Annotated in this window: 46 protein-coding genes (2 of these 46 running past the window's edge); 15 read left to right on the top strand and 31 right to left on the bottom strand. The window is 44.1% G+C overall.

Annotation, left to right across the window (positions count from 1 at the left end):
* Positions 1 to 1,114 carry the 3' portion of an aminomethyl-transferring glycine dehydrogenase subunit GcvPA gene (gene gcvPA, locus MHH49_RS12285; RefSeq protein ID WP_076099656.1) on the top strand. It extends 239 nt beyond the left edge of the window, so the window shows 1,114 of its 1,353 coding nt (coding positions 240-1,353); the start codon falls outside the window, past its left edge; its stop codon occupies positions 1,112 to 1,114.
* The gene (gene gcvPB / locus MHH49_RS12280) at positions 1,111 to 2,571 is read left to right on the top strand and encodes an aminomethyl-transferring glycine dehydrogenase subunit GcvPB (RefSeq protein ID WP_036678605.1); all 1,461 of its coding nucleotides are present in this window, start codon (positions 1,111 to 1,113) and stop codon (positions 2,569 to 2,571) included. Before gcvPA ends, gcvPB begins: the two co-directional genes overlap by 4 nt.
* Before the next feature lie 118 nt (positions 2,572 to 2,689).
* On the opposite strand, the gene MHH49_RS12275 is transcribed toward gcvPB, so the two are convergent.
* The gene (locus MHH49_RS12275) at positions 2,690 to 3,481 is read right to left on the bottom strand and encodes a helix-turn-helix transcriptional regulator (RefSeq protein ID WP_094901222.1); all 792 of its coding nucleotides are present in this window, start codon (positions 3,479 to 3,481) and stop codon (positions 2,690 to 2,692) included.
* Positions 3,482 to 3,794: 313 nt separating this feature from the next.
* Between MHH49_RS12275 and MHH49_RS12270 the strand changes: the two genes are divergently transcribed.
* The 7 genes from MHH49_RS12270 (at position 3,795) to MHH49_RS12240 (ending at position 11,842) form a co-directional block, all read left to right on the top strand.
* Complete coding sequence (locus MHH49_RS12270) at positions 3,795 to 4,268, top strand: hypothetical protein (protein ID WP_051491031.1); 474 nt, start codon at positions 3,795 to 3,797, stop codon at positions 4,266 to 4,268.
* 437 nt (positions 4,269 to 4,705) lie between these two features.
* Positions 4,706 to 4,960: a hypothetical protein gene (locus MHH49_RS12265; protein ID WP_036678596.1), complete on the top strand. Its 255-nt coding sequence runs from the start codon at positions 4,706 to 4,708 to the stop codon at positions 4,958 to 4,960.
* Between the two features lie 12 nt (positions 4,961 to 4,972).
* Positions 4,973 to 5,221, top strand: a complete 249-nt coding sequence (locus MHH49_RS12260) for a hypothetical protein (protein WP_036678593.1) — start codon at positions 4,973 to 4,975, stop codon at positions 5,219 to 5,221.
* A 208-nt stretch (positions 5,222 to 5,429) separates the two neighbouring features.
* On the top strand, positions 5,430 to 7,658 hold the full coding sequence (locus MHH49_RS12255; RefSeq protein ID WP_370510553.1) for a peptidase domain-containing ABC transporter: 2,229 nt from the start codon (positions 5,430 to 5,432) through the stop codon (positions 7,656 to 7,658).
* Positions 7,655 to 9,313 (top strand): HlyD family efflux transporter periplasmic adaptor subunit, encoded by a 1,659-nt coding sequence (locus MHH49_RS12250; RefSeq protein ID WP_038573521.1) that lies wholly within the window; start codon positions 7,655 to 7,657, stop codon positions 9,311 to 9,313. Before MHH49_RS12255 ends, MHH49_RS12250 begins: the two co-directional genes overlap by 4 nt.
* A 16-nt stretch (positions 9,314 to 9,329) precedes the next feature.
* Positions 9,330 to 10,610, top strand: a complete 1,281-nt coding sequence (locus MHH49_RS12245; protein WP_038573523.1) for a hypothetical protein — start codon at positions 9,330 to 9,332, stop codon at positions 10,608 to 10,610.
* A 44-nt stretch (positions 10,611 to 10,654) separates the two neighbouring features.
* Positions 10,655 to 11,842: a copper amine oxidase N-terminal domain-containing protein gene (locus MHH49_RS12240; protein ID WP_341030908.1), complete on the top strand. Its 1,188-nt coding sequence runs from the start codon at positions 10,655 to 10,657 to the stop codon at positions 11,840 to 11,842.
* A 69-nt stretch (positions 11,843 to 11,911) separates the two neighbouring features.
* Here MHH49_RS12240 and MHH49_RS12235 read toward each other — a convergent pair whose 3' ends face one another.
* The 6 genes from MHH49_RS12235 to MHH49_RS12210 form a co-directional block, all read right to left on the bottom strand.
* Positions 11,912 to 14,920 (bottom strand): efflux RND transporter permease subunit, encoded by a 3,009-nt coding sequence (locus MHH49_RS12235; RefSeq protein ID WP_341138180.1) that lies wholly within the window; start codon positions 14,918 to 14,920, stop codon positions 11,912 to 11,914.
* 276 nt (positions 14,921 to 15,196) lie between these two features.
* Complete coding sequence (locus MHH49_RS12230; RefSeq protein ID WP_036678577.1) at positions 15,197 to 16,351, bottom strand: cation:proton antiporter; 1,155 nt, start codon at positions 16,349 to 16,351, stop codon at positions 15,197 to 15,199.
* A gap of 222 nt (positions 16,352 to 16,573) precedes the next feature.
* Positions 16,574 to 16,897, bottom strand: a complete 324-nt coding sequence (locus MHH49_RS12225) for an L-rhamnose mutarotase (RefSeq protein WP_038573529.1) — start codon at positions 16,895 to 16,897, stop codon at positions 16,574 to 16,576.
* Between the two features lie 122 nt (positions 16,898 to 17,019).
* Positions 17,020 to 18,180 carry an ABC transporter permease gene (locus MHH49_RS12220; RefSeq protein WP_341138179.1) on the bottom strand — a complete coding sequence of 387 codons (1,161 nt, stop codon included), beginning with the start codon at positions 18,178 to 18,180 and terminating at the stop codon, positions 17,020 to 17,022.
* A complete protein-coding gene (locus MHH49_RS12215) occupies positions 18,173 to 19,345 on the bottom strand; it encodes an ABC transporter permease (protein WP_051491030.1) in 1,173 nt (390 codons plus the stop codon). Before MHH49_RS12215 ends, MHH49_RS12220 begins: the two co-directional genes overlap by 8 nt.
* A gap of 17 nt (positions 19,346 to 19,362) precedes the next feature.
* On the bottom strand, positions 19,363 to 20,298 hold the full coding sequence (locus tag MHH49_RS12210; protein ID WP_036678569.1) for an ABC transporter ATP-binding protein: 936 nt from the start codon (positions 20,296 to 20,298) through the stop codon (positions 19,363 to 19,365).
* A 164-nt stretch (positions 20,299 to 20,462) separates the two neighbouring features.
* Between MHH49_RS12210 and MHH49_RS12205 the strand changes: the two genes are divergently transcribed.
* Together MHH49_RS12205 and MHH49_RS12200 are read left to right on the top strand one after the other, a co-directional pair.
* Positions 20,463 to 21,620 (top strand): sensor histidine kinase, encoded by a 1,158-nt coding sequence (locus MHH49_RS12205; protein ID WP_341138178.1) that lies wholly within the window; start codon positions 20,463 to 20,465, stop codon positions 21,618 to 21,620.
* 17 nt (positions 21,621 to 21,637) lie between these two features.
* On the top strand, positions 21,638 to 22,291 hold the full coding sequence (locus MHH49_RS12200; RefSeq protein WP_341138177.1) for a response regulator transcription factor: 654 nt from the start codon (positions 21,638 to 21,640) through the stop codon (positions 22,289 to 22,291).
* Between the two features lie 455 nt (positions 22,292 to 22,746).
* Here MHH49_RS12200 and MHH49_RS12195 read toward each other — a convergent pair whose 3' ends face one another.
* From MHH49_RS12195 to ftsE, 5 genes are all read right to left on the bottom strand, one after another.
* Complete coding sequence (locus MHH49_RS12195; RefSeq protein WP_076144674.1) at positions 22,747 to 24,057, bottom strand: PDZ domain-containing protein; 1,311 nt, start codon at positions 24,055 to 24,057, stop codon at positions 22,747 to 22,749.
* 114 nt (positions 24,058 to 24,171) lie between these two features.
* Entirely contained in the window at positions 24,172 to 25,638 is a 1,467-nt protein-coding gene (locus MHH49_RS12190) for a S41 family peptidase (RefSeq protein WP_341138176.1), read from the bottom strand.
* Between the two features lie 124 nt (positions 25,639 to 25,762).
* On the bottom strand, positions 25,763 to 27,061 hold the full coding sequence (locus MHH49_RS12185; protein WP_341138175.1) for a murein hydrolase activator EnvC family protein: 1,299 nt from the start codon (positions 27,059 to 27,061) through the stop codon (positions 25,763 to 25,765).
* A gap of 28 nt (positions 27,062 to 27,089) precedes the next feature.
* On the bottom strand, positions 27,090 to 28,004 hold the full coding sequence (gene ftsX, locus MHH49_RS12180; RefSeq protein WP_341138174.1) for a permease-like cell division protein FtsX: 915 nt from the start codon (positions 28,002 to 28,004) through the stop codon (positions 27,090 to 27,092).
* Positions 27,994 to 28,680: a cell division ATP-binding protein FtsE gene (ftsE, locus tag MHH49_RS12175; protein WP_036678556.1), complete on the bottom strand. Its 687-nt coding sequence runs from the start codon at positions 28,678 to 28,680 to the stop codon at positions 27,994 to 27,996. Before ftsE ends, ftsX begins: the two co-directional genes overlap by 11 nt.
* A gap of 342 nt (positions 28,681 to 29,022) precedes the next feature.
* Here ftsE and MHH49_RS12170 point away from each other — a divergent pair, with 342 nt between their 5' ends.
* Both MHH49_RS12170 and MHH49_RS12165 read left to right on the top strand, forming a co-directional pair.
* Positions 29,023 to 30,450, top strand: a complete 1,428-nt coding sequence (locus MHH49_RS12170; protein ID WP_341138173.1) for a VanW family protein — start codon at positions 29,023 to 29,025, stop codon at positions 30,448 to 30,450.
* A 153-nt stretch (positions 30,451 to 30,603) separates the two neighbouring features.
* Complete coding sequence (locus MHH49_RS12165; RefSeq protein WP_341138172.1) at positions 30,604 to 31,011, top strand: CBS domain-containing protein; 408 nt, start codon at positions 30,604 to 30,606, stop codon at positions 31,009 to 31,011.
* Between the two features lie 37 nt (positions 31,012 to 31,048).
* On the opposite strand, the gene MHH49_RS12160 is transcribed toward MHH49_RS12165, so the two are convergent.
* The 8 genes from MHH49_RS12160 to MHH49_RS12125 form a co-directional block, all read right to left on the bottom strand.
* Entirely contained in the window at positions 31,049 to 31,642 is a 594-nt protein-coding gene (locus MHH49_RS12160; RefSeq protein WP_341138171.1) for a DL-endopeptidase inhibitor IseA family protein, read from the bottom strand.
* Positions 31,643 to 31,838: 196 nt separating this feature from the next.
* The gene (pilO, locus tag MHH49_RS12155) at positions 31,839 to 32,444 is read right to left on the bottom strand and encodes a type 4a pilus biogenesis protein PilO (RefSeq protein WP_341138170.1); all 606 of its coding nucleotides are present in this window, start codon (positions 32,442 to 32,444) and stop codon (positions 31,839 to 31,841) included.
* Positions 32,428 to 34,029, bottom strand: a complete 1,602-nt coding sequence (pilM, locus tag MHH49_RS12150; protein ID WP_341138169.1) for a pilus assembly protein PilM — start codon at positions 34,027 to 34,029, stop codon at positions 32,428 to 32,430. Before pilM ends, pilO begins: the two co-directional genes overlap by 17 nt.
* Before the next feature lie 15 nt (positions 34,030 to 34,044).
* Positions 34,045 to 34,794 (bottom strand): prepilin peptidase, encoded by a 750-nt coding sequence (locus tag MHH49_RS12145; RefSeq protein ID WP_341138168.1) that lies wholly within the window; start codon positions 34,792 to 34,794, stop codon positions 34,045 to 34,047.
* 117 nt (positions 34,795 to 34,911) lie between these two features.
* Positions 34,912 to 35,385 (bottom strand): type II secretion system protein, encoded by a 474-nt coding sequence (locus MHH49_RS12140; protein WP_341138167.1) that lies wholly within the window; start codon positions 35,383 to 35,385, stop codon positions 34,912 to 34,914.
* A 190-nt stretch (positions 35,386 to 35,575) separates the two neighbouring features.
* Positions 35,576 to 36,781, bottom strand: coding sequence for a type II secretion system F family protein (locus tag MHH49_RS12135; RefSeq protein WP_341138166.1), 1,206 nt, complete (start codon positions 36,779 to 36,781; stop codon positions 35,576 to 35,578).
* Positions 36,781 to 37,830, bottom strand: coding sequence for a type IV pilus twitching motility protein PilT (locus MHH49_RS12130; RefSeq protein WP_340901146.1), 1,050 nt, complete (start codon positions 37,828 to 37,830; stop codon positions 36,781 to 36,783). The genes MHH49_RS12135 and MHH49_RS12130 overlap by 1 nt, the downstream gene beginning before the upstream one ends.
* A 43-nt stretch (positions 37,831 to 37,873) precedes the next feature.
* Positions 37,874 to 39,538 (bottom strand): GspE/PulE family protein, encoded by a 1,665-nt coding sequence (locus MHH49_RS12125; RefSeq protein ID WP_341138165.1) that lies wholly within the window; start codon positions 39,536 to 39,538, stop codon positions 37,874 to 37,876.
* A 364-nt stretch (positions 39,539 to 39,902) separates the two neighbouring features.
* Between MHH49_RS12125 and MHH49_RS12120 the strand changes: the two genes are divergently transcribed.
* A complete protein-coding gene (locus MHH49_RS12120) occupies positions 39,903 to 44,504 on the top strand; it encodes a DUF5057 domain-containing protein (RefSeq protein WP_341138164.1) in 4,602 nt (1,533 codons plus the stop codon).
* Between the two features lie 87 nt (positions 44,505 to 44,591).
* Here the strand turns inward: MHH49_RS12120 and MHH49_RS12115 are convergent, their stop codons facing one another.
* Genes MHH49_RS12115 through MHH49_RS12105 form a run of 3 tightly spaced genes read right to left on the bottom strand, consistent with a single transcriptional unit; the run spans position 44,592 to position 47,483 of the window.
* Positions 44,592 to 46,391: a hypothetical protein gene (locus tag MHH49_RS12115; protein ID WP_341138163.1), complete on the bottom strand. Its 1,800-nt coding sequence runs from the start codon at positions 46,389 to 46,391 to the stop codon at positions 44,592 to 44,594.
* A gap of 14 nt (positions 46,392 to 46,405) precedes the next feature.
* Positions 46,406 to 46,948, bottom strand: a complete 543-nt coding sequence (locus MHH49_RS12110; RefSeq protein ID WP_038573563.1) for a type II secretion system protein — start codon at positions 46,946 to 46,948, stop codon at positions 46,406 to 46,408.
* The gene (locus MHH49_RS12105) at positions 46,932 to 47,483 is read right to left on the bottom strand and encodes a type IV pilus modification PilV family protein (RefSeq protein ID WP_341138162.1); all 552 of its coding nucleotides are present in this window, start codon (positions 47,481 to 47,483) and stop codon (positions 46,932 to 46,934) included. Before MHH49_RS12105 ends, MHH49_RS12110 begins: the two co-directional genes overlap by 17 nt.
* A gap of 188 nt (positions 47,484 to 47,671) precedes the next feature.
* On the opposite strand from MHH49_RS12105, the gene MHH49_RS12100 reads away from it, so the two are divergent.
* Positions 47,672 to 48,460 (top strand): alpha/beta hydrolase, encoded by a 789-nt coding sequence (locus tag MHH49_RS12100; protein WP_036678530.1) that lies wholly within the window; start codon positions 47,672 to 47,674, stop codon positions 48,458 to 48,460.
* 130 nt (positions 48,461 to 48,590) lie between these two features.
* Here MHH49_RS12100 and MHH49_RS12095 read toward each other — a convergent pair whose 3' ends face one another.
* The 8 genes from MHH49_RS12095 to argB all read right to left on the bottom strand — a co-directional run.
* Positions 48,591 to 49,427 (bottom strand): phosphoenolpyruvate hydrolase family protein, encoded by an 837-nt coding sequence (locus MHH49_RS12095; RefSeq protein ID WP_042192344.1) that lies wholly within the window; start codon positions 49,425 to 49,427, stop codon positions 48,591 to 48,593.
* A gap of 43 nt (positions 49,428 to 49,470) precedes the next feature.
* Positions 49,471 to 50,679 carry a Tm-1-like ATP-binding domain-containing protein gene (locus tag MHH49_RS12090; RefSeq protein ID WP_076179797.1) on the bottom strand — a complete coding sequence of 403 codons (1,209 nt, stop codon included), beginning with the start codon at positions 50,677 to 50,679 and terminating at the stop codon, positions 49,471 to 49,473.
* Between the two features lie 150 nt (positions 50,680 to 50,829).
* On the bottom strand, positions 50,830 to 52,029 hold the full coding sequence (locus MHH49_RS12085; protein ID WP_341138161.1) for a phosphoenolpyruvate hydrolase family protein: 1,200 nt from the start codon (positions 52,027 to 52,029) through the stop codon (positions 50,830 to 50,832).
* Between the two features lie 137 nt (positions 52,030 to 52,166).
* On the bottom strand, positions 52,167 to 53,582 hold the full coding sequence (gene argH / locus MHH49_RS12080; RefSeq protein ID WP_036678523.1) for an argininosuccinate lyase: 1,416 nt from the start codon (positions 53,580 to 53,582) through the stop codon (positions 52,167 to 52,169).
* 94 nt (positions 53,583 to 53,676) lie between these two features.
* Entirely contained in the window at positions 53,677 to 54,912 is a 1,236-nt protein-coding gene (locus tag MHH49_RS12075; RefSeq protein ID WP_036678522.1) for an argininosuccinate synthase, read from the bottom strand.
* Between the two features lie 311 nt (positions 54,913 to 55,223).
* Positions 55,224 to 56,192: an ornithine carbamoyltransferase gene (argF, locus tag MHH49_RS12070; RefSeq protein ID WP_076144657.1), complete on the bottom strand. Its 969-nt coding sequence runs from the start codon at positions 56,190 to 56,192 to the stop codon at positions 55,224 to 55,226.
* Positions 56,189 to 57,475: an acetylornithine transaminase gene (locus tag MHH49_RS12065; RefSeq protein WP_341138160.1), complete on the bottom strand. Its 1,287-nt coding sequence runs from the start codon at positions 57,473 to 57,475 to the stop codon at positions 56,189 to 56,191. The genes argF and MHH49_RS12065 overlap by 4 nt, the downstream gene beginning before the upstream one ends.
* A 69-nt stretch (positions 57,476 to 57,544) precedes the next feature.
* Positions 57,545 to 57,671: the end of an acetylglutamate kinase gene (gene argB, locus MHH49_RS12060; protein ID WP_076205654.1), read on the bottom strand. It continues 704 nt past the right edge of the window; only the last 127 of its 831 coding nucleotides appear in the window; its start codon lies off the right edge, out of view; the stop codon is at positions 57,545 to 57,547.

Raw genomic sequence — 57,671 nt, 5'->3', positions numbered from 1 at the left:
TCATCACATCCCTGTGGTCATCAACCATGTCATTTCCCGTTCTGAATTCTACACTGCCTACACTCCTTATCAACCGGAGATCAGCCAAGGTGAGCTGCAAGCGATCTTCGAATTCCAATCCTACATTTGCGAACTAACCGGTATGAAAGTTGCCAATGCCAGTATGTATGATGGCGCTACAGCTTTGTCCGAAGCAGCGGTTCTCGCGGCTGGTGCTACCAAACGCAAAAAATTAATCGTCTCCCGTACCGTTCATCCTGAGGCTCGCCAAGTGCTACGTACTTCGGCTAATGCTTGGGGTCTGGAGGTGGTGGAGATTGACTATAAAGACGGTGTTACCGATCAAGCTAAACTCGCTGAAGCTATCGATGGAGATACTGCCGCAGTGCTTATTCAATCGCCTAACTTCTTCGGCAGCATCGAGGATCTTCGCTCGGTTGAGCCGCTGATTCACGCGGTTAAAGGTCTTCTTGTAGTCAGCGCGAACCCAATAGCTCTAGGTGTACTTGAAACTCCGGGCAAACTTGGAGCCGACATCGTAGTGGGTGATGCTCAGCCACTCGGTATTCCGGCTTCTCTCGGGGGTCCAACTTGCGGATTCTTTGCCGTAGCTGATCACCTGATGCGCCGCATGCCAGGCCGGATCGTTGGCCAAACGGTAGACCGTAACGGTAAACGTGGCTTCGTTCTTACACTTCAAGCGCGTGAACAACATATTCGGCGTGAAAAAGCGACATCGAATATCTGCTCCAATCAGGCGCTGCTGGCTCTCTGCGCATCCGTCTACTTGTCCGTTATGGGCAAAGAAGGCATGCGTGAAGTAGGCGAGCTAAATATTCGCAAAAGCCATTACGCTGCTAATAAACTTAGCGGACTAACAGGTGCTGAACTTGCCTTCTCCTCCCCATTCTTTAACGAATTTGTCGTGAAGCTTTCTGAAGGCAGCAGTGTGGCCTCTATTAATTCGAAGCTGCTGAAGGAAGGTTATCTTGGGGGTTATGATCTGGGTCGTGATTATCCTGAACTTGCTGGACATATGCTGGTTGCCGTAACGGAAAAAAGAAGCAAAACCGAAATCGACCAATTCGCTAGCGCACTGGAGGGCTGTTTATGAAACCGGAGCAAAGTCTAATTTTTGAATTAAGCCGTCCGGGCCGTTCGGCCTATTCTTTGCCACTATGCGATGTGCCGCAGGAAGAAACCTTGGAATCCCTAATTCCATCAGATTTACTCCGTAGCGAACCCGTCGTACTTCCAGAAGTATCGGAAGTGGATGTCATTCGCCACTACACTTCTCTTTCACGTCGCAACTTTGGTGTAGACAATGGCTTCTATCCACTCGGTTCATGCACGATGAAATACAATCCGAAGATTAACGAAGATGTTGCCCGCTTCTCCGGCTTCGCCAAAATTCATCCCTACCAACCAGAAGAAAGTATTCAAGGCGCACTGGAATTAATGTATACCCTACAAAATGATCTGTCCGCGCTGACGGGCATGGATGCAGTATCCTTACAGCCTGCCGCAGGTGCTCATGGTGAATGGACCGGCCTCATGATGATCCGCGCCTATCATGAAAGCCGCGGCGAGACCCGCACGAAGGTTATCGTGCCGGATTCCTCACACGGCACCAATCCTGCTAGTGCTTCAGCAGCAGGACTTGAAACGATCACGATCCCTTCCACAGATAAAGGGATGGTTGATCTTGAAGCACTCAAAGCAGCTGTTGGCAGTGACACAGCCGCACTGATGCTGACTAACCCAAGCACACTCGGCTTGTTCGAGACCCAAATCGTCGAGATTGCTGAGATCGTGCATGAAGCAGGCGGCTTACTCTATTACGATGGAGCCAACTCCAATGCCATTATGGGCATTACCCGCCCTGGCGACATGGGCTTTGACGTTGTGCATCTGAACTTGCATAAGACAATGAGCACCCCGCATGGCGGAGGTGGCCCTGGAGCCGGACCAGTCGGCGTAAAATCTATCCTCATTCCATTCTTGCCACAACCTACTGTGGTAAAGAATGAAGATAGCAGCTTCTCACTTCACTTCGGTGGTCCTGAATCGATTGGACGCGTGAAAGCTTTTTATGGAAACTTTGGTATTCTGGTTCGTGCCTATGCCTATATCCGGACCTATGGTCCAGACGGACTGCGTGAGGTATCCGAAAATGCTGTGCTGAATGCGAACTATATGATGCACCGTCTGGCGCCGTATTTTGAAATCCCATATCCGGGTGTATGTAAGCATGAATTCGTGATGTCCGGCAAAAACCTCAAGCAATATGGCGTGCGCACCTTAGACGTTGCTAAACGATTGCTCGACTTCGGCTACCACCCGCCAACCGTGTACTTCCCTCTGACTGTTGAGGAATGCATGATGATCGAGCCGACGGAAACCGAAAGTAAAGAAACGCTCGACGGCTTCATCGATACGATGATTCAGATTGTGAAAGAAGCGCAGGAGACACCAGAAATTGTAATCAACGCACCGCATACCACAGAGATTAGCCGTTTGGATGAGACACAGGCTGCGCGTAAGCCAGTTTTGAATTGTTCTTGCGGTTAAGTACTTATCAAAAAAATGTTCTAGACAGATAAAAGCCATCCTCCGTTGTTGATTAATTTCGGAGGATGGCTTTTATATCTTATGTACAAACGAGTATTTTGATGTTTATCATCAAAATTTACAACTTAAGTATTTCTATCAATTCCCATCTCTCGCTGATATCCATCTTACTATAAATACTCTTAACGATATTCCGCACAGTCCCCTCTTTCACATTAAGGTCATTGGAAATTTGCAACGCACCTTTTCTTAGTGACCAGTGATACGCTACCTCCCTTTCTCTGGGCGATAATCGATACGAATCACACTTTTCCTGAAATCTGTACTCAATTAACTTTGGGCTTCGTTCCTTCAACTTCAGAACAATCTTTTCGGATAATTGTTTAATAAAGAGAATCGAAAAGCCAATTTGCCTCTCGGCTTCAAATGAAATGTCGATATATCCACATATACAACCATTTATCATTATAGGAGCGCATACACAATTCCACTCTTTAAACATTGGCATACTATGCTCTTCTCCACGCACTACTGCAATTGATTTAACCTCCATCGCTAGTGAAACTGCATTTACTCCAGAGAATTGCTTCGAAAGGTTAGTTCCACTCCTAATTCCAAAATGATCTACTTTCTTCTGAAACGCTTCGAAAGGAGTAACAATATTAATAATATTGCCGGCTTGATCTGTTAAGAAAAAAACAAAGGGCAATAAGAGAAATTCCGTTACTTTCGCCAATTCTGAATGTAGTACTTCAACCAATACCTCGTAGGGAACCAGCTCTTCTATAGAAAAGGATTCTTCTGTTTTGAGGTTACTCCAAGGTTGGCAAAATTCACACAAGGAATTATTAGATTTTTTATCTAAATCATCTACCGTAAACCAAGCTCGTTCACATTCAAGAATATCCAAAACAAACCATTCTCCCAACTTATGGTATTAATTAAACAGAGCATAACACTCCATTCAAAAGAAAACAATGACATAAGTCGTGAGGTTTGTGTTAGATCAAAAAGATAAAAAATTGTTAAATAAAGTGGATTTATTGTAAAAAAAATATATTTTAGCACAGATTAACTCAAAAGGGAATATGTACTGAGGGATATGTATCTTAATAGATATTCTAGTTACTATAAAGTTATTAATCCACTCATCAGGGAGTTTAACAATTACGATAGGTTTGTGAAAATTCACATAGTTATGATCTTTTTTAGGAGGTGCTGAATTGTTTGAAATTCAAAAAAATCAAGAAATTTTGCTTGAAAATGTCCTTTCCGTTAGAAAGAAGATGAATCAAGAAGAATTACAAATAGAAATAGCTCAAACTGCAAAAATAATAGAAAAATATCAAGCAGTGAAAGCAGGACCCCTTATTACGAGCACATTCTCGGCGGAGATTGTTAATGGGGAATATTTAATGGACATGGAGATTATGATTCCTCTCAATAAGCCTTTTCCATCAGATCAAACTTATAAACACAAAAAAATTTTCCACTTAGTTAATGCCCTATCCTGCAGATTCATGGGGAACCCTGTTGGAGTACAAAGTACATATGAATCTATTATAAAGTACATATCAGATAAGGGACTTCAACAAATCACAGCATTTTATAATGTGTACACTTCAGATAACTCTGAAGCTTCCTTAGAAAAAATGATTATTGACATTTATGTAGGTGTAAATCCATCTATTTTATAAAAATGAGGAGCCGGCTATGAAAAAAAAAATAGTGATTTTCTGTTTTAGTATCACATTAATTTTCACTATCTTGAGTTTTATTTATTATATCGATACCTTTCAAGATACTACAATTACTGTATTAGGAACTCTTTTGATTTTGAATCTATTTATCATCAGTGAATGGAATAAGCTTAGACTGGGAAATCAAAATATTAAGCTTTGGAAGGTGTATTTTTCAGTTATTTGCTCAGGAATTATATTGATAGCCAAAATGAATAGGATTACTAATGGTCCCATATGGATACCCTTTTGTTTCACAGGATTTATCGCTCTCATATTAATTGGATTGAATTTTCTAGCCAAACACGAAAAATGAATATGGAATTAAATCAGGGATTTTCATTTGATCATTCACTCCCGATTTAATATAAATCATGATTAAAGGAGGTGACATAATGGAACTCAGTTTTAATCATAGTACGTTTGAAGAACTTGATTTATCTTCGTTGATGGATCTTAATGGTGGTGGCTGGTTAACTAAAGCAGTCGGCGTAGCCTCTTCAGTAGTGGGCGTTGGGGTTGCTGCTGCTGGAGTACCAGCAATCGCTAGTAGCTGCGCAATCTTAGGAGCAATTGCCACAGTACCAGCTCTTCCTGCATTAGGTTTAGCTGCTGCAGTAGCAGGCGTAGGAGTCGCAATATTTGGATAAGGGGGGATTGAATTGGAAATTTCAAGTAGTGGTTTTGAATTATTAAAAGGATCTGAATTGTACGATATTCAGGGCGGTGCTCTTTGGGGACAAATTGCAACTGGTATAGGTGGAGTTATTGCTGGAGCCACTTTAATAGCAGTTGCGGCAACAGCACCAGTTAGTCTTCCAGTAGTAGCAGCATGCGCCTTTGGCTATACTGCCTTAACTACATCTAGTATCATTGTAATTTCCGCAGGAATTGCTAATAAAAATATATAAAACACTTTCCTGAATATTTAGTAGCTCCAAGAGAATAAATATCATTCACTTGGAGCTTATTATGATTTCTATTAGGTCAGAGAAGCAATCTTCTAGTGAGGCTTATTTACAAAAAGATTTTGTTTCAGTTACGAAATCATTCTCTACATGGATAAGATATTGTTGATCCCAATGAATATGTACAAATCACTAATAGTAGGTGGGGTTTATTCTGTTTAAGAAATACTATTGTATTAAACAGCTTGATATTAAAGACTGCGGTGCAGCCTGTCTAGCAACTATCTCCAAACAATACGGTCTCAAATATCCAATCACTAAAATTCGTGAAGTAGCCGGAACTGATAAAATGGGAACCAATATATATGGACTCATAAAAGCAGCAGAAAAACTTGGGTTTACAGCAAAAGGAGTCAAGGGAAGCCATGAAGCCTTCTTCGAAAACTTCCCACTTCCCGCTATTGCCCATGTCATTATAGATCAGACATTATTACACTATGTTGTAATCCATAAAATATCAAATAAGGAAATAATTGTTGCGGATCCAGTCCAAGGCATAGTTAAATATACACCGGAAGATTTCTTCCAAATCTGGACAAGTGTCCTTATCTTAATGGTACCCACTCCTCAATTCAAAAAAGGGGACCAAACAAAAGGTCTATTTGCTCGTTTCTTTGGATTGCTGATTCCTCAAAAAAGAATGCTAGGAGGAATTTTTCTAACATCTATACTCTACACTATCTTAGGTATACTTGCTGCATTCTATTTCCAATTTCTTTTAGACGAAATTCTACCCTTTGGATTAAAAAAGACACTTAACATAATATCTGTTGGAGTCATCATTCTCTACATATTTCAAATATTATTAAATGCCTTTCGTAGCCATATCTTACTGACGTTGAGCCAAAAACTCGATATTTCACTCATACTTGGCTATTACCACCATGTGTTAAAGCTCCCAATGAATTTTTTTGGTACACGTAAGACAGGAGAAATAATATCAAGGCTTATGGATGCTTCGAAAGTACGAGATGCCATTTCCAGCGCAACACTAACCATCATGATCGATATTATCATGGTTATTGCCGGTGGAATTATTCTATATTCGCAAAGTGCTCTTTTATTCGGAATTACTATACTTATGGTGCCAATGTATCTGGTATTGGTTTGGAGCTTCCACAAACCATTTGACCGTTTAAACCGCGAACAGATGGAAAAAAATGCTCAGCTCACCTCCTATATTGTTGAATCAATAGATGGTATCGAGACAGTTAAAGCCTATCATGCAGAATCGAAAGTGGGCTATGAAACTGAACAGAAGTTCATCTCATTTCTGAGATCTGTCTTCAGTTTTGGTCTTTTCAATAACATTCAAGCCTCCCTCAAGAGTTTTGTACAACTCGTTGGAGGAGTAGCCATACTGTGGGTCGGAGCAAGACAAGTGATAAAAGGCAATATGACAATGGGCCAATTGATTACCTATAACTCGTTATTGGCTTACTTCCTGCAACCCATCCAGAACTTAATCAACCTCCAGCCCACTTTGCAAACGGCCATTGTCGCTGCTGACCGATTAGGAGAAATTCTTGATTTGGAAGCGGAGAAGCATAATGATGAGGACAAGAAGATTCAACCTGCTTCATTAAAAGGTGATATTAAATTTGATCGTGTCAGCTTCAGATACGGTACACGTTCCCTTGTACTTCATGATATCGATTTGACACTTAGACAGGGTGAGAAAATTGCCTTTGTCGGTGAGAGCGGCTCGGGTAAAACCACACTAATCAAATTAATTATGCAATTTTACCAACACGAAGAAGGCGATATCTTAATTAACAACTACAACATTAAAGATATTCATTTAGATAGCTTAAGACAGCGGATCGCATATATCTCACAGGATACTTTCTTTTTTAGCGGAACAATTCGGGAAAATCTATGTCTGGGTGTCGATCAGGATATGGATTTGGAACTGATTGTTACCGCCTGCCAAACCGCACAGGCTCACGAATTCATCAATCAGCTTCCACTCCGCTACAACACTTTGTTAGAAGAGAATGCGACCAATATTTCCGGAGGACAGAAGCAGCGACTGGCTATCGCCAGAGCGGTGCTCAAACAGCCGGATATTCTTATTATGGATGAAGCCACTAGTAACCTGGATTCTACAACGGAGAAGGCAGTATCGGAGACGATCAATGCTTTTGAAGACATGACTACGATTATTATCGCTCACCGTTTGAGTACAATCATGCGTTGTGACCGAATTTATGTCATGGATCAGGGGCGGATTATTGAGTGTGGGACACATCAGGAGCTTCTAGATTACCGTGGAAAGTACTACGGCTTGTGGAAAGATCAACTCCCCGGGGTTGAACAAAAACAAGATCACACCATTCAATATGCTGCTGCAGGAGTAGGCGAGGTGTCTCTCGTATGAGCGCACAAATACATAACTTATCAGAAATGACCGATAGCAGAGAAATCATGGAATCCAAGACCAGTCCTGTGATTTCTATTTTCATACTTATCTTATTTATTCTATTGGGGTCTGCGTTGGTCTGGTCCTATTTTGGCCAGATCGATGAAGTCGCCAAAGCCTCTGCTGTAGTTAGGCCCAATGAAAAAGTCAGTACCATTCAGACTTCATCTGTGGGAAAAGTGGAACAGGTATATATCCATGAAGGGATGCAAATTAAGCAGGGCGAGCAGTTAATTTCCTTTGAGCATAAAGAACTCGATATAGAATTATCCAATCGTAACTCCGAAATCAATAAGCTCACTAAGAAACTGCACTATCTCGAGCTTTATAAACAAAGCATTAGCAATTTAAACAATCAATTTTCTTCTGAACATGCAGACGAAGTTTACTATTATGACATGGTAGAACAATTTCTCCTTGAATACAGCCAGCAGCAGCAGACCTATCAAGGAACCCAGGATCAGCTTACAGCTGCCATTCACGAGAATATAGGTTTGCAAGAATCTTCTGCCTTTAGTGCCGAATCCAGTTTGGATAAATCTCTTCAAAATAAAATTGAACTGGAACGAAAAAAGAAACTGCTGAATGTTGAAATTACAAACGAGAAATTGCTTGTGCAATCCATCAAAGAGAATCAAAATCTGCTTCCATCTACAGATACCAAACGGACGGAACAATATAATACATACCAAATTAAATATGTGCAACTATCTAAACAATCTGCTGAGAAAAAAGAAATCTACAACCGTTCGCTCAGCTTGGGGGACCGCCTTGTGCCTCAATCTCAGATTACAGATGAACAGCATCTATATGAAAGTTCATATTTGCAAATCAACCAATTCCAAACCGAAGCCGTGCTCAGCGCAGAAAGCAATATCACCAATTACAATCAACAATTGGTTGAGATAGAGGTCAGCCTCGATTTGCTAATAAATGGGCATGATCCCTCAGTTTCAGAACGAAAAACTTTAGAAATGCAAAAGAAACAGCTGGCTGAGCAGCAAAATGATCTACTGAATCAAGAGAAACTTAACCGGTCAACCGAAAAAACCTCATTGGAAAAGTTGAAACTTGACCGTATTGTACAGATTCATTCAGCAATAGAAGAAAATAAAAGAACCTTAATTACGCTGCAAGAGGCTATTAAGCAACTTGAGCTTGAACGAAACAAAAGACTGCTCATAGCACCAATTTCTGGGACCATTAATATTTTAAAAGAAACCAACATCGGGGACATGGTACAATCCGGCGAAGCCTTGATCTCCATTATTCCTAGCAACGAGTCAAAATATAAAATGAGCATCGCCGTACCTAACGCAGAAGCAGGAAAAATAGCGATTGGCAATAAAGTTGATTTCAGCTTTTCAGCCTTCCCTAAACAAAGTTTCGGTTCCCAAAAAGGTACGATTACATCTATCAGCACAGATTCAATTGTTCAGCAAGACGGTCTAAGCTACTATTTGGTGGAAGCAACGATATCCAATGACCCACTTGTTAATCGCAGAGGTGAACGTGGAGAGCTTCGTGTAGGGATGATAGCGCAAGCCTCTGTTATTACCGACTCCAAGAAGATCATTGATTTTGTTCTTGAAAAAATCAACTTAAAGGAATAGTGAGGTTGCCAGCTAAATGTTAAAGAAAACAGCTCTCTTGATACTTTCCTTCTTATTACTCCTATTGCCGCATTCCATTACAGCTCATGCTGATACGCAGGTATCTAGTGCAACAAAATTGCTTTCCATGGAAGAAACAATCCAGCTAGCATTAACTAACTATGTAGATATCAAGCTCTCACAATGGAATATTGCAGAAACGGATTCCAAATTCTCGTATGTATCATCTGAAAAGAAAAAGCTGGAACAAAAAAATGTAGTCATAACTAGCGGACTGCTGCCAGTAAATCCTGATATTTTTATCAGTAGTATTCCTGGTTACTCTGATTTAAGTAAAGAAGAACAGGCAGGGGTTAATCAATCCATTCTAATTCAAATTATGATTAACACATCTCTGAATCAATGGGTTAGCGCTCAGACTGAAAGCCAAAACAGTTACAATCAAGAGACTAAAACAGCGCAGCTCAAGGAATTTCGTGACCAGTTGCGCACATTAGAAACAGATAAAGTAATTAATCAGTTACGACTTCAAAAAACAGAAGCCCTCATCCGCTACTACGCTGTGCAGAAATATTATCAACTCTCTTCTCTAAAAAAAACGATTGAGTATGACAAACAAGAAAGCCAATATTGGTTTCAACATTCTGTGGATACCTTGCGATCATACGAGCATGGTCTACTGTCTAAGAGAAGTTTGGACGATTTTAATCGTAAAAATGCGGAACGAAAATCTGCTTTTGAACGTAACCTTAGGAGTTATGAAGCTCAGCTAGAACAATTTAAGCTTGAGTTAGGATTATCATCCTATTCAGAAGTCCTGCTGGATGATGTCATCTCCAGTGCACCAGAGCCTGTGAATTGGAACACTGTAGTCAGCCTCTCTAGCAATTATGATTTACGCGAGGAAGATGCACGAATCACACTCGCCAAAGATAATCTTGATGCCGTCAAAGCTTTCGATGCCGGACTCGTCACTTATTATTCTGTTCTATGGGCCAGCCAGATTTCACACAAAAATATAGTACAACAACAACTCGAAGAAAAACTGGCAACTTATAGGCCGGAAGCCAATGAAATTGATTTTGAATATTCAGAGCTGAAAGAGCAGCAACTGGAGCTCGTACGCGTCTCCCAGGATAATGATACTCTCTTAAATAGCGGATTAATTTCAGCAGCTCAGGCAGATCAGAACAAGCTCGATTTACTCAACTTAAATCGGCAATTCGATAAGCAAAAAGTAAAGTACGCTTTATTCCAAGCAAAGGTTACTCTGGCTCTTAGTGGAGTCATCCTCTAATAACCATTAAATTATCATTCATAACTCAAAGGAGAAATCACAAAATGAAAACCATATCCAGCATAATCGCAGCAACTCTTCTTTCTACCGCTATCGCATGGCCTGTCCATGCCGCAGAGAAGCCAATCTCCATTCAGATCAATCAGCAACAGCTCGCACTGAAGGGACAGGCTCCCTTCAATGATAATGGTACAATTGTCGTTCCTTTTCGCCCGGTTTTTGAAAAACTAGGACTTTCAATCGATTGGAATCAAACCACAGGTACCATAACGGGTACTAAGGAAGGGCTTACGATTACACTGCAACTAGGCAGCAAGCAGGCCAGCGTCAATGGTGTAATAACCCAACTTTCTGTTGCCCCTAAGCTCATCAATAATTCCACTTACATTCCGCTGCGCTTCGTTGGGGAGGCTACAGGTAATGAAGTCTCCTGGAATGCACACTCGAAGATAGTAACCATTACAGGCAAGACTAACCAGGTAAACCCGCAGGAAATCAATGCTTTTTTTGAAAAATACGTAACCTATACCAACAATGAGAATTATGAAGGGTTCATGAGCCTAATCGATAGCAAGTCTCCTCTTGTGGTCATCGGGCCACAGATTAAGAGCCAAATGGAACAATACGATTCGACCACTTCACTTGATCAATTAGAGGTTATCAGCCTTCAACCCACAGAGGCTACGGTTCACGCCGTTGAAACGACTACACACCTCAGCGGTCCATTCACCTTAGACAATACCTCTGAATATATTTATAGCTTAACGCGTACTGCCAGCACTGAAGACTGGAAAATCAACAACCTGCAGATTAAAGGCGTACAATATATACTCCCAGATAAACTGCTGAACGCTAAGCCAGCTGTGACGAAGTCGGATGAAACGGATATATTAGCTGTGCTTAAGAGCAACTTGGACTATACCAATGCAGAGAATATTCAAGGTGTGCTATCTACTATTGATCCTGAGTCCCCTGCTCTCGAACAAACCAAACAGCTCTTCAGCCAAATTTTCACAGTCTATGATCTAAAGTTCACTCTGGAATCTGCCAAAATCATTCATTATACCCAGGATACCACAGCCGTATATATGGTTCAGACGAGCATCAAGCTTAAGGGTCCTGAGTTTCAGGATAACCGCTCCACCTCTGTCACAACGCTGAAGAAATCCAAAGCAGGCAAATGGATGCTGGATCAGACCTATCCGATTAGTGTAGACAAGTTAACTCCATAATTATAAGGATTTGTAACAAAACATAAAAACGGCAAGCCCCATTAACCCGGAGGCTTGCCGTTTGCCTATTTAAAGCGCTGGAGCATTAGTTTTTTCTGCTCCTTTACGCTCTTTTGCCGATTTACGGAAGTAGAACAACTCGTAAATCGCCGGCACTACAATCAGCGTAAGCAGTGTTGCTGCGGTTAAGCCGCCAATGACCACAATCGCCAAGCTTTGCGAGACGATGCTGCCCATCTCGGCATGGCCGAACAGCAGCGGTGTCATGGCGCAAATGGTGGCAATCGCCGTCATGAGAATCGGACGCATCCGTGTTCCGGCAGCTTCTAGAATAGCCTCGTGAATACTCATATTGGCTTCATTTTGCTTAATCCGGTCAATGAGCACAATGGCATTCGTAACAACAATACCTATTAACATCAACGCCCCGAACAGAGCAGTGAAGTCAGGCGTTACACCGGACACGATAAGTCCAACAATTGCACCAATCGCCGCTAGTGGCAAGGAGAACATAATCGCCAGTGGAGCCCGAAGGGTTTTAAAGGTGAGTACCATGATCAGATACACCAACCCGATGGAGATTAATGCCGTCATACCCAGGTCGTTGAAATCCTCTGACTGATCAACTGACGCTCCGCCTGCAAATAAGGTCACGCCTTTCGGAAGTGTAAGACTATCGGTTTCTTTTTTAATATTCGCACCGATCTCAGATACCTTCTTCGGATCAACCTCTGCTGTAATTCGTACATACGGCTTCCCATCTTTATGGAACAACATTGCAGGCTCATTCCGAACCTCATAAGTTGCGAGCTGAGACAGTGGCTTCGGCCCCTCAGCCGTCATGAGCGTCAGTGCTTTTAAATCCTGCTCCGTTTGCGGCTGAACCATAGGATCTAACACTACACCTGCTGCATCACCATCGAGCTCAATTTGCCCCATTGGAATTGGATTAAGCATCGCTGACAGCTGCATCGAAATCTCCTGCGCATTGCTTTGCGCCGGATCTACCTTAAAGGAAAATACAGGTTTCGTATCCTCCATATTGCTGCTGACTTTTTGAATCCCCTCTACGGTCTTCAGCTTAGCGGTAACTTCTGTTGCTACAGTAGTAATATCCGTAAGATTATCTCCAACAATATCAATATATTCGCTGGTAGAGCTGGATCCCATCATGCTCATTTGGTTGGCAACAAGCGTTGCTCCAGTGTATGAATCTTTTACCTCACGAACATGATCAATAAAAGCCTGAGCATCTGCACCTTTTTTCATAACAACGGTATAGTCCACTAAGGTTTCAGAGGTAACATTCCCCCACTTAGCGGCGTCCGCACTATTCCCTGATTGCATGATTACCGTTTCTGCTTGTGGCTGCTTCATCAAATCTTGTTCTAACTGCTTTCCCTTTTCCAAAATATCTTTGACAGGAACATCCTTCGGATAATTCATCTGAACAGAAACATAGCTGGCATCTGAAGCATCGAGTGCCCCTTTTGGCATAGTCACATAAGCAGCAATGGAGCCAATCAGAAGCAGGAGACCCAACGATAAGCTAACCCATTTACGGCGAAGATTCCAGTCCAGAAAGCGTATAAACCATTTAGAAGGTTCATGTTCTTTCATTGATGTCCTTCTCAGCAGCCATGAGCTTAAAAGAGGAACAACCGTCAAAGCTACTACGAGTGAAGTAAGCAATGAATAGGTCACTGTTAAAGCAAACGGCAGTAAGAAAGCTTGCAAACTACCACGTAAGAGACCCATCGGCAGAAATACTGCTACCGTAGCGATGGTTGATGAGGTAATCGCTCTAGCCACTTCCCCAGTTGCGCTAATAATCATTTCACGGGAAAGGGGTTCTTTTTGCAGCCTACGGTAAATGTTCTCAATCACCACGATACTATCATCGACCAAGCGGCCTACCGCAACCGCAACTCCCCCGAGTGTAATGATATTTAAGCTTATGCCGGAAATGTTCAGCAGATATAAGGTGACCGCTAACGAAAGCGGAATGGATACTGCCGTAATCAGAGTAGCCCGCAGGTTACGCAGGAACAACAGAATCACGATCGTCGCAAATAATGCACCTAGCAATACCTCACGCATCATACTGTTCACCGAGGTAACTACCATATCCGATGTACTGAACACCACTGCTGCTTCTGCATTAGGAATGGTTTTATTAATATGATCTACGGCAGCCTGAATGTTATCTCCGACACTGACTGCATTCGCATTAGCCTCTTTGGTCACTATGGCGAATAGAACGTCTTTCCCGTTCGAACGGCTGACACTTTCCTGATCCTGCTTCAATTCGACAGCAGCGATATCCTGCAGCTTAACGCCCGCAGATACAGGAAGCTTTTTCAAAGTATCCATACTATCTATCGTAGAAACTACGTTAACATTGCCGGTCTGCCCACCAATCGTTTGCTCCCCAAGGGATGCCGATACATTACGTCCTTGAAGTAAACCTAATACTTGTGGAGTCGTGACTCCCTTCTCAGCCATTAATTTTGGGTCCAGCTTAACACTGACCTGCGGAGTTACCTTACCATATAAAGCAACGTTCGCTACCCCTTCCGCTTTTTGCATCTCTGGAATGATAGTTTCTTCCGCAAGCTTAAGATTCTCTTTAGTCAGGCCTTCGTCAAAAGCAAGGGTAACCTGGGATACAGGAATCATGGAGGTATTCAACTGAAGTACAAAAGGAGCCATTACCCCTTCCGGGAACTTCAATGAATCGACGACCTTCTGGACCTCCTGCGCAGCATCCTTCATATTCGTTTTCGAATCATAAAAAATATTCACCTGCGCATATCCGTCTCCGGAAGTGGACAGTATTTCCTTCTTCCCTTTCACAAAAGCTGCTCCAGCTTCTATCGGCTTCGTTACATTAGTCTCCATAGCATGTGTATCCTGGCCAGGACCCAGCACAGTTACAGTCACTTGAGGATTATCCGCCTCTGGCATAAATTCCATCGGTAACGAAGTGTAGCTCATCCCTCCCACCACAAGAGCCATGACTACTAAAAGCCCCACCGCAGCCTTGTTACCGAACGACCATTTTGTTAACCATTTCATTTTCTTTTTCCCCTTCCACTCCACATGATTTCTGGCACTCCCCTTATGTCTGTTTGATTATGTATTAATTTCCATCCCGAGATTTAGTTTAGTCATTTTTGGCTGAAGTCAAAACAGCCCTACGGCTGGTTTCGTACTCAGTCTTAAGACGGGGAACTTTCCCCTTCTGCAGACAGATCCCGTACCTTTTCTTGATGATGGCAACTGGAACGTGAGCATAAAAAAAGAGCCCTGTTAGCCATATAAATGGCCAACAGGACTCCCTTTTGTTATGGTTTATTTCCCTTCCGCACGCACTGGATCACGGAACATAAATTTCAATAGTGGCGGCGTTACAAGTGTAGTTACAATGACAACAATAATGACCGAAGTAAAATACTGTTGCTGTAACAAGCCGCTTTGCAGCCCTGTGGCGGCAATGATCAACGCAACTTCCCCCCGTGAAATCATCCCTGACCCAATAATGGCAGACGAGTGGTTATCAAAGCCTGTAAGACGCGCGCCCAGACCGCCACCAAACAGCTTGGTCAGAATGGCAACCACCGTAAGCAAGATCACGAAGCCTATTTGACTGCCTACCCCTTCAAAGGAAACACTAAGTCCGATACTTACAAAAAAGACCGGCACAAAAATCGAATAAGCAATCGGCTCGAGCTTGGATTCTACCGTGTGCTTAAAGGAAGTTTGCGAGATAGCAATCCCAGCCGCAAAGGCACCAATGATTCCTGCCATCCCCATGATTTCAGCAAAATAGGCGAATGCGAAACAAATCATTAACGCTGCTGAGATAACTGCCTCTGTCACCTTCAGCGGAGCCATCCATTTCATGACCCGAGGAACAATAAACCAGCCGGCAACAATCGCTACGGCAAAGAACAACACCTTTTTCCCAATTAGAAGACCAATAGAAACGTCTGCCCCTGTACCGAAAAAGCTCATCAGAACAGCGAGCAAAATAACAACCAGAATATCATCTACTACAGCAGCCCCCAGAATTGTAGAGCCTTCACGTGTGTTCAGCTTATTCATATCTTTTAACACCTGCACCGATATGCTGACCGATGTTGCACTAAGAATAACGCCCATAAACAATGCATTATGATAAGCAAAACCAAACATTTCTCCTAAGGCGAACCCACCCAAAAAGGGTAATATAATTCCACCGACGGCTACTGCAAAAGCTGATTTCCAGTTCTTGCGCAATTGATCCAGGTCCGTCTCAAGCCCTGCTATGAACATTAACAGTAGAACACCGATCTCAGAGATATAATGAATAAACTCTCCATCCTGAACCCAGCCCAGTACCGCAGGCCCCAGTATGATTCCCACAATAAGCTTGCCTAGCACAGCTGGTTGCCCAAGCCGCACAGATAGATCACCAGCTACTTTGGTGAACAATATGATCAGCATAAGATATAAAACAAACTCCATCTTTCTATCCACTCCCTTGTTGTATATAAGAACTGCCAACCAGGAGCTTCTCCAAGCCAAAAAAAGACAAAGAGGAGCCCTTGTTGACAGGCTCCTCCAAAAAACAAATAATTATTCAATTTAACTTTATAAATTATATTATACCTATATTTAAAATAACTGTAAACCAGATGCGCCGATAATATAATTATGCACATTTGATTTGTTCTAGAATGCAATTACTTATTTCAGATAGAACACTTCACGTAAGGGCTGCATAGGCACCTCATCATTGAAATCAAATGACCCTTCAACCATCTTAGAGGTAATCGCATTCCAGCGGTTGCAGGCATCACTTTTGGCAATGTAATCAAAAGCCGCCTTACTATCCTCACACTCATAACAGTAAAAAAATTGATTGCCATTCTGAAAGATGGAATAGTTAGAAATACCAGCCTTACTGTGCTCCTCCAAAATTTCTGGCCAAGGATTTAAATGCATAGCTACATACTCCTCTAAACATTCTTCCTTCACCCGCCATGTCCAAGCCAATTTATTGCTGCTCATCTGCTCATCCTCCTAGAAATCCCCTCTTTTGCACATATTAAGAACTAGGGACATTTGATACCTATTATTGTACCTGAATAGAGTAGTCCAAGCTATGCATATCTATATTCTCTGGAAATTTCTTAAGCGTTAATTCCGGCTTCACTCGGACGAAGAATAGCAGAACCAATCGCCAGCAGCACGGCGGCCATAAGGCCCAAGATGGCAAAGGGCAGCCATAATTCATTCCAGCCCCCACCTGTAGCAGCGATATCGATCGCTTGGATCGCCCATTTTTGCGGTACAAAATTAGCTGCCTTCTGCATATAGTCCGGCATAATGGATAACGGCCAGAAGCAGCCTCCAAGCATACATGTCGGGGTCAAGATCAGCGAATTAAGCATGCCCGTATTATTGGGATTGCGAATCAGACCTGCTACCGTACTAGCTAAACCCATGGAAACGAGCATAAATGCTGCAAGAACCAAGAAATACAAGTAGAGCGGTAACCCAAAGTCAAACTGCAGCACATAACGGCCTAAGGCAAGTATTACAATGATTTGAATTAACCCAACGATGAAGCTTCCCAGAAAATTACCGAGGGCAATCTCATACGAACGAACCGGGGCACTGAACATACGTTTCATCGTTCTTTCTCTTCGATCATCCATAATAAGTGACACTGAACTTGTAACCAGCCCCATTAAGAACATCAAAGTAAATCCTGTGACGATGCTTAAGCCCTCTTTGGGATATAAATCATAATCCGTTCTTATACTGCCTACACTATGTTGCTCTGCTCTCTGCATTACGGCAGCAAACTGTGAGTCCGAGCCAGTAGCCTCAGCCCGAGCTGCTCCAATTAGTCCAGCAGTGTTTCGCATTTCATCAGCAATTACACGGATTTTCATTTTTACCATAATTGATGTTTCGGTAGCCTTAAGCTCATACACACTAATTTGCGGCTCTTCTCCAGCAAGCAGTGCGGAGGTGAAGTTTTGCGGTATCAAAACACCGGCTTCTCCGTTCTGATCGATAATACTCTCCCTCAAATTATCCTCATCTGTCTTCTCCACAAGCTTATAATCACCGGTATTCTCCAGCTCGGTAAGCAAATGATTACCTGCTGCACCATCATCCATATTCGAATATAAAATAGTAGCCGGTCTTTCACCCATACTTCCACTAATTGCTACTATCACCGACACGACAATACAGGGCAGAAGAATATACGTAAGCAGCCCATTCCGAGAACCGATTGTTCTTTTCACCATATTCCAAGCAATCGTTAAGATCTTATCCATGGTAACCTACCTTCCGGTACGAGATAACCGCTCCACTGAATAGAACTAGACAGATGATCGACATGACCAGCAGATTCGGCAAAATCTCTGAGACCTCTGCATGCAGCATCATTTTTAGAACAGCTTGTAGCACCCAGTGATTCAGGGTAAATGCCCCGACGGAGTTCACCCATGATTCCGGAAGTGGAGCCATCCCTCCACTAATAAAGGTCATGACCACAGTGATAACATTAATAATACTTCCTGCACTTGCTTTAGTTTTGCTAAACATTGAAATGACAATCGATAACGTCATGGAAGCAATGATCATTAAGAGACAGAAGAGCAGCAGCAAGCCCGGACGATTGCCCCAATTTACGCCAAACAACAAGTGAGTCAGGATAATAATCGCTGCACACTGCACTACACTTACAACCCCTACACCTAACATTTTACCAATAAACAGCTCAGAACCTTTTACCGGCATTGAAGTTATTCGGAAGAGGGTATGATTTTCTTTTTCATTAAAAAGAGAGGTACTGACGGTCAAACCGCTATATAGCAGAAACATCAGCATCATGGATACCGCATAGAATTGGGAGGCTGTATAGGATCGGCCACCTTCACTGAGCGCCCCAACCTTAACAGAAGGCTGCTCCCCCGAACTTGGTGCAGTAACGGTCAAAGCTTCTGGACCCAGCGTCATAGCTACGGACTGCTTATAGTTAATATTGTTCAAAAAGTTATCGAATACCGTCCCCGCAACCATATTATCTGTCCGATCTTTACCCAGAATAAACTCTAGCTGTGCAGTATCACCGCTTTGTACTTTTTTATCGAAGCCTGGAGGAACAATAACCGCATAACCATATTTTCCGGTACGCAAGCCGCTTTCCGCTGTCTCTCGGCTCCCTACTTTGACCGGAATGATGATATCCTTAAGCTCCGGCGTCTTCAAAAAGCTGTCTATCATCGCCGAGCTTTCATATCCTTCTCCAGAAAGATTAACTATACCAACACGTACTGGATCAATCTCAGACGCTGCCTTATCACCGATTACACTGGAAAGGGAGGCACCCAGCAGAAAGATCAAAAGCAGCGGTAACAGAAACATATTAATGATGATTGAGCGTGAAATAAACAGCCTGCGAAGCTCATAAATCATAATTGTCCAAATATTTCTCAAAGCGTTCTCTCCCTCCTTTAATCGCGCAATGTCCGTCCTGTCAAACTAAGGAATAATGTCTCCAGATCCGGCTCCTCTATATTCAAAGAACCAATAACCCCTTCATGTTTAGCAAAAATAAATAAGATATCCTGCAGCTCATCCTGTGAGGAGGGAAGATACATTTCTACCGTTCCCTCTTTACTTTCCACTCTCGTGATCCGCGGGTGTAGACTAAGCTCATTGATTAGCTCCGGGGTGATGTTCGTTGCTTTGACCACTATTTTTTCTTCTTGAGAAACCCGTTCCCGCAGCTCCTTTTCCGTACCACAAGCAATGATATGTCCCTTATCCATAATCGCTACCCGATCACAAATGGCTGCAACCTCTTCCATATAATGACTAGTGTAAATGACGGTTGAGCCAAGCCGATTGAGCTCTTTGACCGACTCAAGGATATGATTACGAGACTGCGGATCAATCCCTACGGTCGGCTCATCCATAATAATCAGCTTTGGATGATGCATGATGGCACAGGCGATATTCAAACGTCTCTTCATCCCTCCGGAGAAGGTGGCTGGTTTTTCTTTGGCACGGTCACTAAGTCCTGTGAAAGCAAGAGCTTCCGCCACCCGCTCTTTCAGCAATTTTCCCCGCAAACCATACAATCTTCCGAAAAAAGTTACATTTTCAGCTGCTGTCATTGTATTGTACAAAGCCAAATCCTGCGGAACTAAGCCGATCTTTTTCTTAACCTCCAGTGCATACGAAGAGACTGATAACCCATCAATAACAATGTCTCCACTATCAATCTTTAGCAGGCCGCAAATCATACTTATAGTTGTACTTTTACCTGCCCCGTTCGGGCCTAGCAGGCCAAAGATCTCTCCTGCTTGAATCGTAACATTCACATGATCTACCGTTAATTTGTTCTCATACCGTTTCACCACATCGGTCAACACCGCGATTGCCATCTCTTATCTCCCCTGTCGTGTGTGCTTCTATATTTTCAATTTTATTCTAGGTTGAATTTTTACGGATGTACGAAAGGTCATTTTTTGAAGGTGACTAAAGTCATCTCCTGAAGTAGTGGGATAATATGCTAAGATTATTAAAAAACATAAAGGATGACTAAGGCGTGCCCAGAGAGCTAAATTTATTGCGTTACGGACTCATCTTAATCCCTGCGTTTATTACTATTTATGTCTATCAATATAACGATTATGGAATCTTCACGCTGCATATCCTGATGCTTCTATTCCTTGTGGTCATGGTGCCAAAGCTCCCTAGATCCATTCATGCTTTGATTAGTATCATTGAAATCTTGTTCACGGCCTGGTTATGTTATCAATATGGCAGCATGATGATTTTCCCCGCTATATCAGCACTGCTTTATTATTCTAGACTCCAGCCTAAAGCAGTGCCTTACGTGTTCACAGGTGTACATCTGATAGCTTTGAACGTTGCACTCCAGAATTCTCCATCGCTCGTAGTGACTTACATTAACTTTTCATTTCTGCTCACTACCTACCTAAATAAGCTATTATTAAAAGCTGGCCAGCGGCGCGAAGACACTCTTCTTCTATATGATGAGTTGCGCAAAAAGCATTTCGAGCTTGATGAAGCTCGCAACCGCCTGCTGGAGTTCAGCGCGCAAGTAGAAGAGTCTGCCCAGTCCAAAGAGCGCGTCCGAATCTCACGCCAGCTCCATGACGATATCGGCCACCGGCTAATCCGGATTAAAATGATGATGGAGGCCGCCCTCCAGACCTTGCCCACCTCTCCCGAGAGCGGAATGCAAATGATGGAATTGATTCGTGACCAGCTGTCGGCCAGCATGGACGATATGCGGTCCGCAGTTAAACGTATCAACTACACTCCGAAGCTTGAGGGAGCTTATGCGTTAGACCGGCTGCTCGAAGAAATTGGACGTGAGACGGGGATCGAGACCTCATACCAAGTACAGGGCATACCTTATCCACTCTATCCTAGTATTCAAGTAATCCTGTACAAAAACGCCCGTGAAGCTATAACCAACGCCTTGCGGCATGGAAAAGCAACGTCCATCCGGATCAAAATTGACTACGCGCAAGCAGGAATCACTATGGATGTTAGCAACAATGGAGCGCTTCCCGAAGGAGAGAAACTCAGCAAATTATTGGGGCGTGGTGGGGACGGAATGAAAGGAATGTACGAGCGAACGCATTTAATCGGTGGAACACTCGAACTGAGGCAGGAACCACATTTTACAGTCATTACGCGGCTGCCCATTTATAAGCAGGATGAGATTGTATAACGAAAGGAGCCATGCTAATGATTAAAGTGTTGATTGTTGATGACGACCCCTTTATTCGCCAAAGTCTGCAAGTATTGCTAGGTATGGACCCAGATATTGAAGTTGTCGGAGCAGCTTGTGAAGGTAACGAGGCCTTGGAATTACTTCAAAAAGGATTAAAGACCGATGTAGCTCTGATGGATATCCGCATGCCCGGCTGCGGTGGCGTTGAAGGAACGGAGAAGATTAAGCAGGCTTTTCCGCAAATTGCGATATTGATGCTGACCACCTTCGACGACGATGAATATATCATTGAGGCACTGCGCAACGGAGCTAGTGGATATTTGCTCAAAAACATACCGCCAGACCGAATCATCCAGGGCATTAAAACGGTTTTTGAAGGGAACATGCTTATCCACCCTGATATCGCCCGCAAGCTGGCTACCTTTCTACAGCCTACGGCACGGCAAGAATTGCCACAGGTACAGCCACTGGAATCATTCGGATTGACCAAAACAGAGCTGGCTGTAGTGTCTTCTATCGCCGAGGGGCATAGCAACAAAGAAATCGCCGGACAGCTTTTTTTAAGCGAAGGTACCGTCAAAAATTACATAACGGATATATTAAGCAAATTAGAGCTCCGCGATCGTACGCAAATTGCAATTTTTTATTTGAAGAACATGCGGGGTTGAACTAGTAGCATAAAGCCTGTGAATAGGCCACCGCCAAAGTTAGTTTTTCTTACGTATGACCCCTGATAATCAGCCAAGAGGGCTTACGGACTTCAATGACGCTGCTTCTTGGGCGCGGGCTCGGACTCCAGTGACATTACTCCTTGGCGCGGGCTCGGACTCCAGCGACACTACTCCTTGTGTGTGGGTTCGGACTCCAGTGACGCTATTTACAATTTTATCGGCGTTTGAGCAGAGTTTCGGACTCCAGCGACGTTATTCCTCAGAAAGAGGCTCATTTGGGATGTTTTTAATGCCAATAGCGGCTTTGGGGTCCCTTACCATTGTAAAAAAGCGAAAATGCTGCGATTAGGGTCAGCTGGGTCCGATAGCAACTTCTCGCACGCGAAACTACCATCTAATCAAAAACAAAGATGCCCCATTCACCATTTCATGGCCTATGGGGCATCTTCTAGTTATCCTTCCGCTGATTCCTGCTTGGCTTCAGTGGTTTTTTTTCGTTTAAGTTGGCCGTCCGGAAGGTTCCGGCTGCGTATGCCTGTCTTCATCCCGATGATGCTGTAGATGCTGGAAGGCTTCGCCTCAGCGGTAATCATCCCATCCGTCTCCGGCACCAAAATAATACCGAGCTGATGGTGATCCCCATCATAGATTGGACTTTGAAGGTATTTGCTCTCCCCTTCACGGTTCAGCACCTCCAGCTTACAGAACGCTGGATTCATGCGCAGCGCCTCATGTAGCTGCGCCGCATCGGTCAACAGGACCCCGTTGACCTTCAGTAAGATCTCACCGGGCAGGATGCCCAGCTCCTGGCCGGGACTGCCCGGCAGCACGGCCAGCACTTTGCGGCCGCGCGGTGGATGCACGAAGATGGGGCTGATGCTGCGCTCTTCCAGAGCGCTGTACCAGCTTAACCCTTCGTGCAGCACAATGGCTGCGAGCGCCGCGACCAGAGTCAGCGGGCTCCACCAAGCGGCAAGCAGGCTTAAGCCGAGCAGGACGATGCTGTAGATCAGCAGTCGTCCTGCAGTGCGGGCCGCCTTGCGCCCGGGCAGCATGCCCTGCGTCATCTCGCTGAAGCCGATGATGACGGGCAAAGAGACGATGCCAAGGCTGCCGCCGAGCAGCGAGTGCCATGGCAAATCCGTTCCTGCACCCGAAGGGAGCAGCAGGAACAGCGGCAGCGGCCAGAAGGCCTGCAGCTGATAGCCGCCAACGACCATGCCGCGCTTTCCCTTCAGGAAGAGCGGCGTTGCAAGCTTGGCCCCTTGTCTGCGGGCCAGCAGTGCCTCCGCCATGTGCAGCAGCGCAGCTAACACTAGCAAAGCAGGAATATCCATCTCCCGTATGGCGGTGGTAATATTCCCTACCGTTCCACTATCTAAAGCATCTGGAAAGAAAGAAATTACAAATTGTATGATACCTAACAAGCCTATAGAATACGCAAAGCACAAATACCGTACACGCAATAGCGACAACACGAGACTAACTACCCAAATGCAGGCTACAGCCGTACCTGATAATGATATTCCTAGCAGAACGGCTGCTATAGAGACGACCAAACCCATGACTAGACCACTCCATACCGTCCGCCACGTTTCCTGACCCCAGCTATGTAATTTCACATGTATCAGCTTTCGTTCTAATGCCACCTGCCTACGGTAATATAACGCAATAAATATAATAGCAATGTAGTAATACGGCTGGATCAATAAGTGTAAGAACGCAGTGCCCAAGCTTCCTAACAGTTCCTGAATCACATTCAAACTGTTCGTCACACTCCTTTTCGTCCGATGACTGATTTGTATATATTCTAATTCCTCTACGTCGGTTGGCATTTTCTTATCTAAAAGAAAAAAAGAAGGCTGAATTCAGCCTTCTTACTTTTTCGACGCTGCCGCCTTAATTTCCTTCTGAATCTCAGCAATCCCTTTATTCCGTTGGTTGTCGTGAACAGGGTCTTGAATGACCTTGATCAGCGCCGCTTCCAGCGCCTCGGCTGTCTTGGCGTCAATTATGCCTGTGACTTGAAGCTTTGCTGTACTTTGGAACTTCTTCACTGCGTCCTTAGTGCCAGCATCGAAATAGCCATCTTTACGTCCAGGCTTATAACCCAAACCGTCCAGCATCGTCTGTGCACTCTTCACATCAGCGTTGTTCATATTATATTGCAGCGCCACGCTCTTGTTAATTGGAGCCACCGAGAAGTAATCCGGCTGCGCTACCGCGATATCCGGTTTAATGCCCTTACCGTGAATCCATGTGCCGTCTGGCGTAAGCCATTTGGCAATGGTAACTTTCAGCAAGCTGCCGTCTCCAAGCTGTTTGTCAAAGCTCGTCTGCACGGTACCTTTACCGAAAGAATTGTCACCGATCAACTTAGCTCCTGCCGACTGTTGCAAAGCACCCGCCAATATTTCCGAAGCACTTGCGCTACCTTTATTCATCAGCACGACCACTGGATAAGCTTTACTCGATCCTTTTGAGGTACTAACTTCGCGTTTTTTGTCTTTATATTCTATTTGCACTATAGATTTGCCAGCTGGAACGAATTGCTCTGCCATTTCAATAACAATCGGAAGAACACCACCTGGATCATTACGGACGTCAATAACAAGTCCCTTCATGCCTTGCTTCTCCAGCTTCTCCAGCTCTTCCTTGAATCGTTCTGCGGTATTCAGGGAGAACTGCGTAACCTCGATTACACCCACATTGTCCTTTTCCATGGTAGCGTAGACTGTTTCAAGCTTTACATCATCCCGGGTAAGAACAAATTCCAGCGGCTCTACAGCGCCGGAACGTTGTATTTTCAAAGTGGCCTTACTGCCCTTAGGACCGCGAATCTTGGCAACAGCTGCATTCAGCTCCATACCTTCCAGCGATTCACCGTTAACGGACAAGATAACATCTTTGGCCTGAATCCCAGCTTTCTCAGCAGGTGAGCCCTTGATCGGAGAGACCACGACTACCTTGCCATTATCCGAAGAGACCTCCGCACCGATACCTGAAAAGGAACCCTCAATGCTTTCTTCGAATTTCTCAGCTGTTTCTTTACCCATATAGTTGGAATAAGGATCGCCCAGCGCTTCCATCATACCGTTGACAGCACCGTCTATCAGCTTCTCCCGATCTACTGTCTCGTAGTAATTGCTCTCAATCAGACTGAGAGCAGTTCCAAGCTTCTGGGATTCCTTCTGCTGAAGGCCAGTAACCTGCAATGCTGAGGCCAGTCCTTCTCCTGCAGCTTGTCCAATAACATGACTATAACCCGTCACGCCCAAGGTCACCAGACTACCGCATAGCAGGGCGGCGATAATCATAAACGCCGCTGTGCTTTTTTTTAACATGATGTTCCCACCGTCCCTTCTTGTCCATCTCGCAAACAACTCCATAAGTCCGTCCTGAAAGGTACGGTATCTCTTCCAGTATATGCCGTACACTCAAATAATATGAGTTATAAGTTCTTAAAAATTAGAGATAAGGCATCGGATTTACTGTCTTGCCGTCGATCCGAACTTCAAAATGGAGATGGGGGCCCGTCGAATTACCTGTAGAACCGGATTCAGCAATCACATCCCCACGATTGATTCTATCCCCAGGGCTAACCTTGATACCACCTTTACGGATATGTCCGTAGAGGGTCCAAACTCCGCCGCCATGATCAACAATTACACAATATCCATAGCCGCTATACCATTCAGCTACGATTACCGTTCCGGAATCAGCCGCATGAATATTGGTTCCTTGTGGAACTGCAAAGTCTACCCCGGTGTGTACTTTCCCCTTCTCACCCGTAATTGGGTGTGTCCGTGGTCCGTAGGAGGAAGAGATTCTTGCCGAACCTACAGGCAGCAGGAAGGGTCCATCTCCACCAGCATACGCGGTTGAGGAGCTGGAGCTTGAACTGCTGCTTGCCTTGCTAGCTGCAGCTTTCTTGGCCGCTGCTGCTGCCCGGCGTGCTGCTTCTGCTTTGGCGGCTGCTGCTTTGCGAGCCGCTTCCTCAGCTTTAATCTTATCCTTTTGGGTTTCCAAAGCAGAACGTTCGCTCGCCAGCTTAACCAGCTTCTCGTTCTGCTCTTCACTTAGATCATCGCTTTCTTGAATCTGCTTATCATAAAATGCGATAAGCTCCTGCTTCTCCGCTTCCTTCTCTTTCAGCAGGCTTCTCTGATTTTCCAAGGAGGTGTATAACTGCTTGGCTTGAGCATATTGCCCCTCAAGCTCCTGCTTCTTCTCTACAACTGTCTGCTTGTCCAGCTTGTGTTGGACTAACAGCTCCTGATCCTGATCCACAATCATCTTAAGCGAATCGGTGCGGCCCAGAAAATCAGAGAAGCTTGTCGATGAGAGCAAAACATCTAGGTAAGACACCGCTCCATCCGTGTACATCAACCGGACACGGGATCCTAAGAGTTCTTCTCTTGAGGCCACTCGTGCCTCTGCTTCATCCAATTCCGTTGCTGTAACGTTAAGGGATTCTTCTGTATCGGAAATTTTGTTAGAGATTTCGGTCATTTTGCCTTTAACTTGATCCACTTGCTGCAATACATATTGTAAATTAATATTTGTCTTATTCTTATAGTGCTGCGCTTCCTGCGTTTGGGACTCCGCTTTCTCTTGCTGCGCCTTAGCTTCCTGCACCTCTTGTTGCAGCTGCTTTAATTGCTTATCGATCTCGGCAACACTTGTTTTTTTGGCATATCCATCAGAGGGTTGGAATATAGTGACAGCTAGTAACATTACGGCTAGTCCGGCGGCAATCTTCTTCAACTCGCACTCCCCATCCTTCACTCTTAAATTAAACTTTCAAAAACTTACGAATAGAAACCGTACTTCCCCAGACGCCGATTAGCACGCCTAGTCCAACTAACAGACCCACGAGCAGCAGCCAAATATCACTGAAAGGGATCAACTGCAATCCGAGCATAGGATCTCCCTGTATCGAAGATTCCAAACCGTTGTAGCCGGCATATAAAACGCCCGAAGTAATCAATGATCCAATGAGTCCAATTAATGCCCCTTCTATAAAGAAAGGCCAACGAATAAAATAATTTGTCGCGCCTACCAGCTTCATAATCCCAATCTCTTTACGCCGGGCAAGAATCGTTACCCGAATAGTATTGGAGATGAGGAACATAGACATAAGTGCCAGCCCCGCTACAAAAATAAATCCAATGTTTCGTACGGCACGCGTGATTTTAAACAATGTTTCAATCGAGCCTTTGCCATATTTCACTTTGTAGATAGGCTGCTCGGTATGTGTCTTGTTAAGGGCTTGAATCTTCTCAGCCACAAAAGCAACGGTTGTAGGTTCAATAACCTCTACCTGAAGGGTATCTGGAAGCGGGTTATTATCTTCATCGAACCCTTCCAGAAGCTCTGCTGCCTCCTCGCCCATATCCGCGCGGAGATCTTTAAGTCCCTGTTCCTTGGAGATGAACGTAATCTTGCTGACCTCCGGCATATTGCCAATTTCAGTCTGCAGGGTCTCGCGCATCTTCTGATCTGTATTCAAAGCTAGATGCACTTTGATCTGTACCTGACTGTCTGCCTCATCAGCTACAGAATTTACGTTGAGGACAAGAAGAATAAATACACCTAGAACAAAAAGAGAAACAACAATCGAAGTGATTGAGGCGATCGACATCCAGCCATTACGGAATACGCTTTTGAAGCCTTCCCGCACATGTCGCAAGAAGGTTTTAAAACTCATAACCATATTCCCCTCTCGCTTGGTCTCTGACAATGTTTCCATTCTCAATCGCAAGCACCCGTTTGCGCATTTTGTTCACAATATCTCTGTTATGGGTAGCCATTACAATCGTTGTTCCGCGAAAATTAATCTCGTCAAGCAGCTGCATAATGCCCCATGAAGTCTCGGGGTCTAAGTTACCTGTAGGCTCGTCCGCAATAATAACAGAAGGATTGTTGACGATAGCCCGTGCAATAGCGATCCGTTGCTGCTCACCACCAGAAAGCTGTGAGGGCTCACGATTCGCTTTACTTCTCAGCCCAACCAAATCAAGAACCTCATTCACACGTTTCTTGATGACTTTTTTCGGTGCTTCAATAACTTCCATAGCAAAAGCTACATTCTCGTATGCCGTCATTCTGGGCAAAAGCCGAAAATCTTGAAATACAACGCCGATATTACGGCGGACATAAGGGATTTTGCGTGGTTTTAGCTTTCCTATATTGAAACCTCCCACCGAAATCTGTCCTTTGGTAGGCACTTCTTCTCTATAAATCAATTTCATAAAAGTAGATTTACCCGCGCCGGAAGGGCCGACAACGTACACGAATTCATTGCGGTCGATTTTCACTGAAACTCCTTGCAGTGCGTGAGTTCCGTTAGGGTACGTTTTCCATACATCTTGCATTTCAATCATTTTCTCACTTCCCAATTATGACATTTTCCACTTGTGCGAATCGACATTGTCCACCTCAAGTTTCCATAAACTTCAATATTTCCGCAATGTATCTATTGTAACAAATCTGTAACTGATTGAGTACCCCGTAACTGCACGACTATTCGAAAGTTTTGTAGTGACTGGACATATACATATAAAAAAGCACCTAACGGTGTCTGTTATCAGATGTCGTAACTCCCTTTATTAGAGACTACTTGTTTCTTACTAAGTTATTATCGGTATCCCACGAAGTGTTCTTTAAGTTTTGTTACAGGGCCGCGCCTGCTTAGCGCAATCCAAATCCCCAAAAGGAGATTAATTATGAAAAAAATCCATGCTGCCCTCATAGTGGTCATCGCACTCGTCCTTATCGGCTCCTGCATTTACGGAGGGCTTCATCTATATGGCAGCAAAACTACGCTTCCAAAGGGTACAACCCTTGCCGGCTGGCAGGTCGGAGGCATGACCCTCACCGAGGTCCGCTCCCAGCTGGATCAGCGGCTGCGTGCCCTCGAATCCGTCCCTCTAGTGCTAAAAGTGGAGGGCAATGCAGATTTACCCCTAACTCTTAGTAAGACTGGGTTGAGTTATGAAGCCGCTGCTTTTCAGCAGGGCTTAAAAGAGCTTGCCGAAGGAACGCTTTGGGAGCGGGTAAAGGCACGCTATAACTTCCCTAAGCTGTGGAAGCTTGAAACGCATCTGGAAATCGCACAATTCCAGAAAATTCTAAGTCCCACTTGGGAGAAGGAGTCCTTTGGTGAACCAGTGGACGCTACGCGCCGAATTACAGGCGATGACCGAATCGTATATACTTCTGAGAAAACTTCCCTGGAGGTCGATTGGACAGCTCTGGAGACTTCCTTAGGAGCAGCTGCCCCCACCAGCTTCAATCATCTGAATACCCTGTTGGAGAAGGGAATCACGATGGAAGTCCCTTTGTTAATCCTGCAGCCTGACATAACATTAAAGAAATTAAAGGAACAAGGTATCGAGCGAAAAGTAATGCAGTTCAGCACCTCTCTAGGTGCAAGTGGACCTGGACGAAGCTACAACGTGGAAGCTGCTGCCAAAGCTGTGGATGGAACCATTCTCCCGCCTGGAGCCGTCTTTGATTATGGAAAAGCTATAGAAAAAGCAAAGGTGAATTACGGCTTCCGTGAAGCGCCGGTGATCGTGAACGGTAAGCTACAAGCAGGTGTTGGTGGAGGGATCTGCCAAGTGTCGAGCACTCTTTACAATGCCGCACTGCGTATAGGGCTAGAAATTGTGGAGCGCCGTAATCATTCCTTGCCCGTCAACTACTTACCCAAAGGTCAGGACGCAACATTTGCTGAAGGTTATATCAACTTTCGTTTTCGCAATACGACTGGCAAATATCTCATAATAAAAGCGGCTGTGCAAGGTAAATCCCTGACCATAAAGCTGTTCGGCACGTTTCCGCAAAATGTCACTTACAAAGTTCATTCAAAGACAGTAGAGGTACTCCCTCCAGTCGATAAATACGTAAACGATTCTTCACTGCCTCGTGGCAGCTCACGCGTTATTCAAAATGGGAAAACCGGATATATTGTAGAAACCTACATTACAAAGTATGTTGACGGTAAATCCACTGAGGTGAATAAACTGTCCCGCGACGTATATTACGCACAAAAACGATTAATCGCCATTAATCGTGGAGGCGTGAGCAAATCCATAATCCCCGATGTCCCCCGAAAGCAGCTGGTGGAGGACGGGGTCCGCAGTGAATAGCTAACAACAAATAACCGGTCAGAGCCCCTAAGGTCTGACCGGTTATTTTTGCCAGCAATCTATTTTACCTGTAGCTTACGTTACCCGGCTTTGAAATTTACGATTCAGGGGTACATTAGAAGTAGACCCATAATCAGAAAGGATGAACATCCTATGACAACAGTCCTTGTAAAGGATCTTACTGGTATTGTCCGCAGTGCTCCCGCTATTTTTGCCTCACGCACTTGCAGAGAAGCTCTTCGCGTCATGTTTCAGCATCCAGAATCCAAATGTATCGTCGTCTGCAATGCTATGAATGAACCCCTCGGATTGTTGATGAGCGAACGTTTCTTTTTAAAAGCTACAGGAAGATCCGGAGTAGATCTGTTCTACAGAGAACCTGCCATGAAGCTTATGAACAAAACCCCGCTCATTCTTGACATTTCCACTCCACTCGATACGGTATTGAGCCTCGCTAAGAACCGCCCAGACCCTATGAAAAGTGATTGTGTCATTATCACTCGCAAAGGTAAATTCGTTGGTGTTGCATATACCTCTGACCTTATCCGCGCCCAAGCGTAGAACCTCTTTGCTCTTCCTCTTCTACCCTAACCCTTCCTCAAAAAAGAATATCCGGTGACGTATCAATTCTCCAGTATCCATTCACCTTTTTCAGCTTCACATACACCGACTCACTGCCTTCCTGCCCGCTCGAATAAGGAACTGTTAAATCAAATTCAGCGGTTGTTGCAGTTTTGGAGAGCATTCGGGCGGTGGCTTTTTCAAACATTAATGAGTTTCCAAGATCCGCATTCACCTGTGACATTCTACCTTCATGCTCCAAAAATTGAGTCTGCACATAATAAGCTGCTGCATTATGCGTGTAGGCTTTTTTTATGTAATTCATCAGCTTCGCCTTTGTCCCAATATCATTGGAAAGGTAACGGTACTCTTGCGCTTTATACATGAAGGTTTCCATCGGGAAAAAGTTGCCCCCACGGCTAGTATAGAAATAGATTGCTCTGGCATGTACAACAAGCGGTACCACACTTTTTACCGTCAAATTGTTTATAGTAGCTGGGCCTTCTTTTCCTGTGCCAATCACAGCCACATTTTTTATTGCCGCTGATGATGAAGCTGCCATAACTCCGCTACCTGCTGATAAAAGGCCTAAGGATAGGGCCAACGAACCAAGCATCCATTTTTTGTTCATCTGAAGTTCCTCCTCTTTCATCTAAAAAATACAGGCGATCGCCACTGTTTCAGCTTATGCACCCCGCAAGCTAAAATACCCAATAAACAGAGGAATGAAAACGTATTACAACTCTTTTGAAAATATAAAAAAACTCCACCCTCCTGATTCACAGGAAAAGCGGAGTAATATAGTTAAATAAAGTAGTACAAGAACCCTAATTGGATGCTGCTGCGGTGGCCTCAAAATACGCTGTAAAAGCTACGTTAGCAGTCAAAATACTCTCCGTATTGTTCTTAGTACGATCCTCGTAGGATTGCTGAAAATTGAAAGAGTCCACATTCACAATACGGGGTAAGGCTTGTAGTTCATCCATCCATTGCCGGATCCCCGAATATGTCCCTTCCACCACTGCAGTCATTTTGATCTGTTTGACCGTCGGGAATGACACCTCAGCTGAACCTGTCATTTGCTGAATCGGATTAGCCTCATCCATAACAAAACTAAGATCCTTTAGCCGCGCTTGTGAGGACGTGCTAACCTCCCGCAAATCAACAATCAGACCTTCGCTGTCATCGCCCTTTGGGAGTTCCCCCAGTAATTCCTTCTGTTCTAGATCTCCCTCAGTGCCGCTGCCCTTCAGCTCATAGATTTTGTTTTGGAGGACTTCTGCTTCCTTTTCCAACTGACTGATCTCGCTGCTCTGTGCGGAAATTTCCTTATTGGTCGGCTGAACACCCAGCATATAGAACGCAAACAATATCAGGAACAAAATCAGCACTCCCAGAACAATCGGCGAGCGATACTTATTGATCTGTTCCATCGCTGCTCACCTCCCCTTGGCTGGCATCCGTTTCACTGTTTTGAAGCTTAGCCGCTGCTAAGTTCACTTTATAAATAGCCGTATACGTATTGTATGAAATGGCATCTTCGGCTCCTTCAGTAAGCTTTTGAATAGAGGCATCGGTCGTAAAAGACATTTGGCGAAGTTGTCTTAAATAGTTGGACGCATCCTCCATAGTGGATACATTTACAGTCAGATCTATAGATGTCCGGTAGGTATAGTTAATATCACGGATTAGTGCCTCCTTAGGCAATCCTTCCACTAATTCGTCCAACATAGGGACTGCAATCACCTTATTGTCCTGAAGTACTGTGATGGCTGCTTTCCGATCTAGCTGTCCAGGTCCGCTGTTCTTAAGCTTCGCGAGCTCAACTTGGAGCATAAAACTGCGATCCTGCAGGCCTTGCAGCTGTTCTTTACCGTTAGAGATTTGACCCTTATTGGCAGAAAAATAAATCCCCGTTCCGATCATCCCCAGCAGCCAAATCGCTACAAGCCCCATCGTGACATAAGGAAATAGCAATGTCTCCCGATCTTCTCTCGGCAATAGATCAATCGTATCCGTGTTGATGCTATTTTTTAGAGCGGTCCCGGCAGCTACACGGTAATCATTTAGTTCAGGGTCAGAAACAGCAGCACTAGCCATCTGTTCCAGACTTATTGGTGTTATTTCAAGTTCTGCTAGGGACTGCTGGAGCTCTAGGTCCAGTTGTTTACGAATTGAGGGAGTGCCCGTAATCACTAAATTATTGATACGAGTGGAACCGTCATGCAAGCTGTATTGATAAAAGCTGAGCATACGGGAGATTTCCGCAGTGATTTCCACCATTTGCTCGGGTGATAAATGTTCTTCTACAGCGACAGCTGTTTCTGCCAAGGTTTCACTGTCTGTCAAAAGATCCATTCCCGCTAAATTTCTTCCTTTATGTAGATCAAGTAAGTTTATCGTACGAATGAAGACCGGATTCCCGTTTCTGAACATATAAATGTCCATTACCGATGGCTCCATATTAATCAGCATCGTCTCCGCAAAGCTCTCCCCGTGCCCAGTGGTTATAGCACGCGCCAAGGCGGTTGCCGAAATTTCGACACTGCTTATCCGAAGACCCACCCGCTCCAGAATTTCTACGTAATCCTGAATCGATTTTCGCGGAGCAGCAAATACGAGCAGGTGACTTTGCTCCTCATCCACTTCGAGCGTTACATAGTCGTAGACAGGATTTTCAAAAGGTAGATGCAGTCCCGTCTCCACTTCCAGCTTCACCAGTTGTTCTACCTGTTTGTCATTGGTACTAGGAATACTCATTTTACGGATAATGATCTGCGAGGGTGGAATGGACAAAGAAACCTTACTTCCCCTTAACCCTTCCTTCTTCACCCACTGCCTTACCCGATCATAAAGCGCCTCGCTATCCGCCACCTGATTCTCAATGATCATGCCTGGAAGGAGCGGGAGAAACCGTTTTTTACGGACTTCCCATGACTGTTTATTCTTAAAACTAATATAACGGATTCCGGCAGCTTCAATTGAAAGTCCGGCCACTTTGGGGCCTAATCCAAGCATATGCTCGATGTCCTCCTATCCGATAAGCGAGAGATACGCGCCGATGATGTGTGAACCATATCCAAAACTAATTAAAGCTCCTATAGCTAACCAGGGGCCGAAGGGTACCGGTTGTTTACGTTTGATTACACCGAGCAGCATCAGCAGTCCGCCCACCACGCTCCCAAGCAGACAAGCCACAAAAAAGGCCAAAATTACATTCGGAAAGCCAATCACCAAACCCAGCAGCGCAAATAACTTCACATCTCCAGCCCCCATGCCACCTAATAGAACAAAAGGGATAAGAACCCCTCCCCCAAGCACAGCTCCTAGCAGGTGATGCCATAGCGGTCCTTCCGGAATTAGCAGTACAAGAATCAGCAGCAGCGGTAAAAAAAACAACAATACCTTGTTGGGAATCAGCATGTACTTCAAATCCGCAACCGTCACGATAGCCGCTAAACTCACAAGAATGAACCCGATGATTCCCTTACCCGTCAGGCCAAATTGCAAATACACCCATAAAAAAAGCAAACCCGTTGCCGCTTCTCCAAGCGGGTATAATGGCGATACCCTTGTGCCGCAGTATCGGCATTTGCCTCCTGACAGCAGGTAGCTTACCACCGGAAACAAATCCCACGCTTTCAGCCGCGTGTTGCAGTTCGGGCAATGTGACGGCGGATTAAGCAAAGATTCCTTGACCGGCACCCGTAGCGCCACTACGTTATAGAAGGAGCCTAGAATCAGACCCAGTAATGTGATGTAACTTGCGATAAATATCGTCATGGCTGTCCTCTGTTAGCTTCTGGATTTTAAAAAAGGAATCGGGAAGTCCGATTCCTTAGGATAGATTGTACGTTTAAATTTATAGATATTAATTAGATATTCCTGTTAGCCACCAGATCAATTTGTTGGTGTTGGTGTTGGTGACGCTGCTGGCTCTGCACTAAGCACCTTATCAGCTGAATATTCACCACTCTCACCCGTAGGAACTGGATCTAATATTACTTTTTGAAGTACTCCGCCCGAAGTATATACTATTGTTGTTTTTGTACCATCTAACGATTTTTTTGTACTAGGCAAAACAAGAGTCTGATCAATATATTTTTTATCCTTAAGTGCTTCAAGAGTTACTGTCTTATCTTTAAAATCTCCATCTAATTCGCCCATAATATACATACGAGATGCATCATAAAGCTGTCGAGCAGTTGCTAAATCTGCATCCGTTTTTGATTTATTAATAATTCCACCAATCATAGGTATAGCAATTACCGCAATAATCCCCAAAATAACAATAACCGCCAGCAACTCAATCAGCGTAAACCCCTTTTGACTTTCCTCTTTGCTTAATCTTCTCTTAATCGCTTGTGCTAACATTTGATTTCCCCCTCTAAGTGGTGTGTGAGTGATAAAACCTATATTCTTCATTTCAGTGAATCCAGCATCATCTTTCTTGTGCTTACGGAAACAGCTCGTCCATCGTCGTCTAATCGCCAGCGTAAGTTCGTGGATCTTGCCCCGCCTCCCCGGCGTCACCCCTCTCAATATATACAAGGAACCAAGAGGTTCACATATTACCGTACAGACTGAACATCGGCAGCATAATGGCAGCTACAATGACACCTACAACAGCAGCTAAAAAAGCAATCAGCAGCGGTTCAAGCAGCGATTTCAGACGGTCGACGGTATTCTCCACGTCCATCTCATAAAAATCAGCTACCTTGGACAACATCGTGTCGAGCGCCCCTGTCTCTTCGCCAATCGCTATCATCTGTGTAACTAGTGGCGGAAAGACCCAAGCTTTTTTTAGCGGCTCAGATAGTGGATTTCCTTGTCTCAGCGAATCGCCTGCACTACGGATGAATCTCCCGATGACCTTATTTCCTGCTACCTCCTCAACAATCACCAAGGATTGTAGAATCGGTACAGAGCTGGCATAAAGAGAAGAAAAAGTGCGCGTAAACTGAGCAATCGAGCCTTTTTGATTCAGCTTACCGAACACAGGTATCTTAAGCTTGGCATAATCCAGAGCGTAAGCACCCTTTTCCGTACGTTTTGTAATCTGAAAAGCTATCACTAGGAGAAGTACTCCGAGTATCCAGAAATACCATTGACCTTGAATGCTTTTGCTAAGTGCTAAGACCATCTGTGTAATTGCCGGAAGCTCGGCATCCATCGATTCAAACATCGTTACAAACTGCGGCACAATCGCCCAAAGTAGATAGATAACCGCGGCAATCGCCATAACCCCTACGGTAATCGGGTACGTAAGCGCTGACTTTATCTTTTCTGTTGTGGTGTGCTGTTTCTCAAAAAACATAGCCAACCTGTCCAACGTTCCTTCGATATCACCGGATTCCTCACCGGCACGGATCATGCTGACAAATAGCTGCGGGAAGATTTTTTTATGATCCTGAACGGCTTGTGAGAACGATATCCCGCGTATCAGGCTGGAATTAACATCTACTAACGCTTTACGCAGTGGTTTACTCTCGGTCTGCTCTGCCAAAATACGCGTTGCATCCACAATCGATACCCCCGCCCGCATAAGCGTGGCAAACTGCCTGCAATAAATGATGAAATGAAGCGGCTTAACGGGATTACCAATATAAATGTCCATCGATAAAATTGTGGTTTTGCGTTCGATCAGTGAAAATACCGTAAGTCCCCGCTTGCGTAGCTCCTCCATCGCTGTAGGTTTATCGGTTGCTGTTAGTTTCCCTTTGATAGACTTACCTGCGGCTGTCTTGACCTGATATTCAAAAAGAGGCATCAGCTGCTCACCTCCGCCATAAACGCCTTAGCTGCTGTTGGATCAATAAGCCCCTGCGATAAATAGTCACGGATGCTCATGTCCAAGGTGTGCATGCCTTGTGAGCGTCCCGTTTGCATCACATTTTTGATCTGATGTGTTTTTTCGGTACGAATAAGATTGGCTACGGCTGGTGTATTGAGCAAAATTTCCGTAGCGCATAAACGCCCCCGACCTCCAGCCCTTGGGAACAACCGCTGACTGACTACTGCCAGCAGCACTGATGCTAATTGTGAACGAATCTGTCCCTGCTGATGTCCCGGAAAAGCGTCGATAATTCGATCAATCGTCTGTGGTGCATCTGTTGTATGTAAGGTAGCCATCACAAGGTGACCTGTTTCTGCGGCCGTAACCGCTGCTGAAATGGTCTCCAAATCCCGCATCTCACCAACGAGAATAACATCCGGGTCCTGACGTAAGGCAGCACGTAATCCATTAGCAAAACTAGCCGTATCACTTCCCACTTCACGTTGATCTACTAGACAGGTTCCATGGTTATGTAGAAATTCTATCGGATCTTCCAACGTCACTATATGCTTGCTCTCCGTCTGGTTAATATAATTCAGCATAGCTGCAAGCGTAGAAGATTTGCCGCTGCCTGTGGGTCCTGTAACCAAAATTAGACCTTGTGGCTTAAGCGACAAAGTAGTTAAAATCGAAGGCATCGACAGCTGTTCCAGACTCGGAATCTCTGCAGGAATGGCCCGGGCGGCGATACTAACCTCGCCCCGCTGACGATAAACGTTCACCCGGAATCTTACCCCACCATCAAGCGGATATGAAAAATCCAACTCGCCCGCATTCCGAAATGCTTCAATTCGTTCATTACCAAGTAGCGTTTTGGCCATATCTGCCGCTTCTTCAGCAACCACGGATTCACCCTCAAGCGAGTGCAGCTTTCCATCCATCCGAATAACCGGCGGTGATCCTACGGAAATATGTAAGTCAGAAGCTTTGGAGGAGTAAGCCGTTTGTAATAGTTGTCTAATATCCCGCGTATACGTTGGCATTAGCCGCTCCCCCTAAGTTAGAATGCTAAATCCCTGTTAACCTCTAATGTGAGACCGTCTCGCGCATGACTTCTTGAAGCGTTGTAATTCCTTGACTGACCTTGAGCAGTCCGTCATCCATCAGTTGAACAAGCCCACGCGCTTTACCTGCTGCACGCAGTTCTTCTACTGAGGCAGTGTTTGTTATGAGCTGCCGTAAGTGATCATCAATACTGAGTACTTCATGAATCGCTATTCGTCCACGATAACCAGAATTGTTACAGCTACCACAGCCGCGTCCACGCTGTAATTCTTCCGCAGGTAGTCCTAAGCTACGTAGCATAATTGCTTCCTGTTCAGATGGTTTGTAGGTTTCTTTGCAGTCAGTGCAGATTTTGCGCACCAGCCGCTGTGCTACCACACCAATCAGCGAAGAAGCGATCAAATATGGTTCTACCCCCATATCCCGCAATCGGGAGACGGAGCTAATCGCATCGTTTGTATGTAAAGTAGACAACACTAGATGACCCGTTAATGAGGCGCGAACAGCAATTTCAGCAGTTTCCGCATCCCGTATTTCACCGACCATTACGATATTCGGATCTTGTCGAAGAATCGAACGTAGCCCAGCTGCAAAGGTTAGTCCAATAGCCGAGTTTACGTGCACCTGATTTACTCCTTCAAGCTGGTACTCCACTGGATCTTCGACTGTGATAATATTTGCGCTTTCTACATTAAGTTGATTCAATGCTGAATATAAAGTTGTTGTTTTTCCGCTACCTGTAGGTCCCGTGATCAGCAAAATCCCATAAGGACGAGCTATCATCTCCTTAAAAGCTTCTGCGTTCCCCTCGCTGAATCCCAAAGCATCTACGGATTTGACTCCTGTGCTTAAATCTAGCAACCGCAGCACAATCTTCTCTCCGTGCATCGTCGGCAATGAAGACACACGAATATCTACCATTTTGTAATCGAACTGCATTTTGATCCGCCCGTCCTGCGGCAAACGCCGTTCTGCAATATTCAGGCGGGCCATTATTTTCAGACGGGCGGTGATAAAGCCCTGCATCTGCTTAGGAATAATCCGCTCTGTCCGTAAGGTTCCGTCAATGCGGTAGCGGATGGTTAAATTATTCTCACCTGGATCCATATGTATATCAGACGCCCGCAGAGCAACTGCCTGCTGAATCATCTGGTTGACCAAACGTACGATTGGGGAGTCCTCATCTGTAATCTCTGTCTCTTCTATTTCTTCCTGTGTCGGGAGTTCTACCAGCATCTGATTCATAGAATCGCGCATGCCATAGTGACGCGCAATCGCCCGCTGCAGCTCATCTCTCGTAGAAATAGCGGGTTCGATCCGGAAGCCAGTACTCATACGTAAATCTTCTATCGCAAAATAATCCAGCGGGTCCGCCATCGCAACCATTAGCTTGCCGCCCTCTTTTAAGAATGGAAGCACCTGATATCGCTTAGCCATACTTTCAGGGATAATTTGCGTGATTGCGGGATCTATCTGGTATTTAAATAAACTGACATGCGGGATGCCGAGTTGAAATTCAAGCACTTCAATCAGCTGCTGCTCCGTGATATAGCCTTGAGAGATTAGCAGATCGCCGAGCTTCCGTTTGCTCTTACGCTGTTCCTCGAGAGCCTCAAGCAACTGGTCCTGCGAAATAATATTATTTTCTACCAGCAAGTCTCCCAGTCTCTTTTTCGCGATAGCCAAGTCTATTCATCTCCGTATGCCGCTATTTATGCCGGCTGAAATAATGGATATTTTTTATAGAAATAGAAATCAAACTCCCAGCAAAATTCGCTCAAAAACGAAAGATATAATTACCATAAATACACCTTCCATAAATTTGTCAATTTTGAGTATTTTTCAATATAACTAGGACTTTAGTTATAATTTAATAGGTATATTTCAATAGATTTATGTTGTCTATCAATGCTTAATGTCCTAGAATGTATATAACATAGATTGGATAATTTTACAACGACACGGAATGAAAAAGGCTGTCGGAATCTAGCATATACGAGACGGAATACGACCATATCTGCCAATAGTTAACAATCAGGGAGAGATGACAATGAAACTTGCCAGCAACAAAAAAGTTTTTATTTTTACAGTAACTACCCTGCTTCTCCTTCTGCTTGTTCTGCCGATCAAAAATCACTTTATGAATGTCGATGCCAGTTCAAATGAATACCAAATTCGTATGCTGGAGGTTACGGAGAATGGGGTTAGTGAGCTTGCGTCTCTAAAAACGGGAATATCTAACCTTACCGTTGACACGATGAGTATGAAGCGCTTTGTGGCGCTGCGGGATGATCTGGACGGGAGATATGATGCAGTATATATCGGGAAGGGAACTTACAATCCTGCACAGGTAAGTAATCAACAACCCGCCTCTGAGGAAAATAGAGCTAAGGCCCTTAATACCAAAAGTATGAAGAACGACATTACTCATCTGAAGGCTGATCAAATTACAAAGGAATTTATCAACAAGGGATTATATGTTTTTTTTCATAGCCAGCCCTTTAAAGACAAAGATGCAAAACCTCAAACTGAGCAAGGTATACTGTACAGCTCTTTTAACAGTTATCGTCTTTCCACCTCCAACCCAAATGTTAAGTTTGTAGATGACAGTGAACTCGCGGATATTTTTGCCGATTTAAAAAAACAAGACTCCAAATACATAAACGACTTGAAGAAACGCCCTCATCTACAAATTACGAATAGAATTCCCAACTATGACCCTAATGCAACTAACAGCAAAATCTATGTTCCTGGGGAGAAGCTTTCTTTTAATTTCAATGTCACCACACCCTCTACACAAAATAGTGCTCCGCTCTCAGTCAAACTGTACGTTGGTCTTGATAAATCCATCAAAATGGGAGAAAAACAGGTCGTTGCTGAAACTGAGATTAGTACATCCAGCGGAACTATTGAATACACTTTGCCAAAAACATACTCTGGGTTACTCTACTGGAAGCTAGAAGTTAATGATTACCACAGTACACAATTAAAAGACTTCGACAGCGGTGTAATTCGTTACCGTGGCGAGAAAACCATAGTAAATATTCTTCAGGTTATGCCTGACACTCTAACAGAAAGCAGCCTCCTGAACACTAGTAATATGAATCCGAATTTTCTCGATACATCTGACTATAAGCTCGATATAAAAATCAAAACGATGACTGAATTCAAAAACTATATTGATGACAGCTATGCTGCAACACATAGTTACGGACTAAATGGCACTTATGACATGCTCATCTTTGGATTTGTAGACGAATACTACAAAAAATCTAATTTAAACACTAATGCGATCAACGCTATTACACAATTTACTGGTACCTTCAAGCAAAGCGCCTTGTTCACTCACGATACCATCATTAATTTAGATGCAAATAAAAAGAACTGGATCAATAATTTCATGGGGATTACTGGTCAGGTGAATCCTGAGACCAACTTAGGCCATAATGCCATCAATCTTTCCACCAAGGTTAAGCCGGTGAATGACGGGCTTTTGATGCAATATCCTTTTTATCTAAGCAAGAGGGACGACAGCAACCAGCAAATCGATATTTCCACACCACAAATTGCACCAACACATAACCAGTACTTCACACTTAATTTGGAAGATCCTGAAGTAGTATCTTGGTATAACATTCAAAGTGAAGCATCAGGTACGAGGATAAAACCAAATGGAGAATATAATCAATACCAACGTGATACCGAGGATAGCTGGAATCAATATTACACATATTCCAAAGGAAATATTACCTACTCAGGTACAGGTCACTTTTTTGGAGTAAGTGATATTCCAGCCAATCTAAAGAAATTCCCGGACTGGGAACAACAATTGTTCGTTAATACTATGTATCGTGCTTTTATTGGGGCCAATCATGCTCCAGAGATTACCGTGCATACGCCGGCTAATGATTCATCGATTCCGTCTTATCAAGAAACACTCCTTGTCGACTATACAGTAACTGATTTGGACTTTAACGATCGTGATCTAACAACTGAAGTCCGTTTCAAATCAGGGAACACGTACTTTCCCAAGATTGAAATAAGTAAGATGAACATCAAATCCGGTCAAAATATATATAGAACAGTTGACAATCCGCTTCCAAACGGAGGTCTACTCGACATCGAAATTAAAGCTTGGGATCAAAATGGTGCGCTCTCAAGTAAAACGCTCAGAGTAAATGTCCTGCCGTCAAACACCAATTTGAGTGTAACACGATCTCTCTCTCAGAATGTTGTGAATGGCAAAATAGAAAAGGGAGAACCGGTCACTCTTAGTTATTCCATCACCCCAAAATCTGTACCGTTTGATAAAGTCGGCACGGTCAACCAGACCTCTAACACACAATTAATATCGGATATTGTATTTACCGAGAATCTCCCACCTAACCTGGAGATTTCAGGAGAATTACCTACCGGTACGATCGTCACTGGAAATGCAACCAGTGGATTTAGATTGACACGCAATCTAAATGACATAACCTATTCATTAAAAACGGTGAACGGCGCCCAAATCTATAAACCAGACTCTGAACAGCCTATAACGTTCCAAATCACAGTTAAACCGACCGAGACCCAAACCTATATTTTAAATGATTCCAAACTTAGTTATATCGATATTCATGCCACATTGCCACCGCTAGGAATCTTAGGTAAATACAATGCACTTATCCTTCATACCACTTCACTTCGTGGTGGAACTATCAAGGGACCACTGGCTTCCGGGGGAACAGTCAACTTCAACAACGCGGGTATTACAGTAAATGAACAATTTAAAGACCAAGTGCCATATGGTATTGTCACGGGCGGAGATGTTTCCCTTCCTGAAGGAACAGTTTACGGAAACCTAATGGTTAAAGGCACCGTTAAAGACCAACGTCCTGGTTCTATCCAAAATGGTACCATCAATTACGGAGAACTTCTCGATTTCAACAAGCAAGAGAGTTATCTCCTTGGACTCTCTGATGCTATTGCCAAGCTGCCTTCCAATGCCACGGCGACTCATGAATACGGAAAACTTACGGTCACAGGTAACTCAGATATCAATATTGTTAATATTTCTAGTTCAGCGTTAAATACGCTTAACAGTTCCGAGCTTAAGGTTCCGCAAGGATCAACGGTAATTGTTAATGTACAACAAGACAGTAACAGTGAACCATTCTTACATTTCCCACTGGGGAGCGACGGTAGCCGTGTGCTATACAACTTCCCTAACGCCAAGCCTTTGCTAATTTCCCAAGCCAACGTATACGGAACCATTCTGGCACCACGATCTACTATAAACTTTGATGGAGGACAGGTGTATGGAACAATCATTGGAGCTTCAATGAATATGAGTAGTGCCACTTTATACCATTTCCCTTTTGCCGGTAGCCTACCAGCGGAAATCTATCCGCTACCTGTTCCAATCCCAACAGATCCTTCATCGACTAATTTAGCGCGGACTACAATTTCGTTTGAGACTTTAACTTTTACAGCCGAATATAAGATTAACGCCCTGCAATTGGATGACAAAACTATTTATGTAGGAGATGAGATTCGACTAATCCCAATAGTTACGCCTTCAGATTTAAGTAATTCTGCATTCCTCTGGACAACTAGTAATGCTTCAGTTGTGCAAATAGACTCCAACAGTGGCGATATTATCGGTTTGGCCAAAGGATCAGCACAAGTCACTGTTAAGGCTCTTGATGGTAGCGAAGTTACTGGTACTGCATTCATAACTGTAGAAGAACGTAATTCTCGTTCTCTATCAATTAAAGGATATGAAACAGGGAAAATCTATGAATCCATTACGTTAAGTGCCTCGTACGTTCAAGACAGTAAAGAACCTGAGACCAACATAACCTATATCTGGTCCGTTAAAAACATTACCTCTGGGGCAAGCACTGCTGTAATTAATACCAATCCAGAGTATCCCGGTGATGATACCGAAAAGATTTTCAGTGCGACGCAGTCAGGAACTTACCTAGTAAGTCTTACTGTAAATTCAAGTAACCCGGTTCCAATTACCCAAGAGAAAACCATAACAGTTACTAACCCACTAACCTCATTGTCAATTACAGGTCCAACAACGGTATTGATAGGAGGGCAAATCGATCTAAGCGCAAGTAGAAATCCTACGTATGCTGATCCAGCAACGCTAAGATGGAGATTCGTGAAATCAACGGATAAAAATATTACGGATGACACTATTACGAATGATCATATTGCTACTCTTACGCCTTCTAGTGATGGCTCAACCGCTAAATTGACGGCTGGTGATACCGCTAAAGAAGGACTGCTGATTGAGGTTTCATTCAAAGATATGACTTCAACACACGAGGTTAACATCGTTGAGTTAACGGGATTAAGATTTAAAGAACAGTCTATTACTATTGAAGTGGGCCATACTTTCCAATTAACCAATATTTTATGGGCATTCCCAACCTCCGTCTCGATAAAAGACATCAAAGATAACTTGAGTTGGGTAAGCGACAATTCTTCAATCGCCAGTGTCGATAATGGAACCAATATTGATACCAGAGGAACTGTTACCGGTGTTAAAAAGGGATCAACTACCATTACAGTGACTTATACCGGAAGCACAGGCGCAACAGTAGAAGCAGATATTACAGTTAAGGTTGTAGCACCCCAGAATGACGATCGTTACTAAAATTCACGTTTAAAAAACAACAAACTTCCAACGATAAATAGGGTATCCCTAAGCACTCGCTTAGAGATACCCCTTTTTCAACTAGTCTCAATGACTCACAAGCTCCAGAGGGCCTACAGTTACATTCACCTGCTGCACACGCGGGAGGCTAGACTGCTGATGAGTAAAAACATCCTGATTATATTGAATCTGAAAACGGTGACCCAAATTATATCGATCCGCATCCTGATTTTCAAAATTAAAGCCGAGGGCCGGATCCAAGGGCTCAGTTACTCCTCCTAGTACTGCGTTTACTGTAAGATTCCCTTTGGCAAAGAAGCCTCCATTTAACCAAAAGATTGACCCCACTCCGTACAAATCAGCGTCACTATCCGTGTAAAAAAAAGCTTTCATATAAAATGAATCCTGCTCAACTTTTTTCTTAGGTGGATTAGTAAAAGTATCAATTCGGTTAATGAGCACATCTCCTTGAGATATGAGGACTAACTCCTTACTACTTAAACCTTGGATCACGGCATCCTCTACTTTCGTTTCTCCTAAAACAAACATAGTAGAGTTGAATTTCACCTGACCTTTAATAGTAACATTACCTGTAACTAGAATATTAGCTTGTATCTCCAAAATTTTAGTTATATCTGGGCTATAGTTATTTACCTCCAGATCACCATTAACAATAAGCCATTTGGGCTTATTAGAAGGATTACCTGTTTTGGCTTCATCACTAAACTTTAACTGTTTGTAATCAATTCCATCGATAAGCAGATTACCGTTATAAATCGTAGAATTATTCAAATCTTTATCCAACAAGGAGTTCTGATATATTCTCAATTGTTCTTCGTATTGGCTGCACTCTAGTTCATACTTATCCTTTTCTTCTTTTGTCGGATTATCTTCAAGTACTGGCTCAGTGTAGGGTGGATTCTCATCGGGTAGTCTATCTAATGTTGTTGTGCTTAAATAATTCCCCAGTTGATTATCCTTAATAGCTTGCTTAATTTCAGACCTTTTCCCGGTCAACCCTGTCGCTTCCTCCACTTTATCAAGAAACGATTCCAGCACATTAATCTGCACGAACTTTTTTTGCGGTTTGATAAACACCTGCTCTTTATTAACTCCCAGTATGTTAGGAAGAATAATTGAGGCGTTGTTTTTATTTACTGCTGCATTAATAATTCCATTTCCGGAATATTTAATACTTTCAAGTGATTGCACATGCACCTCAGGAAGAGGTTCCGTAGATGCTAGACTGGCAGGGTCTTTTAGTAATTCTACTTTAGGATATTGAGTCTTTTCTTTAAGATCTTTCACTTTCTTATACGTATAAACAGCCGTATCGCTGATGTTTAGTTCTTCACCCGCATATATATTGCCATGGAGACCAGGTGCTCCGTTTAATGTTAATACTTTTTCCGATCCAAAAGCATATTTAAGAAAATCAGGATAGGTATCAATGACTATCTTTTGTCTCAGCTGTCTGATGACGCCATTAACTGTGGCTTGTGCTTCAATATCGACATAATATTTTTGCTTATCCTGCTTCTCATAGGTGATGCTTTTGATCGTACCGCCAGCTCCAGATAACCCCGTACTTACGCCATTGTTAACGCCGACAACTTTGGTGGTCACCTCATTAACAATACTTTTAATCTCATCTTCCATATGATCAGGATCAATATCCGTACGCCCGTCCAACTTCGTCTGTATGTATGCCGCTGCTTCATCGAGCCCCTTTTGAGCCAGATGCAGGCTCTGCACGTCGTTTTCCCTTGTCTCCGTTCGTTGTGCGCCACCCATCGTTGCCCCGAGTACAGCTACTCCGAGTATAGTAAGTAGAAGAGCAACAAACATAACTAATACTAGGGCTGAGCCTCTTTCATTATTCTTCATCCCTCCTGCTCCTCCTAGAATCCGAATTTACTTTTCAACTCCAATGGGTAATCCCTTCCGTCGTAGCTCTGAACTAGCGATAAATCTATAGATATCAAGCCGCTATCACAAGGGATGCTATTCTGACACTCTAAAGTTATAGCAGAACCCTGTTCTAATTTAGATATCGTCTCAGTTCTTGCATCTACTGGTGGATCGACTACATCAGGATTTGCTATTGTAAGAGCACCATTAACAATACGAATCTGAGACTTAGTTCCATCCTGACGTTCTAACGTAATGTAGCTATCAATAATAGTCCCTGCATCATTTTTGAGAATAGTTGGAGTGACCTTCTCAGGAGCAAATGTATACAACTCCGTTATAATCGCGGACATTAACAAATCACCTTCGTCTCGTAATGAGTTTTCAATCGATATTTTATGATAGCTTCGTAAGCCCAGCATTGTTATCCCCGAAATAATTCCCGCTGCAACTGTAAACAACGATAGTGCCACAATTAGCTCCACTAAGGTAAAGCCGCCTTCTCTGCGAAGAAGATTAACGAATTTTCTCATCGGTAATATATCCCTCCACAACAGGTTCACTTTGAGGTCCGCCAGAAGAATCCGCTCTGCTGACTTTGACCAACACAGGTAACAAATATACTGCCATATTTTGTTTCTCCGGATCACTAGATTCCAAGCTTTGGTTATGTAGATCACGCTGATATTTAATATCTATCTGATAGTTCACACCATTTATTGCAGGATTCAAAACCTGGTTTAAGATTTCTGTATCCTGAACAAGCCCCTTGTAATCCTCACATTTCAGAGAATCATCCGTATCCTTTTGGCATTTCGCCGCCTCTATCGCATCATGATTCTGCTTTATAAAAAATTTCTGCATCGCCTTAAAATCCTGCTTCTCCACATAAAATAGCGCATTCCGCGCCAGATTGACCATAATCGTTTTGTTCTGGTTCGATTTAGAGTAACTCATGGCGTTAGTAAAGTAAGACGTAAGCACCAGAGAAACTATCGATAAAATAACTATAGCTGCCAGCACTTCGATTAATGTAAATCCTTTTTCCTGCTTTAGGCCCGGTTTCATCCTACTTTCCGCCTCTCGCCTATGAAAATACTTTTCGTATTTGCACGTTTTTCCTAAATTTTCTACTTCCATTATATTCTCTCATATCCAGCTACAGCAATCCTCAAAACCCTTATAATTCAGATATTTCTACAATATCTCTCCCTTTTGGTCTATGCTATGATTTGGAAAGAGAGGAGATGAATGAAATGGCTTTAATAGAGTGCAAATTTTATTCAGAAGTACTAGGTTTGAATACCTCAATGACTGTAATTTTGCCGCAAAAAACAACTACACAAATCGGGATGAGTAATGTAACAAGAGGTGATCTTCACCCTACTTTGTATTTACTGCATGGCTTGTCTGACGATGATTCGATCTGGCTGCGCCGGACTTCCATAGAACGGTATGTAGCGGAGATGGGGATAGCTGTGGTAATGCCAAATGTGCACCGCAGTTTCTACACAGATATGGCCATGGGGGGCCGTTATTGGACCTTCATTAGTGAGGAGTTGCCGATGCTGGCGCGCTCATTTTTCCCGCTTTCCGATAAACGCGAGGAGAACTTTGTAGCCGGGTTGTCGATGGGTGGTTATGGAGCGATTAAGCTGGGACTGCGTAAACCGGAATCTTTTGCAGCAGCAGCGAGTTTGTCTGGAGCACTTGATATGGCGCATAATTTCTTGAACGGGGAAGGTGCTACCACTAAAAGCAAAGAATACGAAATGATCTTCGGAAAAGAAGATACCGCTGGAACGCCGGAAGACCTTCTTTGGCTGCTTGAGGAAGTGAACCGCTCCACGGGACCAAAACCAGCGTTGTATCAATGCTGTGGCACAGAAGATTTCCTATACACCGATAACTTGAGATTCCGCGATGCCTGCCAGGCAACCTCACTTTCTTTAACCTACGAAGAAGGTCCGGGGACACATGAATGGGGATACTGGGATGCCAAAATCCGCGATGTGCTGGCATGGCTACCTTTAAGAAGTAACTAGCTGTACTTATTAGACAACAAAAAGATGCAGCCATAAGCTGCACCTTAATATCTGTTCTACTCAGATTGCCCTCTTCGGAGGGTTCTTCTCGCTTAATTGCTTACCGTCCTTATAAGGACGCCGAAGGCAATTATGCTTGTTTGGTGATTTTTTTAAATAATCCCGTCTGTTCTGTGATTCCTTTTTCAGCAGCAAATCTTTCAATACTCGATGCACCAAAGAATCCGTCTATGCCTTCTGTCCGTTCAATTACGTACGCCGCATCTTCTGGCTCTGCAATCGGTCCGCCGTGACAAATCACCATAATATCTGGATTTACTGCTTTCCCTGCTTTAATAATCGCTTCGATTCTTTCTACACAATCATCCAATGTCAGAGCAGTCTTAGCTCCAATTGTACCTTTGGTAGTCAAGCCCATATGTGCCACCAAAATATCTGCGCCGGCTTCTGCCATGGCTTTTGCTTGCTCAGGATCAAATACATAAGGAGTGGTGAGCATATCCAATTCATGCGCAGCTCTAATCATATCTACTTCTAAACCATATCCCATGCCGGTCTCTTCTAGATTCTGTCTGAATACGCCATCGATCAAACCTACGGTTGGGAAATTTTGTACGCCGCTAAAACCTTGTTCCTTAAGTTGTTTTAAATAAACCTCCATTACTCTAAATGGATCTGTTCCGCATACGCCTGCTAATACAGGGGTGTTTTTTACAACAGGCAATACCTCCGAGCCCATTTCGACCACAATTTGGTTGGCATCCCCATAAGATAATAACCCTGCCAGTGATCCACGGCCTGCCATTCTGTATCTTCCTGAATTATAAACAATCAGCATATCTGCTCCGCCAGCTTCGCTGCTTTTTGCAGTAATTCCAGTGCCAGCCCCCACGCCTAAAAGAATCTTTCCATTTGCCACTTCTTCTCTAAACTTCGCCATGATTTCAGTTCTTGTATTTTTGTTCATGTGTAACGCCTCCATTTAAATATTTATTTATCTTATAAAAGCCTTATTTGCTCATGAGATCTATTAGCTTCTGCGCTGCTGCTTCTGCAAACTCCACATCATTAATGGCACAATCCATTTCGATAACCTCTACAACATTTCTGTTTACACCATTTCTTAAAGTATCAAATAACATTTGATCTTCCTCTACCCCATAAAAAGCTTCCCCTGCGACATCAATGCCGGATATCCCTTTAAGCGGCAGCATTAACACCGTTTTCTCTTTGGCCATATTTAATTTCTCGACAAGCTTTTTGCCGATGGCTTCATTTTCTTCTACTGTTGTTCTCATCAGAGTAACTGTTGGATTGTGTTTATAAAACTTATGTCCAGCAAATTTGGCTGGTACCGTATCATAAGGGCCAAAGTTGCACATATCAAGCGCACCTACCGAGACAACCTGTGGAATATGATGTTTACCAGCAGCTTCTAACCGATGAGGTCCAGCATTTAGCACACCACCAATAATTTCGTCCGCCCATTCTGTTGTGGTCAGATCCAATACACCTTCAATAAAACCAGCCTCGATTAGCGCTTCCATGGACTGGCCACCTACACCTGTTGCATGGAATACAAGCACTTCATATCCTCTAGCTTCAAGATAGTTACGGGCTGCCGTCACACAGGGGGTTGTTACCCCAAACATTGTTGTAGCTACTAATGGTTTTTTCTCTATCACTTGTTTATTCTCAAATTTAAGCATACCGGCGATGGCGAAAGCTGCATTGGTAAAAATCTTTGTTGAAATGGAGTTCAGACCAGCAACATCTACAACTGATGGCATCATGACAATATCACTAGTGCCTACATATGGAGCAGTATTCCCTGAAGCTACGGTCGAAACCATCACTTTTGGTACACCAATAGGCAATGCCCGCATACCAGGGGTTACAAGTGAAGTGCCTCCAGTGCCCCCAAAGGAGATAATTCCATCAAATTTGCCTTGCTTATATAATTCAGGCACTAATTTTTCCATACCTTTGGCTAATAATTCTGTTGCTAGTGCTCTATCTTTTTTGGCAACGAGCTCATCTATACTTACACCCGCGGCTGCTGCTACTTCTCTATTAGAGATATCCGGTGTAAAAGTGGGCTCAAACACACCTGTATGAATTGTAAACGTACCCAGCTCCAAGCTTTCCAGTAAATTTTTAATGTAGAGATATTCTTCACCCTTGGTGTCAAAAGTTCCGGCAATAGCAATCGTCTTCATTTCTTCAACCTCCTCTTCAAATATCTGCAACAAGAAATATAAAGATAATGTATAATGTGAAACTTATGCTTTCTTATATTTCAAAAAAGCATGATCAACTTATGAGTTAATCATACTTCTTTGATTTATGGATGAAAACGCTTTTATGTCTTATGTTTTTGTGTTTATGTTAGATTTATATTGTTTTGGAGAGAACCCTTTATACTTCTTGAACATTTTGCTAAACTGCGCATAATCCTGGTATCCAACTAATGGCGCTAGCTCAGATAACTGGATATGGTCTCTATGTAATATTTCCACCGCCTTATCCATCCGAAATTGCACGAGATACGTTTGAAAGCTACAGCCTACTTTTTTGGTAAACAAACTGCTCAAGTAACTTCTGGATACATGTGCCACCTTAGCTAAATCTGCAAACAAGATCTCATTCCTATAATTTTGAGCTACGTATTCTTTTACAAATTCAACATAATCATAGTGCTTTGTGATGCCATCTAACATTTTGACCATAAAATCATCTTCATCCAGCGTCCCCGACACTTTAAAAGCTTTGGTTATATTCGTAATGGACTTCTCCGATGGAATTCTTTCAAAAGCAGAGCCTCCGATATATCCCATCAAGTTTTGATTATTGCTGTACATATATTGCACATCAATTGGCGTTTTCACCGGACCACCGTAAACCAGCTTAATTAAATCTGGCTTTAGCTCATTGCATGTATTAAATATCTTGTCCGCTTTAACCTTGGCCGCTTCCAGAGAGAATACTTTCTTAGCGCCTAATAACCCGCCTTCTGTTAGACCTAGATGTGCACAAATAATGTCCGCTCCAGCCTCAATCATCTGTGCTGCCTGGATTTCGTCAAATACAAAGGCAATGGTAAACAAATCCTTCTCATGGGCTATTCTTATGGCTTCTACTTCAAGTAGATAACCATTCCCCTCTTCTTCGAGCGCTTCTCCAAATTGACCATCTATTAAACCAACCGTGGGGTAATTATTAATGCCGGCAAAGCCTCTATTCTTTATTTCACTTATATAGGATTCCATATCTTTGGTCGGATCAGTTGCATTGAGGCCAAAAATAATAGGGATATCTCTGACCAACGGTATGATCTCTCTAGATGCAAAGTCCATCACCATATCATTGCTATTACAAAATGGTAAAATACCAGCGAGAGAGCTCCTCCCCATCTGGCGAAATTTACCCGAGTTTAACATCAGAATGAAATCAGCTCCACCCTGCTTCGCATACTTTGCCGTTATACCAGCACCGGTGGCTACTCCAATAATATGATTGCCTACTTTTAATTCCGATCTAAGCTCGTCTAGGGTTTGCTTTCTGTTCATATCTACGAACCCTCCTATCCTAACCTAAGGATAACCGTAAAGAATACTGCTAATCCAGTCATAGTTCATTTAGATAATAAAAAAAATCCCGCCTGCCACCTATAAAGGACTGAGGCGAGATTTGATATGGATACGGTTTACAATATAGCATCCCCGTGTTGTACAACCCATTCATTAGCTTCGTGCAATGCCAGCTCCGCCCGTTCAATTGCAGCCTTCACCTGAACGGTTGCTGTGCCGCCATAAACGTTACGAGCGTTAACTACAGCCTCCGGTTGAAGAACAGCATAGATATTCTCGTCGAAGAGCGGTGAGAATTGCTTGAACTCTTCCAGGGTCAAATCCAACAAGAATTTGCCTTCGTTGATGCAGTAGAGTACCGTTTTCCCGATTACCTCATGCGCTTGGCGGAAAGGAAGCCCCTTGCCTACCAAGAAGTCAGCGATATCCGTTGCATTCGAGAAATCCGTGTTCACCGCTTCACGCATACGACCTTTGTTCACCTTCATAGTGGAGATCATCGGCGCGAACAATTGTAGTGCACCAGTCAGCGTAGTAACCGTATCGAACATGCCTTCTTTGTCTTCCTGCATATCCTTGTTGTACGCCAGTGGCAATGATTTCAGCACCGTCAGTAAGCCAATCAGGTTGCCGTAAACACGGCCTGTTTTGCCCCGTACCAGTTCTGGTACGTCAGGGTTCTTCTTCTGCGGCATAATGCTGCTGCCTGTGCAGAAAGCATCATCCAGTTCTACAAAGCTGAACTCTGTGCTGCTCCACAGGACCAGTTCCTCACTGAGTCTGGATAGATGTGTCATGATAAGGGAAGCATTCGCCAAGAACTCCACGATGAAATCGCGGTCGCTGACAGCATCCAGACTGTTCTCATACACACTGTCAAAACCCAGTTGTTCTGCTACAAAATGACGGTCAATCGGGAAGGTCGTTCCAGCAAGCGCTCCTGCTCCGAGTGGCAGCACGTTGATCCGTTTGTAGCTGTCCGTCAGACGTTCTGCATCGCGGCGGAACATCGATACGTAAGCCAGCAAGTGATGAGCAAACAGGATCGGCTGTGCCCGTTGCAAATGCGTATAACCAGGGATAATGGTCTCCACATTGTCTTTTGCTTGTTCGATCAAAGCTTCCTGCAGCTCATGCAGCAAACTAACTAGCTCAACTACACGGCCACGTAAGTAAAGGTGCATGTCCGTCGCCACTTGATCGTTACGGCTACGTCCTGTGTGCAGCTTACCGCCAACTGGACCGATTTCCTCGATCAGATGTTTTTCAATATTCATATGGATGTCTTCATCCGATACTGAGAAAACAACCTCTCCAGCATTAACCTTGTCCAGCACTTTGTTCAGACCTTGTTTGATTGTTTCCACGTCTTCTTGTGGAAGGATTCCGCATTTGCCCAGCATCGTGACATGTGCCAGACTGCCTTGCACATCCTCTTTGGCCAAAGCCTTATCAAAGCCAATGGAAGCCGTATATTCCTCCACCAGCTTGTTTGTTCCTTTAGTAAACCGTCCGCCCCAAAGCTTGCTCACCTGTTGTTTCCTCCTCTTGGACGCCAGAGGGCCGCTCCTATCCTGACGGGAGGAACGGCCTTCGGGGTTGCCCGTTTAAGTTTATGTTATCGTACTATTTAGAAGCTCCATTTACACCTGTAGAAACCTTAAGGCGCAATGCGTTCAAGTGGATAAAACCAGTAGCATCCCCTTGATCATAAGCTTGTGTAGGATCAGCTTCCATTGTTGCAATCTCAGGATTGTACAGGCTGACTGGGCTCTTCACTCCAGCGCCGATGATATTGCCTTTGTACAGTTTAAGACGAACAGTACCCGTTACATTTTGTTGGCTTTGCGTCACAAGAGCCTGCAGTGCAATACGCTCTGGAGCGAACCAGAAACCGTTATACACCAAAGTGCTGTAACGGGTGATCAGGCTGTCACGCAGGTTCATAACTTCACGGTCCATCGTGATGGACTCCATTTTGCGATGAGCGACAAAGAGGATCGTTCCACCTGGAGTCTCATACACCCCACGGCTCTTCATGCCGACAAAACGGTTCTCAACCATATCTACACGTCCGATGCCGTGTTTACCACCTAGATCATTCAGTTTCTCCATAACTTGAAGTGGGGATAAGGATTCACCATTCAGGGCTACGCAGTCTCCCTTAACGAATTCGAGCTCCAAATATTCCGCTTCATCTGGAGCATCCTCAGGAGCGTTGCTCAGCAGGAACATTCCTTTGTTCTCTGGTGCACTTGGATCGAACCAAGGATCTTCCAATACGCCGCTCTCATAGCTGATATGCAGCAGGTTACGGTCCATCGAATACGGCTTCGCCGCAGAGGCTTGTACCGGAATGTCATTAGCTTCCGCATAAGCGATCATTTCCGCACGACCTGGGAATTGATTGCGGAACTCTTCTAGACGCCAAGGTGCGATCACCTTGATGTTCGGAGCCAATGCAGCTACGCCAAGCTCAAAACGGACTTGGTCGTTCCCTTTGCCTGTCGCGCCGTGCGCGATAGCCGTTGCGCCTTCAGCGATGGCGATATCTACCATGCGCTTAGCGATCAATGGACGAGCAATACTAGTTCCGAGCAAGTATTGGCCTTCATAAAGTGCGCCAGATTGGAACATCGGGTAGATGAAATCGCTAGCGAACTCATCGCGCAGATCGTCGATGTATACTTTCGATGCGCCAGTAGCAAGTGCTTTTTCCTCCAGACCGTCGAGCTCTTCTTTTTGGCCGATATCGGCTGTGAAGGCGATGATCTCCGCGTCATATGTTTCTTTAAGCCATTTCAAAATAACGGATGTATCCAATCCGCCGGAATAGGCGAGTACAATTTTTTCTTTAGCCATGGTGTGGCAACTTCCTTTCGTGTGGGGGGTATAAGATTCGCTTAAATGCGCTTATAGAACTCCGGTGATAAAGCGCAACTACGTGAAATGTTTGGACTTCCGGTCGCTGTTATAATCAGATTTCTATGATTGTAGTCTGCCTTCGCAGATGAAATCTGATTATAAAGGCGAACGCTAACGCTCCTACAGTTCCAAACTTTCACTTCATTGCTCCGCACCGGAATTCCAGCGCTACTTATTAAGTTCATCTTATATAGTATTTTATATAATCTTAGACCAATATAAGTTCAATCCTAATTATCTATAATTCCTTAACTCATCAACGCAGCCATTAAAGCTTTTTGCGCATGCAGGCGGTTCTCAGCCTGATCAAAGATCACCGAGTTAGGGCCGTCAATTACGCCTGTGCTGACCTCTTCCTCACGGTGGGCTGGCAGACAGTGCAGGAAGAGATAATCGCTCTTAGCGCCTTTTACAAGCTCCTCATTGACCTGATAGTCCTTGAATGCCGCTTCACGTGCCTTTTGCTCCTCCTCGAAGCCCATACTCGCCCATACATCTGTATAGATGACGTCAGCGTCTTGTACAGCTTCTTGCGGGCTGCGAGTGACCACAATCTTCGCTCCGGTTTCTTTAGCGATCTCACGAGCTTCTGCGACAACCGCTGCATCTGGCTCATAACCTTCCGGTCCGGCGATAGATACGTCCACGCCCAGCTTAGCTCCGCCAATCATTAAGGAATGCGCCATATTGTTGCCATCGCCGATGTAAGCCAGCTTCAGGCCTTTGAGCTTTCCTTTGTGCTCATAAATCGTTTGATAATCCGCCAGCACTTGGCAAGGATGTGCCAGGTCACTAAGACCGTTGATTACGGGAATAGAAGCATAACGAGCGAGATCTTCAACCTTGTCATGGCCGAAGGTACGGATCATAATCCCGTCGAGATAACGCGACATTACTTGCGCTGTATCTCCAACGGTTTCTCCGCGTCCAAGCTGGATATCATTTTTGCTCAAGAATAGGGCATGCCCTCCCAGCTGATACATTCCAACTTCAAACGACACACGCGTACGTGTAGAGGATTTTTCAAAAATAAGACCAATCGTTTTCCCCTTCAGCGGCTGAAATTCTTCGCCATTTTTCTGCTTCTTCTTCAGCTCAATCGCCGATTCAATCAGATACGTAATTTCCTCCGGGCTGTAATCGTTCAGCTCCAGTAAATCACGGCCTTTCAGTTGCTGCGCAATGGTGTGCTTGTTACTCTGTACGCCCTGACTCATGAGCTTACCTCCCCGTTTGCTTGTTTAGCATAAGTATGAATGAGTTCGCATAGGATGTCCACCGCTTGGTCGATCTCCTCTTTGCTTACATATAGATTAGGCAGCAGACGAAGAACATTAGGACCGGCTGTCACGAACAACAGACCTTTCTTTTGTCCAGCCAGTACAATATCGCCCACTGGGGATTGACATTCAATCCCGATCAACAGCCCTTTACCACGGATATCCTTCACAAAAGAACAATCCGCCAGCTTCTCTTTCAAAAGACCTGTCAGGTACTTACCCATATCTTCGGCGCGCTGTGGAAGTTCATCTTCCAGCATTGTCTCAATCGTCGCTGCCATAACAGCTGTTGCTAGCGGTGTTCCCCCGAAGGTGGACGCATGGCTGCCCGCTGAGAAGGCTTCACGCAAATATCCTTTGCCAAGCATTAAACCTGCCGGGAACCCACTAGCAATCCCCTTAGCCAAGGTGAAAATATCCGGTTCAATTCCATAATGCTGATGAGCGAACAGCTTGCCTGTACGTCCCATACCTGTCTGTACTTCATCTACAATCAGAAGCAATCCGTGTTTCTTACACAAGGCCACTACAGCGTTCAAGAACTCAGGTTCTACCTCAAGCACGCCACCCTCTGCAAGTACCATCTCCAGCATGATAGCAGCTGTATGATCTCCGATAGCAGCTTCTAACGCTGGGAGATCATGCAAGGGTACGGTCTTGAAACCTGCTGGAAGCGGCAGGAAGCCTTCTTTTACCTTTTGCTGGCCTGTAGCTGTTAGTGTTGCCAGTGTGCGTCCATGGAAGGATTGTTCGAATGTGATAACCTCATAACGGTCGACACCTTTAATCTTCTGATGGTAACGGCGGGCCAGCTTAATAGCAGCCTCATTCGCTTCTGCCCCGCTATTGCAGAAAAACACTTGATCAGCGCAGCTATTCTCTGTCAGAAGGTTGGCAACTTTATCTTGTCCCGGAATATGGAACAGATTCGAGACATGCCAGAGCGTATCAATCTGATCCTTCAGCTTAGCGCCGACTTTTTCAGGAGCATGACCTAGACTGGTCACAGCCAATCCACTGGTGAAATCCAGATACTTATTGCCTTTATCATCCCATACCCAGGTACCCTTGCCTTTAACTAGGCTGATATCATATCTGGCGTAAGAAGGGAACACTGCACTCAGCTTGCTTGTTGCAACATCCGGTGTACCTGATCCTACTGTATCGGTCTGCTGTGCCCCTGCTTGCGAATCCAACTCCGCTTGTGTAAGCTTGCTCATTCTAAGTCACTCTCCCATCGGCTGCTCCTGTGAACAGGCTGCGCCTCTAATTTGTATTCATCTATGATTCTACGAACGAATAATACGTGTACCTATCGCTTCACCTTGCAGTACTCGACTAAGCACCCGTGGTTCTTTTCCATCCACAATGATAACCTCTGATACGCTGCCCTGAATGCAATCGATAGCTGCCCGC

The organism is Paenibacillus sp. FSL F4-0122 (assembly GCF_038002845.1).
GTDB classification, from domain to species: Bacteria; Bacillota; Bacilli; order Paenibacillales; family Paenibacillaceae; genus Paenibacillus_AQ; species Paenibacillus_AQ odorifer.
This window is presented reverse-complemented; position numbering and strand designations above follow the sequence as displayed.

Bases quoted from the DNA above. Each gene is read 5' to 3' on its own strand.
- argF (WP_076144657.1), bottom strand. From the start codon at position 56,192: ATGAGTCAGGGCGTACAGAGTAACAAGCACACCATTGCGCAGCAACTG.
- MHH49_RS12190 (WP_341138176.1), bottom strand. From the start codon at position 25,638: ATGTTAAAAAAAAGCACAGCGGCGTTTATGATTATCGCCGCCCTGCTA.
- MHH49_RS12230 (WP_036678577.1), bottom strand. From the start codon at position 16,351: ATGGAGTTTGTTTTATATCTTATGCTGATCATATTGTTCACCAAAGTA.
- MHH49_RS12165 (WP_341138172.1), top strand. From the start codon at position 30,604: ATGACAACAGTCCTTGTAAAGGATCTTACTGGTATTGTCCGCAGTGCT.
- MHH49_RS12100 (WP_036678530.1), top strand. From the start codon at position 47,672: ATGGCTTTAATAGAGTGCAAATTTTATTCAGAAGTACTAGGTTTGAAT.
- MHH49_RS12105 (WP_341138162.1), bottom strand. From the start codon at position 47,483: ATGAAACCGGGCCTAAAGCAGGAAAAAGGATTTACATTAATCGAAGTG.
- MHH49_RS12265 (WP_036678596.1), top strand. From the start codon at position 4,706: ATGGAACTCAGTTTTAATCATAGTACGTTTGAAGAACTTGATTTATCT.
- MHH49_RS12170 (WP_341138173.1), top strand. From the start codon at position 29,023: ATGAAAAAAATCCATGCTGCCCTCATAGTGGTCATCGCACTCGTCCTT.
- MHH49_RS12245 (WP_038573523.1), top strand. From the start codon at position 9,330: ATGTTAAAGAAAACAGCTCTCTTGATACTTTCCTTCTTATTACTCCTA.
- MHH49_RS12200 (WP_341138177.1), top strand. From the start codon at position 21,638: ATGATTAAAGTGTTGATTGTTGATGACGACCCCTTTATTCGCCAAAGT.
- MHH49_RS12130 (WP_340901146.1), bottom strand. From the start codon at position 37,830: ATGCCAACGTATACGCGGGATATTAGACAACTATTACAAACGGCTTAC.
- pilM (WP_341138169.1), bottom strand. From the start codon at position 34,029: ATGCTTGGATTAGGCCCCAAAGTGGCCGGACTTTCAATTGAAGCTGCC.
- MHH49_RS12225 (WP_038573529.1), bottom strand. From the start codon at position 16,897: ATGAGCAGCAATAAATTGGCTTGGACATGGCGGGTGAAGGAAGAATGT.
- MHH49_RS12145 (WP_341138168.1), bottom strand. From the start codon at position 34,794: ATGACGATATTTATCGCAAGTTACATCACATTACTGGGTCTGATTCTA.
- MHH49_RS12120 (WP_341138164.1), top strand. From the start codon at position 39,903: ATGAAACTTGCCAGCAACAAAAAAGTTTTTATTTTTACAGTAACTACC.
- ftsE (WP_036678556.1), bottom strand. From the start codon at position 28,680: ATGATTGAAATGCAAGATGTATGGAAAACGTACCCTAACGGAACTCAC.
- gcvPB (WP_036678605.1), top strand. From the start codon at position 1,111: ATGAAACCGGAGCAAAGTCTAATTTTTGAATTAAGCCGTCCGGGCCGT.
- MHH49_RS12240 (WP_341030908.1), top strand. From the start codon at position 10,655: ATGAAAACCATATCCAGCATAATCGCAGCAACTCTTCTTTCTACCGCT.
- MHH49_RS12090 (WP_076179797.1), bottom strand. From the start codon at position 50,679: ATGAAGACGATTGCTATTGCCGGAACTTTTGACACCAAGGGTGAAGAA.
- MHH49_RS12160 (WP_341138171.1), bottom strand. From the start codon at position 31,642: ATGAACAAAAAATGGATGCTTGGTTCGTTGGCCCTATCCTTAGGCCTT.
- MHH49_RS12065 (WP_341138160.1), bottom strand. From the start codon at position 57,475: ATGAGCAAGCTTACACAAGCGGAGTTGGATTCGCAAGCAGGGGCACAG.
- pilO (WP_341138170.1), bottom strand. From the start codon at position 32,444: ATGGAACAGATCAATAAGTATCGCTCGCCGATTGTTCTGGGAGTGCTG.
- MHH49_RS12210 (WP_036678569.1), bottom strand. From the start codon at position 20,298: ATGGCAATCGCGGTGTTGACCGATGTGGTGAAACGGTATGAGAACAAA.
- MHH49_RS12250 (WP_038573521.1), top strand. From the start codon at position 7,655: ATGAGCGCACAAATACATAACTTATCAGAAATGACCGATAGCAGAGAA.
- MHH49_RS12095 (WP_042192344.1), bottom strand. From the start codon at position 49,427: ATGAACAAAAATACAAGAACTGAAATCATGGCGAAGTTTAGAGAAGAA.
- MHH49_RS12115 (WP_341138163.1), bottom strand. From the start codon at position 46,391: ATGAAGAATAATGAAAGAGGCTCAGCCCTAGTATTAGTTATGTTTGTT.
- MHH49_RS12085 (WP_341138161.1), bottom strand. From the start codon at position 52,029: ATGAACAGAAAGCAAACCCTAGACGAGCTTAGATCGGAATTAAAAGTA.
- MHH49_RS12220 (WP_341138179.1), bottom strand. From the start codon at position 18,180: ATGGATAAGATCTTAACGATTGCTTGGAATATGGTGAAAAGAACAATC.
- MHH49_RS12075 (WP_036678522.1), bottom strand. From the start codon at position 54,912: ATGGCTAAAGAAAAAATTGTACTCGCCTATTCCGGCGGATTGGATACA.
- ftsX (WP_341138174.1), bottom strand. From the start codon at position 28,004: ATGAGTTTTAAAACCTTCTTGCGACATGTGCGGGAAGGCTTCAAAAGC.
- MHH49_RS12110 (WP_038573563.1), bottom strand. From the start codon at position 46,948: ATGAGAAAATTCGTTAATCTTCTTCGCAGAGAAGGCGGCTTTACCTTA.
- MHH49_RS12140 (WP_341138167.1), bottom strand. From the start codon at position 35,385: ATGTTAGCACAAGCGATTAAGAGAAGATTAAGCAAAGAGGAAAGTCAA.
- MHH49_RS12135 (WP_341138166.1), bottom strand. From the start codon at position 36,781: ATGCCTCTTTTTGAATATCAGGTCAAGACAGCCGCAGGTAAGTCTATC.
- MHH49_RS12235 (WP_341138180.1), bottom strand. From the start codon at position 14,920: ATGAAATGGTTAACAAAATGGTCGTTCGGTAACAAGGCTGCGGTGGGG.